Annotated in this window: 48 protein-coding genes, 1 other RNA gene and 1 pseudogene (2 of these 50 only partly in view); 27 read left to right on the top strand and 23 right to left on the bottom strand. The window is 69.6% G+C overall.

The annotated features are described in order from the left end of the window. A protein-coding gene (locus ACSDQ9_RS10740) for a PspA/IM30 family protein (RefSeq protein ID WP_435146837.1) crosses the window boundary here: on the bottom strand, positions 1-726 show its 5' portion. Its footprint begins 174 nt before the window's first position; 726 of the gene's 900 nt are visible here — the first part of the coding sequence; its start codon is at positions 724-726; its stop codon lies off the left edge, out of view. A 193-nt stretch (positions 727-919) separates the two neighbouring features. Here ACSDQ9_RS10740 and ACSDQ9_RS10735 point away from each other — a divergent pair, with 193 nt between their 5' ends. Beyond that, on the top strand, positions 920-1,633 hold the full coding sequence (locus ACSDQ9_RS10735) for a DUF3043 domain-containing protein (protein WP_435146835.1): 714 nt from the start codon (positions 920-922) through the stop codon (positions 1,631-1,633). Positions 1,634-1,768: 135 nt separating this feature from the next. Here the strand turns inward: ACSDQ9_RS10735 and ACSDQ9_RS10730 are convergent, their stop codons facing one another. Together ACSDQ9_RS10730 and gcvT are read right to left on the bottom strand one after the other, a co-directional pair. Beyond that, positions 1,769-2,071, bottom strand: coding sequence for a hypothetical protein (locus ACSDQ9_RS10730; protein WP_435146833.1), 303 nt, complete (start codon positions 2,069-2,071; stop codon positions 1,769-1,771). Further along, on the bottom strand, positions 2,068-3,228 hold the full coding sequence (gene gcvT / locus ACSDQ9_RS10725; protein ID WP_435146831.1) for a glycine cleavage system aminomethyltransferase GcvT: 1,161 nt from the start codon (positions 3,226-3,228) through the stop codon (positions 2,068-2,070). The genes ACSDQ9_RS10730 and gcvT overlap by 4 nt, the downstream gene beginning before the upstream one ends. A gap of 135 nt (positions 3,229-3,363) precedes the next feature. Between gcvT and ACSDQ9_RS10720 the strand changes: the two genes are divergently transcribed. The 10 genes from ACSDQ9_RS10720 to ACSDQ9_RS10675 all read left to right on the top strand — a co-directional run bounded on the left by ACSDQ9_RS10720 (position 3,364) and on the right by ACSDQ9_RS10675 (position 15,202). Next, positions 3,364-4,866: a leucyl aminopeptidase gene (locus ACSDQ9_RS10720; protein WP_435146829.1), complete on the top strand. Its 1,503-nt coding sequence runs from the start codon at positions 3,364-3,366 to the stop codon at positions 4,864-4,866. A gap of 2 nt (positions 4,867-4,868) precedes the next feature. Beyond that, positions 4,869-6,296: a dihydrolipoyl dehydrogenase gene (lpdA, locus tag ACSDQ9_RS10715; RefSeq protein ID WP_435146827.1), complete on the top strand. Its 1,428-nt coding sequence runs from the start codon at positions 4,869-4,871 to the stop codon at positions 6,294-6,296. Between the two features lie 116 nt (positions 6,297-6,412). Beyond that, a complete protein-coding gene (sucB, locus tag ACSDQ9_RS10710) occupies positions 6,413-8,269 on the top strand; it encodes a 2-oxoglutarate dehydrogenase, E2 component, dihydrolipoamide succinyltransferase (RefSeq protein ID WP_435146826.1) in 1,857 nt (618 codons plus the stop codon). Between the two features lie 289 nt (positions 8,270-8,558). Further along, on the top strand, positions 8,559-9,410 hold the full coding sequence (locus tag ACSDQ9_RS10705) for an undecaprenyl-diphosphate phosphatase (RefSeq protein WP_435146825.1): 852 nt from the start codon (positions 8,559-8,561) through the stop codon (positions 9,408-9,410). After that, positions 9,410-10,102 (top strand): lipoyl(octanoyl) transferase LipB, encoded by a 693-nt coding sequence (lipB, locus tag ACSDQ9_RS10700; protein WP_435146824.1) that lies wholly within the window; start codon positions 9,410-9,412, stop codon positions 10,100-10,102. Before ACSDQ9_RS10705 ends, lipB begins: the two co-directional genes overlap by 1 nt. A gap of 78 nt (positions 10,103-10,180) precedes the next feature. Further along, the gene (gene lipA / locus ACSDQ9_RS10695; RefSeq protein ID WP_435146822.1) at positions 10,181-11,128 is read left to right on the top strand and encodes a lipoyl synthase; all 948 of its coding nucleotides are present in this window, start codon (positions 10,181-10,183) and stop codon (positions 11,126-11,128) included. A gap of 3 nt (positions 11,129-11,131) precedes the next feature. After that, positions 11,132-11,890 carry a DUF4191 domain-containing protein gene (locus ACSDQ9_RS10690; protein ID WP_435146820.1) on the top strand — a complete coding sequence of 253 codons (759 nt, stop codon included), beginning with the start codon at positions 11,132-11,134 and terminating at the stop codon, positions 11,888-11,890. 4 nt (positions 11,891-11,894) lie between these two features. Then, entirely contained in the window at positions 11,895-13,715 is a 1,821-nt protein-coding gene (locus tag ACSDQ9_RS10685) for an ABC-F family ATP-binding cassette domain-containing protein (protein ID WP_435146819.1), read from the top strand. A 1-nt stretch (position 13,716) separates the two neighbouring features. After that, on the top strand, positions 13,717-14,268 hold the full coding sequence (locus ACSDQ9_RS10680) for a methylated-DNA--[protein]-cysteine S-methyltransferase (RefSeq protein WP_435146817.1): 552 nt from the start codon (positions 13,717-13,719) through the stop codon (positions 14,266-14,268). Positions 14,269-14,380: 112 nt separating this feature from the next. Then, a complete protein-coding gene (locus ACSDQ9_RS10675) occupies positions 14,381-15,202 on the top strand; it encodes a DNA-3-methyladenine glycosylase family protein (protein WP_435146814.1) in 822 nt (273 codons plus the stop codon). A gap of 25 nt (positions 15,203-15,227) precedes the next feature. Here ACSDQ9_RS10675 and ACSDQ9_RS10670 read toward each other — a convergent pair whose 3' ends face one another. From ACSDQ9_RS10670 to ACSDQ9_RS10645, 6 genes are all read right to left on the bottom strand, one after another. After that, positions 15,228-15,701: a MarR family winged helix-turn-helix transcriptional regulator gene (locus tag ACSDQ9_RS10670; RefSeq protein WP_435146812.1), complete on the bottom strand. Its 474-nt coding sequence runs from the start codon at positions 15,699-15,701 to the stop codon at positions 15,228-15,230. After that, positions 15,698-17,371: an MDR family MFS transporter gene (locus tag ACSDQ9_RS10665; RefSeq protein ID WP_435146810.1), complete on the bottom strand. Its 1,674-nt coding sequence runs from the start codon at positions 17,369-17,371 to the stop codon at positions 15,698-15,700. Before ACSDQ9_RS10665 ends, ACSDQ9_RS10670 begins: the two co-directional genes overlap by 4 nt. Positions 17,372-17,524: 153 nt before the next feature. Continuing rightward, entirely contained in the window at positions 17,525-20,557 is a 3,033-nt protein-coding gene (gene lacZ, locus ACSDQ9_RS10660) for a beta-galactosidase, LacZ type (RefSeq protein ID WP_435146808.1), read from the bottom strand. Further along, positions 20,554-21,363, bottom strand: coding sequence for a carbohydrate ABC transporter permease (locus ACSDQ9_RS10655; protein ID WP_435146806.1), 810 nt, complete (start codon positions 21,361-21,363; stop codon positions 20,554-20,556). The genes lacZ and ACSDQ9_RS10655 overlap by 4 nt, the downstream gene beginning before the upstream one ends. Beyond that, positions 21,356-22,291: a carbohydrate ABC transporter permease gene (locus tag ACSDQ9_RS10650; RefSeq protein WP_435146804.1), complete on the bottom strand. Its 936-nt coding sequence runs from the start codon at positions 22,289-22,291 to the stop codon at positions 21,356-21,358. The genes ACSDQ9_RS10655 and ACSDQ9_RS10650 overlap by 8 nt, the downstream gene beginning before the upstream one ends. Positions 22,292-22,379: 88 nt before the next feature. Then, positions 22,380-23,690 (bottom strand): ABC transporter substrate-binding protein, encoded by a 1,311-nt coding sequence (locus ACSDQ9_RS10645; RefSeq protein WP_435146801.1) that lies wholly within the window; start codon positions 23,688-23,690, stop codon positions 22,380-22,382. Positions 23,691-23,915: 225 nt separating this feature from the next. Here ACSDQ9_RS10645 and ACSDQ9_RS10640 point away from each other — a divergent pair, with 225 nt between their 5' ends. Continuing rightward, the gene (locus ACSDQ9_RS10640) at positions 23,916-25,016 is read left to right on the top strand and encodes a LacI family DNA-binding transcriptional regulator (protein ID WP_435146798.1); all 1,101 of its coding nucleotides are present in this window, start codon (positions 23,916-23,918) and stop codon (positions 25,014-25,016) included. Here ACSDQ9_RS10640 and ACSDQ9_RS10635 read toward each other — a convergent pair. Together ACSDQ9_RS10635 and ACSDQ9_RS10630 are read right to left on the bottom strand one after the other, a co-directional pair. Beyond that, entirely contained in the window at positions 24,955-26,148 is a 1,194-nt protein-coding gene (locus tag ACSDQ9_RS10635) for a glycosyltransferase (protein WP_435146797.1), read from the bottom strand. The two genes, ACSDQ9_RS10640 and ACSDQ9_RS10635, sit on opposite strands and share 62 nt — an antisense overlap. Continuing rightward, a complete protein-coding gene (locus tag ACSDQ9_RS10630; protein WP_435146795.1) occupies positions 26,145-26,573 on the bottom strand; it encodes an RDD family protein in 429 nt (142 codons plus the stop codon). Before ACSDQ9_RS10630 ends, ACSDQ9_RS10635 begins: the two co-directional genes overlap by 4 nt. Positions 26,574-26,850: 277 nt before the next feature. On the opposite strand from ACSDQ9_RS10630, the gene glnA (ACSDQ9_RS10625) reads away from it, so the two are divergent. Continuing rightward, a complete protein-coding gene (gene glnA, locus ACSDQ9_RS10625) occupies positions 26,851-28,272 on the top strand; it encodes a type I glutamate--ammonia ligase (RefSeq protein ID WP_435146793.1) in 1,422 nt (473 codons plus the stop codon). 101 nt (positions 28,273-28,373) lie between these two features. On the opposite strand, the gene ACSDQ9_RS10620 is transcribed toward glnA (ACSDQ9_RS10625), so the two are convergent. Then, the gene (locus ACSDQ9_RS10620) at positions 28,374-29,378 is read right to left on the bottom strand and encodes a peptidoglycan-binding protein (RefSeq protein ID WP_435146791.1); all 1,005 of its coding nucleotides are present in this window, start codon (positions 29,376-29,378) and stop codon (positions 28,374-28,376) included. A 186-nt stretch (positions 29,379-29,564) separates the two neighbouring features. Next, a complete protein-coding gene (locus tag ACSDQ9_RS10615) occupies positions 29,565-30,203 on the bottom strand; it encodes a maleylpyruvate isomerase family mycothiol-dependent enzyme (RefSeq protein WP_435146789.1) in 639 nt (212 codons plus the stop codon). A gap of 32 nt (positions 30,204-30,235) precedes the next feature. On the opposite strand from ACSDQ9_RS10615, the gene larC reads away from it, so the two are divergent. The 6 genes from larC (at position 30,236) to ACSDQ9_RS10585 (ending at position 38,703) form a co-directional block, all read left to right on the top strand. Next, entirely contained in the window at positions 30,236-31,573 is a 1,338-nt protein-coding gene (gene larC / locus ACSDQ9_RS10610) for a nickel pincer cofactor biosynthesis protein LarC (protein ID WP_435146787.1), read from the top strand. Further along, on the top strand, positions 31,570-32,409 hold the full coding sequence (gene larE, locus ACSDQ9_RS10605) for an ATP-dependent sacrificial sulfur transferase LarE (protein ID WP_435146785.1): 840 nt from the start codon (positions 31,570-31,572) through the stop codon (positions 32,407-32,409). Before larC ends, larE begins: the two co-directional genes overlap by 4 nt. Further along, positions 32,402-33,079, top strand: a complete 678-nt coding sequence (larB, locus tag ACSDQ9_RS10600; RefSeq protein WP_435146783.1) for a nickel pincer cofactor biosynthesis protein LarB — start codon at positions 32,402-32,404, stop codon at positions 33,077-33,079. Before larE ends, larB begins: the two co-directional genes overlap by 8 nt. An 88-nt stretch (positions 33,080-33,167) precedes the next feature. Beyond that, entirely contained in the window at positions 33,168-33,908 is a 741-nt protein-coding gene (locus ACSDQ9_RS10595; protein WP_435146781.1) for a class I SAM-dependent methyltransferase, read from the top strand. A 78-nt stretch (positions 33,909-33,986) separates the two neighbouring features. After that, on the top strand, positions 33,987-35,420 hold the full coding sequence (locus ACSDQ9_RS10590; RefSeq protein WP_435146778.1) for a sugar porter family MFS transporter: 1,434 nt from the start codon (positions 33,987-33,989) through the stop codon (positions 35,418-35,420). 10 nt (positions 35,421-35,430) lie between these two features. Beyond that, positions 35,431-38,703 carry a GH92 family glycosyl hydrolase gene (locus ACSDQ9_RS10585; protein ID WP_435146776.1) on the top strand — a complete coding sequence of 1,091 codons (3,273 nt, stop codon included), beginning with the start codon at positions 35,431-35,433 and terminating at the stop codon, positions 38,701-38,703. Between the two features lie 6 nt (positions 38,704-38,709). Here ACSDQ9_RS10585 and ACSDQ9_RS10580 read toward each other — a convergent pair whose 3' ends face one another. The 3 genes and pseudogenes from ACSDQ9_RS10580 to ACSDQ9_RS10570 all read right to left on the bottom strand — a co-directional run bounded on the left by ACSDQ9_RS10580 (position 38,710) and on the right by ACSDQ9_RS10570 (position 39,864). Further along, positions 38,710-38,865, bottom strand: coding sequence for a hypothetical protein (locus ACSDQ9_RS10580; protein ID WP_435146864.1), 156 nt, complete (start codon positions 38,863-38,865; stop codon positions 38,710-38,712). Positions 38,866-38,869: 4 nt separating this feature from the next. Further along, positions 38,870-39,088: pseudogene (locus tag ACSDQ9_RS10575) on the bottom strand (ISL3 family transposase); the annotation flags it as partial. Between the two features lie 464 nt (positions 39,089-39,552). Next, the gene (locus tag ACSDQ9_RS10570) at positions 39,553-39,864 is read right to left on the bottom strand and encodes a putative quinol monooxygenase (protein ID WP_035904877.1); all 312 of its coding nucleotides are present in this window, start codon (positions 39,862-39,864) and stop codon (positions 39,553-39,555) included. A gap of 15 nt (positions 39,865-39,879) precedes the next feature. Between ACSDQ9_RS10570 and ACSDQ9_RS10565 the strand changes: the two genes are divergently transcribed. The 4 genes from ACSDQ9_RS10565 to ACSDQ9_RS10550 all read left to right on the top strand — a co-directional run bounded on the left by ACSDQ9_RS10565 (position 39,880) and on the right by ACSDQ9_RS10550 (position 46,566). Continuing rightward, positions 39,880-40,914: a GlxA family transcriptional regulator gene (locus ACSDQ9_RS10565; protein ID WP_435146774.1), complete on the top strand. Its 1,035-nt coding sequence runs from the start codon at positions 39,880-39,882 to the stop codon at positions 40,912-40,914. Positions 40,915-41,732: 818 nt separating this feature from the next. Then, positions 41,733-43,787, top strand: coding sequence for an AAA family ATPase (locus ACSDQ9_RS10560; RefSeq protein WP_435146772.1), 2,055 nt, complete (start codon positions 41,733-41,735; stop codon positions 43,785-43,787). After that, the gene (locus tag ACSDQ9_RS10555; protein WP_435146770.1) at positions 43,784-44,677 is read left to right on the top strand and encodes an HNH endonuclease family protein; all 894 of its coding nucleotides are present in this window, start codon (positions 43,784-43,786) and stop codon (positions 44,675-44,677) included. The genes ACSDQ9_RS10560 and ACSDQ9_RS10555 overlap by 4 nt, the downstream gene beginning before the upstream one ends. After that, positions 44,677-46,566, top strand: a complete 1,890-nt coding sequence (locus ACSDQ9_RS10550; protein WP_435146768.1) for a patatin-like phospholipase domain-containing protein — start codon at positions 44,677-44,679, stop codon at positions 46,564-46,566. The genes ACSDQ9_RS10555 and ACSDQ9_RS10550 overlap by 1 nt, the downstream gene beginning before the upstream one ends. A gap of 36 nt (positions 46,567-46,602) precedes the next feature. On the opposite strand, the gene ACSDQ9_RS10545 is transcribed toward ACSDQ9_RS10550, so the two are convergent. Beyond that, positions 46,603-49,530, bottom strand: a complete 2,928-nt coding sequence (locus ACSDQ9_RS10545; RefSeq protein ID WP_435146766.1) for a bifunctional [glutamine synthetase] adenylyltransferase/[glutamine synthetase]-adenylyl-L-tyrosine phosphorylase — start codon at positions 49,528-49,530, stop codon at positions 46,603-46,605. 103 nt (positions 49,531-49,633) lie between these two features. On the opposite strand from ACSDQ9_RS10545, the gene ACSDQ9_RS10540 reads away from it, so the two are divergent. After that, the gene (locus ACSDQ9_RS10540) at positions 49,634-50,419 is read left to right on the top strand and encodes a sterol carrier family protein (RefSeq protein WP_435146764.1); all 786 of its coding nucleotides are present in this window, start codon (positions 49,634-49,636) and stop codon (positions 50,417-50,419) included. A 101-nt stretch (positions 50,420-50,520) separates the two neighbouring features. Here ACSDQ9_RS10540 and glnA (ACSDQ9_RS10535) read toward each other — a convergent pair whose 3' ends face one another. Further along, the gene (gene glnA, locus ACSDQ9_RS10535) at positions 50,521-51,822 is read right to left on the bottom strand and encodes a type I glutamate--ammonia ligase (RefSeq protein WP_435146859.1); all 1,302 of its coding nucleotides are present in this window, start codon (positions 51,820-51,822) and stop codon (positions 50,521-50,523) included. Between the two features lie 105 nt (positions 51,823-51,927). Here glnA (ACSDQ9_RS10535) and ACSDQ9_RS10530 point away from each other — a divergent pair, with 105 nt between their 5' ends. Both ACSDQ9_RS10530 and ACSDQ9_RS10525 read left to right on the top strand, forming a co-directional pair. Then, complete coding sequence (locus ACSDQ9_RS10530) at positions 51,928-52,824, top strand: DUF2510 domain-containing protein (protein WP_435146763.1); 897 nt, start codon at positions 51,928-51,930, stop codon at positions 52,822-52,824. Between the two features lie 26 nt (positions 52,825-52,850). Next, a complete protein-coding gene (locus tag ACSDQ9_RS10525; RefSeq protein ID WP_435146760.1) occupies positions 52,851-53,729 on the top strand; it encodes a DUF2510 domain-containing protein in 879 nt (292 codons plus the stop codon). 41 nt (positions 53,730-53,770) lie between these two features. On the opposite strand, the gene ACSDQ9_RS10520 is transcribed toward ACSDQ9_RS10525, so the two are convergent. After that, complete coding sequence (locus ACSDQ9_RS10520; RefSeq protein WP_435146758.1) at positions 53,771-54,010, bottom strand: hypothetical protein; 240 nt, start codon at positions 54,008-54,010, stop codon at positions 53,771-53,773. A gap of 38 nt (positions 54,011-54,048) precedes the next feature. On the opposite strand from ACSDQ9_RS10520, the gene map reads away from it, so the two are divergent. Then, positions 54,049-54,945 (top strand): type I methionyl aminopeptidase, encoded by an 897-nt coding sequence (gene map / locus ACSDQ9_RS10515; RefSeq protein ID WP_435146757.1) that lies wholly within the window; start codon positions 54,049-54,051, stop codon positions 54,943-54,945. Positions 54,946-54,994: 49 nt separating this feature from the next. On the opposite strand, the gene ACSDQ9_RS10510 is transcribed toward map, so the two are convergent. From ACSDQ9_RS10510 to ACSDQ9_RS10495, 4 genes are all read right to left on the bottom strand, one after another. After that, positions 54,995-55,279, bottom strand: a complete 285-nt coding sequence (locus ACSDQ9_RS10510; protein WP_435146755.1) for a hypothetical protein — start codon at positions 55,277-55,279, stop codon at positions 54,995-54,997. 91 nt (positions 55,280-55,370) lie between these two features. Further along, positions 55,371-55,731: RNase P RNA component class A (gene rnpB / locus ACSDQ9_RS10505), an RNA gene on the bottom strand. Positions 55,732-55,745: 14 nt separating this feature from the next. After that, positions 55,746-57,191 carry an RNB domain-containing ribonuclease gene (locus ACSDQ9_RS10500; RefSeq protein ID WP_435146753.1) on the bottom strand — a complete coding sequence of 482 codons (1,446 nt, stop codon included), beginning with the start codon at positions 57,189-57,191 and terminating at the stop codon, positions 55,746-55,748. A 74-nt stretch (positions 57,192-57,265) separates the two neighbouring features. Next, on the bottom strand, positions 57,266-57,406 hold the 3' end of the coding sequence (locus ACSDQ9_RS10495) for a zinc ribbon domain-containing protein (protein WP_435146751.1). The gene runs 600 nt beyond the window's last position; 141 of the gene's 741 nt are visible here — the last part of the coding sequence; the start codon falls outside the window, past its right edge; it ends in the stop codon at positions 57,266-57,268.

Below are 57,406 nucleotides of genomic sequence, written 5' to 3'. Positions count from 1 at the left end.
GGTCGGCTGGGCGGGACCGGAGCCCACCGACAGCTGGGCCTTCATCGCGGCGAGCTCGTTCTCGACCTGCGAGGTCGACGCCAGGGCATCGAGCTCACGGGTGATGTCGTCCTTGTAGGTGCCCGAAGGATCCTCGAGGGCGCCGGAGGCGAGCAGTTCGTCCACGGCGGAGGCGCGAGCCTGCAGCTGCAGGGTCTTGTCCTCGGCACGCTGGATCGCCATGCCGACGTCGCCCATCTCTTCGTTGATGCCGGTGAAGGCCTCCGAGATGCGGGTCTGGGCCTCGGCCGCCGAGTAGGTGGCCTTGATGGTCTCCTTGCGGGTGCGGAACGCGTCGACCTTCGCCTGCAGGCGGGTGCTGGCGCGCACCAGCTTCTCCTCCTCACCCTGCAGGGCGGCGTGCTGCTGCTGCAGGTCGGCGAGCTGGCCCTGCAGACCCGACTTGCGGGTCAGCGCCTCGCGGGCGAGGTCTTCACGACCGGCCTCGAGGGCGCGGCTGGCCGACAGCGTCAGCTTCTCGACCTCCCCGTTGAGCTGGTTGGCCTGCAGTTCGACGCGCTTGCGGCTGGTCGCGACGTCGGCGACACCGCGGCGCACCTTCTGCAGCAGCTCGAGCTGTCGCTGGTAGGAGTAGTCGAGGGTCTCGCGGGGATCCTCCATCTTGTCGAGGGCCTTGTCGGCCTTGGCGCGGAAGATCGTGGAGATGCGCGAGAAAATGCCAGACATGCGGGTCCTTCCCATTGGTGGGGTCGAGCCTGTGATCAGGCAACGACGTACGGTCACCACCCTAGTTTCACCGAGCGCCACTTTCGAGGGGTGCGCGGGAACCGTCCGCTGACTGGGGGGCCAAGGCCGGGGATGATTCAGGGTGATCCCACGACTACGATGGGACGAGCTTCGCTCCCCCCTGGAGCGGACGATGATCCCGAAGGACCCCACCGTGGCGCTGTTCCGCCCCTACCAGCAGACGACGGCAGACGAGCGCGCCGAGGCCAAGGCCAAGGCGTCCGCCGAGCAGGCCGAGGCTGCCCTCAAGGAGAAGCAGGAGCGTCGCGAGTCGTTGACCGCATCGCGGCAGGCGGCAGTGGTGACCCCGGATTCGTCCGCTCCGCAGGCGGTTGGGGGTCGTCCGACCGCACGCCTGACACCCAAGAAGGATCGTCCGACCCCCACGCGCGCCGAGGCCGAGGCGGCCCGCAAGGCGCGCGTGAATCCGCAGTTGTCGCCCAAGGAGGCGAAGCAGCAGCTGCGCGAGCGCAACCGCACCGCGCGGCTGAAGGCGATGGCCGAGCAGGAGAACGAGCCCACCAAGCAGTTGCTCCGCGACTACATCGACCACCGCTGGACGATCACCGAGTTCCTGATGCCCACGATGATTCTGCTGGCGGCGGGATCGATCGCCTTCGGGCGCTACCTGCTGGCGCAGCAGTTGTTCTCGCTGGCGATGCTGGCGCTGTTCGCCGCCTGGGTCATCAACGTGTGGTGGGTGTGGCGCGGGTTCAAGAAGCAGGCCAAGGAGCGCCTGGCCCAGCCGAACTTCCGCGGGCTGCTGATGTATGCCAACAACCGCATGCTGCAGATTCGCCGCTTCCGCCAGCCGCCGGCGCGCATCAAGCGCGGCGAGTCCTACTGACCGACCAGGCGATCCGCAAACTCCGAGGAAAGGGTGCAACCCGCAGGAAACTTCCTGAGGGCCGCATGTTTGCGTGCGAGTTTGCGGACATCCGGCGCGGCGCTCGGGTGACCGGGCGCTCGGGTGGCCCGGCGCTCAGGTGACGCGCCGGCGGCGAAGCTCCGCCGCCAGCAGCACTCCCCCGAAGGCCGCCACCGCCACGCCAGCGCCGATCACCGAGGGGCGCGAGGCGTTCGCCGAGGCCCTGCGCTGTTCGTAGCTCTGCGTCTGCTCCGAGGTGACATCGGTGAAGGACGACTTCACGCACACGTCGCCCGGCTTCATCTCGACGCCGCGGCAGGTGACGGGCCCTCGTCCGACGACCAGGAGGCCGACGACGACCGCCGCCAACCCCAGCGCCACCAGGGCGGCGTTCAGCCAGACTGCCCAGCGCCTCACGCCCCGCGCACCCCGGGGGTGACGAACGGGGGCTTCACGACCTGGAAGGCCTCGGTGCGGTTGCGCACCGCGACCTGCACGACGTCACCCAGGTCGATGGCCGCATCGATCAGCGCCAGCGCGACGCCTGTGCGCAGGGTCGGGCTGAACGTTCCCGAGGTGACCTCGCCGATCGGCTGACCGGCCTCGTTGACCACCGCCATGCCATGCCGGGCGATGCCCCGGCCGACGGCCTTCAATCCGCGCATGCGGCGGGCGGGGCCCTCGTCCCTGATGCGCTGCAGGGCCTCCCGTCCGGGGAAGTCGGCCTGCTTCTTCCAGCCGATCGCCCACGACAGCCCCGCCTCGACCGGGTTGATGTCGACCGAGATGTCGTTGCCGTGCAGCGAGTAGCCCATCTCGGTGCGCAGCGTGTCGCGGGCGCCCAGACCGCAGGGGCGGATGCCGAACGGCTCGCCTGCGGCCATCACCTCGTCCCAGACGGCGGGCGCGATCGCCGAGGGCACCACCAGTTCGTAGCCCACCTCTCCGGTGTAGCCGGTGCGGCACACGGTGTAACCCGACTGGTCATCGCCCGACTGGTTGTCTCCCGATTGGGGGGCGCCGCCGTGGTCGACAACGGTGAAGCCCATGTAGTCGAACTCCGTGGGCAGCCCCATCGCCGCCAGCACCTCGCCCGCATGCCTGCCCTGCACGGCGATCACCGCGTAGTCGTCGTGCCGGTTGGTGATGGTGACGTTTGAGAACTCATCGGACGATGCCGCCAGCTCGGTGAGCCGGCGGCAGACCTCGGCGGTGTTGGCCGCATTGGGAATGACGAACACCTCGTCGTCGCCCTTGAGGTAGCAGATGAGGTCGTCGACCACGCCACCCTCGGGCGTGCACAGCATGGAGTACTGCGCCTTGCCGGGAGCGATCTTGTCGAGGTCGTTGGTGAGGGCGTGGTTCAGGAAGTCCTTGGCGCCCGGGCCAGCGACGACGGCCTTGCCCAGGTGTGAGACGTCGAAGATGCCGACACCGTCACGCACGGCGTGGTGTTCGGCGAGCACTCCGCCGCCCGCGTACTCCAGCGGCATCTCCCACCCGCCGAACTCGGCGAACTTGGCACCGGCCGCGACGTGGCGGTCGTGCAGGGGTGAGTGCTTGACCTCGGCCATCGAGTCACCTTCCGTCGCTCGTCGACCCGTCCACCGGGTCGTCCGGATGAGCCGTCCGAATGGGCCGAGGCTATCCCACCCGATAGCCTGCAACCGAACGCTCACAACGGCGCACCGACGCCGGAAAGGACGACGATGTCAGCTCTCGCCACCCACCAGGCCCCGACGGTCAGCGCCGTGCAGCAGCCCTCGAAGAAGGCAGGCGTGCTCGTGGTCGGGCTCGCCGACGGGCCGACCGTGCTCGGGCTGCCCGATTCCGTGGCCAAGCAGTCGTCCAAGGCCCACGGTGACCTGGCCGCCCTGGCCACCAGCCTCGGCGGCACCTCCGAGGCCAACGCCGTCACGGTGCTGCCCCCCGTCGACGGCACCGTGGTGCTGGCCGTCGGTCTGGGCGAGGTCGACGTGACCCCTGAGGTCGTCCGGGCTGCCGCAGGTGCAGCCGTGCGCAAGGCCGCAGCGCTGGCCAAGGACGCACCCGCCACCGTCGCCGTCTCGCTCGACCTGACCGACCCCGAACTCGTGCAGGCCGCCACCGAGGGGGCCCTGCTCGGCGCCTACACCTTCGCCAAGGTCTCGTCCGCGAACCCCAAGCAGGGCGTCGCGGCCGTCGAGATCGTCGTGCCCCAGTCGAGCCGCGAGCTCAGCGCCGCCGTCGACCGTGGCGCCCGCGTCGCCGGCGGTGTCACTCTGGCCCGCGACTGGATCAATGCCCCCGCCAATCAGCTCTACCCCGAGACCTTCGCGGCCGAGGCCCGCGAGGCCGTCAAGGGTCTGCGCTCGGTCAGCGTCGAGGTGCTCGACGAGCGTGATCTCGCCAAGGGCGGCTACGGCGGCATCCTCGCCGTCGGCGGCGGCTCGGCTCGTCCGCCGCGGCTGACCCGGCTGGAGTACAAGCCGCGCGGCGCCCAGCAGACCCTCGCGCTGGTCGGCAAGGGCATCACCTTCGACTCCGGCGGCCTCGACATCAAGCCCGCCGACGGCATGTACACCATGAAGTGCGACATGTCGGGGGCCGCGGCCGTGATCGCCGCCGTCAAGGTGATCGCCGAACTGGAACTGCCCGTGCACGTCATCGGCTACGCGTCGATGGCCGAGAACATGCCGAGCGGGTCGGCCTACCGCCCCTCCGACGTGCTCACCATGTACGGCGGCACCACCGTCGAGAACGTCAACACCGACGCCGAGGGGCGCCTGGTGATGGCCGACGCGCTGGCCCGCGCCAGTGAGGACGAGCCCGACCTGCTGGTCGACGTCGCCACCCTGACGGGCGCCTGCATGGTGGCCCTGGGGCTGCGCACCGGCGGGCTGATGGCCTCGGACGACGCCACCGCCGACTCGGTGCTCGATGCCGCCGAGACCGCCGGCGAGGCGTTCTGGCAGCTGCCGATTCCCCAGCACCTGCGCAAGGGGCTGGACTCGAAGGTGGCCGACCTCAAGTCGGGCGGCTCGCGCTACGGCGGCGCCCTGACCGCCGCCGCCTTCCTGCAGCGATTCGTGGGTGAGGGCATCTCGTGGGCCCACCTCGACATCGCCGGCCCCGCGTTCAACGACGAGGAGCCCTACGGTCACGTCAGCACCGGTGGCACCGGTGCGGCGGTGCGGACGCTGGTGGCCCTCGCCTCGTCGTTGGGTCGCTGACGATGTCGGACGACCAGCCCGCCGGCGCCGCCGCGCGTGACGCCGTCGTGCGCGATGTCGTCGTTGTGGGCGGCGGCTCCGGCGGCTACGCGGCCGCCCTGCGCGCCACCCAGCTCGGCCTCTCGGTCACCCTGGTGGAGGCCGACCTGCTGGGCGGCACCTGCCTGCACCGGGGCTGCATCCCCACCAAGGCGCAGCTGCACGCGGCCCACGTCGCCGACCAGGCCCGCGAGGGAGCTCGGATCGGCGTGCGGTCGTCCGTCGACGGCATCGACCTGTCGGCCCTGCAGGGCTGGCAGCAGTCGGTGATCGACCGACTGCACAAGGGACTCTCGGGGCTGGTGTCGTCGCGCGGCATCGAGGTCGTGCAGGGGTTCGGGCGACTGGTCCGCGATCGCGAGGGGTGCGGTGTCGAGGTCGACGGTCGCCTGATCCGCGGACGAGCGGTCGTGCTGGCCACCGGCTCGGCCCCCCGCACGCTCGGGCTGCCGGTCGACGGCCGCCGCATTCTGACCAGTGACCACGCGCTGCGGCTCACCGAGCTGCCGGCGAGCGCCGTCGTGCTCGGGGGCGGTGTCATCGGGGTCGAGTTGGCCTCGGTGTGGGCGTCCTTCGGGGTCGAGGTGACGGTCGTCGAGGCACTCGACCGGCTGGTGCCCGCCGAGGACCCGGCGGCCTCGAAGGCCCTGCTGCGGGCGTTCGGCAAGCGGGGCATCACGGTGCGCACCGGAGTCGGCGTGGCTTCGGCCACCGCCTCGGATTCCGGGGTCGAGGTCACCCTGGCCGACGGTTCGGCGTTGAGTGCCGACGTCTTGTTGGTGGCGCCGGGGCGGGCACCGGTCTCGTCCGGGATGGGATTCGAGGAGGCCGGCGTCGTGCTCGAACGGGGGCACGTGCGCGTCGACGAGAACCTGGCCACGTCGGTGCCCGGGGTGTTCGCGGTCGGTGACCTGGTCGCCGGGTTGCAGTTGGCGCATCGCGGTTTCGGGCACGGCATGTTCGTCGCCGAGCGCATCGCTCACCTGGCCGGATCGTTCCCGACCCGCCCGAAGCTCGTGCCCGAGCACCTGATTCCGCGGGTCACCTACGCCAACCCCGAGATCGCCTCGGTCGGCCTCACCCAGGCGCAGGCAGAGGCGCGCGGGCCCGTCCATGTCGTCGAGTACAACCTCGCCGGCAACGGACGATCCCAGATCCTCGGCACCCAGGGCTTCGTGAAGGTCGTGCGCGAGGCCGATGGACCCGTCGTCGGCGTCACGATGGTCGGGCAGGGCGTGTCGGAGCTGATCGGCGAGGCGCAGGCGACGGTCGGTTGGGAGGCCACCCCGGACGACTTCGCCGGTCTGGTGCACGCCCACCCCACGCAGGGTGAGGCCTTCGGCGAGGCGCTGCTGGCCCTGGCCGGAACTCCCCTGCACGTGCACGACTGAGCGCCACCCGCACCACCCACCGCATCCACACACGACCAGACACCCATGGCGGGCTGCAGCCCGCACCGGCTACGGCTAGGCTGGCCGGGAACGCTTGAAGCAAAGGAGCACGCCCCATGGCGACCGAAGTCACCCTTCCCGCTCTCGGAGAGTCCGTCACCGAGGGAACCGTCTCGCGCTGGCTCAAGGAGGTGGGTGACACGGTCGAGGTGGACGAGGCGATCGTCGAGGTCTCCACCGACAAGGTCGACACCGAGATCCCCTCCCCCGCCGCCGGGGTGATTCTCGAGATCCGCGTGCAGGAGGACGAGACCGCCGACGTGGGTGCCGTGCTGGCCGTGATCGGCGATGCGGACGAGTCGTCCGCCGCCGAGCAGGCCGCCCCGGCCGAGGAGGCTCCCGCCCAGGAGGCGCCGGCCCAGGAGGCACCGGCCCAGGAGGCCGCTCCCGCCCAGGAGGCTCCCGCTCAGCAGGCCGCTCCGGCTCAGGAGGCTCCCGCTGCGCAGGCCTCGTCTGGCCCGGCGCAGGGCACCGAGGTGACCCTGCCGGCCCTGGGTGAGTCGGTCACCGAGGGCACCGTTTCCCGCTGGCTGAAGCAGGTCGGCGACACCGTCGAGGTGGACGAGGCCATCGTCGAGGTCTCGACCGACAAGGTCGACACCGAGATCCCCTCGCCGGCCGCCGGCACGATCCTCGAGATCCGCGTGCAGGAGGACGAGACCGCCGACGTCGGCGCCGTGCTCGCCATCATCGGCGACGCCTCCGCTGCCCCCGCGACGCCCGCTCCCGAGGCGCCCGCTCCCGAGGCCTCGGCCCCCGCCGTTCAGGAGCAGCCGAAGGCCGAGCCCCCGCAGCAGCAGCCGTCCGAAGAGGCCCCCGTGCAGGCCGCTCCGCCCGCGGAGCAGCCCCAGCAGGAGGCCCCGAAGGCCGCCCCCGCTCCCCAGGCAGCCGCTCCCCAGCAGCCCGCCGCGCAGCAGGAGGCCCCCAAGCCCGCGGCTCCCGCCCGCGCGGCCGCGTCATCCGAGGGTGAGGGTGCCGGCTACGTCACCCCGCTGGTGCGCAAGCTCGCCGCCGAGAACGGGATCGACCTGGCCGAGGTGCAGGGCACCGGAGTCGGTGGCCGCGTGCGCAAGCAGGACGTGATCGCCGCCGCCGAGGCCAAGAAGAAGGCCGCCGAGGCACCCGCCCCGGCCGCTGCCGCCGAGGCCGTGGCCTCGTCCGCCCCGAAGAGCGAGGTCTCGGCCGAGGCCGCCGCGAAGCGGGGCACCACCGAGAAGATGTCGCGTCTGCGCGCGACCATCGCCAAGCGCATGGTCGAGTCGCTGCAGGTGTCGGCGCAGCTGACCGCGACCGTCGAGGTCGACGTCACCGCGATCTCGCGACTGCGCGCCCAGCACAAGGAGTCCTTCAAGGCCGCGAACGGTGCCTCGCTGTCGTACCTGCCGTTCATCACGAAGGCCGCCGTCGAGGCGCTCAAGCAGTTCCCGAAGGTGAATGCCACCATCGACACCGAGGCTGGCACCATCACCTACGCCGACGCTGAGCACATCGGCATCGCGGTCGACACCGAGAAGGGCCTGCTGGTTCCCGTCATCAAGGACGCCGGTGACCTGAACCTCGCCGGCATCGCCAAGAAGATCGGCGACCTAGCGGCGCGCACCCGCGCGAGCAAGGTCACCCCGGACGAGTTGGGCGGTGGCACGTTCACCATCACCAACTACGGCTCGGCAGGCACCCTGTTCGACACCCCGATCATCAACCAGCCGCAGGTGGCCATCCTCGGCACCGGTGCGCTGGTGAAGCGCCCCGTGGTGATCTCCGACAAGGTGCTGGGTGACACCATCGCGGTGCGCGACATGATGTACCTCTCGCTGAGCTACGACCACCGCCTGGTCGACGGCGCCGAGGCCGCCCGCTTCCTGAGCGCGGTCAAGGCCCGCCTCGAGGAGGGCGACTTCGCCTCCGAGCTCTGAGCCGCGGCAAGCACCCAAGCACCACCACCACGACGGCGGTCCCTCTGCGGAGGGGCCGCCGTCGTCGTCCTGCTGGGGTTCCGCCGGTCCGACGGCGGCCTGTTCGCGTACGACCTGGGGCGAGGTCTGGTCGTGCCCTCGTCCCTGATGCGGCCGGTGAGCCCCGGGCTGCACCCCACCCCCGGTAGGGCGCAGTAGGCTCACCATGGCTCGTCCGGTGCTGATCGGTGAGCCCACCACCGACACGACATCCCCTGTGATGGACATCCCTCTGGGAGAGGACACCTGAGTGAACTGGTTGCACGCGATCCTGCTCGGCATCGTCGAGGGGATCACCGAGTTCCTGCCCGTCTCGTCGACCGGCCACCTGAACGTGGTCGAGAAGCTGCTGGGTTACCAGATCGACTCGGTGGGCATGACGGCCTTCACGGCAATCATCCAGGTGGGTGCGATCATCGCGGCCATCATCTACTTCTGGAAGGACATCGTCGCCATCGTGGTGGCGTGGTTCAAGGGCCTGACCAACGCCGAGGCCCGCAAGGACCCCAACTACCGCCTCGGCTGGGGCGTGATCCTGGGCTCGATCCCCGTTGCCGTCGTTGGCCTGCTGTTCCAGGGAGCCATCGAGACCACGATGCGCAACCTGTGGGTGATCATCGCGGCCCTGATCGTCTGGTCGTTCGTGATGTGGCTCGCCGACCGGCACGCGGCCAAGCGCCCCGCCGAGAAGCTTCGCGGCATGGATGACGTGACCATCGTCGACTCGCTGATCATCGGCCTGTTCCAGGCGCTCGCCCCCGTCTTCCCCGGCTTCTCCCGCTCGGGCGCCACCATCTCGGCCGGCCTGTTCCGCGGGTTCGACCGCGTCACCGCCACCCGGCTGTCGTTCTTCCTGGGCATCCCCGCGCTGGTCGCCGCCGGCGGCCTGCAGGCGGTCGAGAACTACCACCAGGTCTCGACGACCGTGGGCTGGGGCCCGACCATCATCGCCACCGTGGTCAGCCTGATCGTGGCCTACGCCAGCATCGCGTGGCTGTTGAAGTACGTCTCGAAGAACTCCTTCACCCTGTTCATCATCTACCGCATCGTGCTGGCCGTCGTGCTGGCGGTGCTGGTGCTCACCAAGGTGGTCGCCGCCTGATGCTCGAGTTCCAGCGGCACGGTTTCGGCACCCACCACGACCGCTTCCCCGGTCTGGTCGAGTACCGGGAGGGCTGGGACTTCCAGCGTGAGGTGCACGCTCTGGTGGCGGCCGGTGAGATTCCCGACCAGTGCCTGTTCATCGAGCACGAGACCGTCTACACGGCCGGACGACGCACCCTGCCCGAGGAGCGGCCCTTCGACGGCACCCCGGTGGTCGATGTCGACCGCGGCGGCAAGATCACCTGGCACGGCCCGGGCCAACTGGTCGGCTACCCCATCGTGAAGCTCACCGAGGGCGTCGGCGTCGTCGACTACGTGCGCCGGGTCGAAGAGGCGGTGATCCGCTGGCTCGCCGGGTTCGGGGTGACCTCGGGTCGCATCCACGAGCGCACCGGCGTGTGGCTGGCGGCGGCCGACGGCAGGCCCGAGCGCAAGATCTGCGCCATCGGCATTCGGGTGAGCAAGCGGACGACCCTGCACGGGTTCGCCCTCAACCTCTCCAACGAGCTGGTCGACTTCGCCAACATCATTCCCTGCGGCATCAGTGATGCCGGGGTCGGCCGGCTGGCCGACGAGATCGACGGCACGGTGCCGAGTCTTGACGAGGCCGCCGACGGTCTCGAGCCGCTGCTGGGCGACCTGCTGGCCTTCCGCCCCTACGAGCTGTCGCCCGACCTCGACCGGGGCTGAGCCTCGGGTTCGCCACGAGCGCACCCGCCACCCCCGCCCCGGGTGTCGGCTCCAGCGGCCCACGGCTAGACTGCTGAGGTGACTATTGCACCCGAGGGACGACGTCTGCTCCGGGTCGAGGTGAAGAACGCCCAGACCCCCATTGAGCGCAAGCCACCGTGGATCAAGACCACGGCGAAGATGGGGCCTGAGTACCGCGATCTGCAACGGCTCGTCAAGGACGAAGACCTGCACACCGTCTGCCAGGAGGCCGGCTGCCCCAACATCTTCGAATGTTGGGAAGATCGCGAGGCCACCTTCCTGATCGGCGGTGACTCCTGCACCCGGCGCTGCGACTTCTGCCAGATCGAGTCGAAGAAGCCCTCGGGCTACGACACCGGCGAGCCGCTGCGCGTCGCCGAGTCGGTGCAGAAGATGGGTCTGCGTTACGCCACCGTCACCGGCGTGTGCCGCGACGACCTCGCCGATGAGGGCATCTGGCTCTACTCCGAGACGATCCGCAAGATCCACGAGCTCAATCCCGGTGTCGGGGTCGAGATGCTGGCCCCCGACTTCTCGGGTCGCCGCGAACTGCTCGAGCAACTGTTCGAGACCGGCCCCGAGGTGTTCGCGCACAACGTCGAGACCGTGCCGCGCATCTTCAAGCGCATTCGTCCGGGGTTCCGCTACGAACGCTCGCTCGACGTGCTCCGCTGGAGCCGCGAGGCCGGGCTGGTGACCAAGTCGAACCTGATTCTCGGCATGGGCGAGACCCGCGACGAGATCTCGCAGGCGCTGCGCGACCTGCACGAGGCCGGCACCGAGTTGATCACCATCACCCAGTACCTGCGTCCGAACGCCCACCTGCTGCCCGTCGACCGCTGGGTCACCCCCGAGGAGTTCGTCGAACTGGCCCAGGAGGCGCGCGAGATCGGCTACTCCGGAGTGCTGTCGGGGCCGCTCGTCCGTTCGTCGTACCGCGCCGGCAAGCTGTACCGTCAGGCGATGGAAACCCGGGCCCAGGCGCCCCTCACCCAGAAGGTCTGATCGATGGCATCGCAAGCCGCCAAGGAACTGGCACGCAAGCAGAAGGAGCAGGCGCGCGCCGAGAAGGAGCGCCGCAAGAACTCCGACAACCCGCGTGACTGGGGAACCATTCGCCAGCTGACGGAGACCTACAAGCGCACCCACGAGTACGACACGTCGCTGCCGTGGCTGCTGGCGGGAGCCTTCGTCGTCACGGTGATCGTGTTCGTGGTCGTCGGCCTGCTGGTGAAGCCGTGGTGGCTGTGGCTGCTGCTGGGCCTCTCGTTCGGCCTGGTGGCCGCCATGCTGATCCTGCTGTGGCGGGTGCGCAAGGCGACCTACGCCCGCTTCGAGGGTCAGGCCGGCTCGGGTGAGGTCGCCCTGACGATGCTCGACAAGAAGAAGTGGACGACCACCCCCGCCATCACCGGCACCCGCCAGATGGACGTCATCCACCGCGCTCTCGGGCCGTCCGGTCTGTACCTGATCGCCGAGGGTGACCCCAACCGCCTCAAGTCGCTGTTGAACACCGAGGTGCGCCGCCACGAGCAGGCCACCAACGGGGTGCCGGTCACCATCGTGCAGATGGGCAACAAGGCTGGTCAGGTGCCGCTGAACAAGCTGGCCGACCACCTGAAGAAGCAGCCGAAGACGCTGGACGCCGCCAAGCTCGTCGACCTGCAGTCGCGGCTGAAGGCGCTCGACACCATGCGCAACAAGCTGCCGATCCCGAAGGGCCCCATGCCCACGCGGGTTTCGCGGTCGTCCCTGCGCGGTCGCTGAGCGGATGGCCACCGGACCCAACCTGGTCAACGCCGAACGAGTCACCAAGCACTACGGCACCCGCACCCTGCTGGACGAGGTCTCCCTCGGCATCGGCGCCGGCGACGTGATCGGTGTGGTCGGGCGCAACGGTGACGGCAAGTCGACCCTGCTCGGCCTGCTGACCGGCGCCGTCGACCCCGACGACGGCCGCATCACCCGCACCGGCAGCGTGTCGATCGGCGTGCTCACCCAGGCCGAAGTGGTCGTGCCCGACACCACCGTGCGCGACCTGATCGTGCACGGCGAACCCGACCACGTCTGGGCGGCCGACAGTTACCGGCGCACCGTCGTCACCGAACTGCTCGACGGTATTGCGTTGGACGAGTCCCTCACCCACCTCTCCGGTGGTGAGCGGCGGCGCGCCGCTCTGGTGGCCATGCTGCTCGGCGACCACGACCTGCTGGTGCTCGACGAGCCGACCAACCATCTCGACGTCGAGGCCGTCGCCTGGCTGGCCGAGCACCTGCGCACCCTGCAGGCCCGCGGCACCGCGATGCTGGTGGTCAGCCACGACCGCTGGTTCCTCGATGCCGTCTGCACCCGCATCTGGGAGGTGCACGACGCCCGCGTCGACGCCTACGACGGTGGCTACGCCGCCTACGTGCTCGCCCGGGTCGAACGCGACCGGCAGGCGCAGGCGATGGAGCAGCGCCGCAAGAACCTCGCCACCAAGGAACTCGCCTGGCTGCGCCGCGGCGCCCCCGCCCGCACGAGCAAGCCCAAGTTCCGCATCGACGCCGCCACCACGCTGATCCAGGACGTCCCTCCCCCGCGCGACCGCATGCAGTTGCAGGAGTTCTCCGTCGCCCGACTGGGCAAGAACGTCGTCGACGCCATCGATGCGTCGGTGGTGCTGCCCGACGGCCGGGTGCTGCTGAACCACCTCGACTGGTCGATCGGCCCCGGCGCCCGGATCGGGCTCGTCGGTGTCAACGGCGCCGGCAAGTCGACGCTGCTGCGGGTGCTCGCCGGTGAGCAGGAACCCACCGGCGGACGGGTCAAGCACGGCCTCACCCTGCGGTTGGGTCACCTCAGCCAGCACGTCGGCGAACTCGACGAGAACGAGCGTGTGCTCGACTCGGTGAACCGGCTGAAGCAGGAGACAACGGTCGCGACCGGCAAGCAGTTGACCGCCTCGACACTGCTCGAGGACTTCGGCTTCACCGGCCAGAAACTGGTCACCCGGATCGCGGAACTCTCCGGTGGGGAACGCCGTCGCCTGCAGTTCCTGCGGCTGCTGCTCGCCGAACCGAACGTGCTCTTCCTCGACGAACCCACCAACGACCTCGACATCGACACCCTCACCGTCATCGAGGACCATCTCGACTCGTGGCCGGGCACCCTGGTGATCGTCAGCCATGACCGGTACTTCCTCGAACGGGTCTGCGACGTCACCTACGCGCTGCTCGGCGACGGACACTGCGTGCTGCTGCCCGGCGGGGTCGACGAGTACCTGGAGCGGCGGAGGTCGGGCACGGCGGGAACGGCCGCTCGTCCGTCGACCCCCACCTCACCCACCACCACGGACGAGCCCGCGGCCCCGGTCGCGGCGCAGCCGACCGCGAATCCGGCGGTCGTCCGGCAGGCCAGGAAGGACATGTCGCGACTCGAGCAGCAGATCGGCAAGGCGCAGTCCAAGCAGGCCACGCTCGAACAGCGGATGGCCGACCAGGCCAGCGACCACACGGCCCTGATCGGGCTGCAGGCCGAGCACGATGCCCTCGCCGCGCAGATCGAGGAGTACGAACTGGCTTGGCTCGAAGCCGCGGAACTGGCGGGCTGAGATGACCCACGCCCCGGCGCGTCGCCGCCACGCCCGCTTCGACACCCCGGTCGGCGAGCTCACCGCCACGCTGGCGTGGGACGAGTCGGGTGACGGGCGCGCCACCGCGCTCACGGGCCTGTACTTCGAGAACCACACCTACCCACCGGGCAGCGACCTGATGGGGGCGCCGATCGCGGCCGACACGCCCGGGGTGCTGGAGCAGCTGCGGGCCGAACTGCGCGAGTACTTCGACGGTCGGCGGACGCGTTTCACGGTGCCGTTGGAGACCCACGGAGACGACTTCTCGGAACGGGTCTGGGCGATCCTGCGCGAGATTCCCCACGGCACCACCACCACCTACGGGACGATCGCGGAACGGCTGGGTTCGAAGGGTCTGGCGCAGCGGGTGGGGCAGGCGGTCGGTCACAATCCGATCAGCATCCTGATCCCCTGCCACCGGGTGGTCGGCGCCGATGGCTCGCTGACGGGGTTCGCGGGCGGCATCGATCGCAAGCGCTTCCTGCTCGAGCTCGAGGAACCGGACGACGCGCCCGTCGTCCGCCTGTTCTGATGGGCCCTGTTCTGATGGGCCCTGTTCTGATGGGCCCTGTTCTGATGGGCCCTGTTCTGATGGGCCCTCTTCTGGTGGGCCCTGTTCTGATGGGCCCGGCGACGTGGCTCTGATGGCCCCCGCAACCACCCGGATCGAGTCGGTCGGAACCTTCGACCACCGCTCGGCGCTGGAGACCCTGGCGGCCCACTCGATCGCGGGCATCGACCGGGTCGACGTGGCCGCCGGACGGTTGGAACGGTTGGTCGAGCTCGACGGACGACCCCACCCGATCACGGTCACCCTCGATGCTGCTGGGGCGACGCTGGTCGGGCCGGCCGAGCTGGCTCGCCGGGTGGCCGACTGGTTCGACCTCGCCGTCGACCCCACCCCCGCCGACACCCTGCTGGGAGCCGACCGCGTGTTCGCGCGGCAGGTCGCGGAGCGACCGGGGCTGAGGGTCACCCGCTTCCCCGACCGGTTCGAGGCGATCTGCCTGACCATCGTGGGCCAGCAGGTGTCGCTGGCGGCGGCCCGACTGTTCTGCTCGCGGCTGGTGGCGCTCCTGGCCCGCCCGGGAGTGAGCGGCCTCGTCCGTTTTCCCACCGCCTCGGCCATCGCCGCCCACCCGACGGACGACCTGCGGGCCGCCATCGGCCTCACCGGTGCACGGGCGGCCACCCTGCAGGCCGTCGCCGGATTGTTCGCCGACGCCGCCCCCGACACGCAGCCGACGCTCGCCGATCTGGCCGCCGTGAAGGGCATCGGGCCGTGGACGCTCGGTTACCTCGCGATCAGGGCCGACACCGACCCGGATTCGTTCCCGGCCGGTGATGCGGCCCTGAAGCGTCAGCTGCGGCTTCTCGGGGCGGACGATCCCGCCCGCGTCGCGCGCTGGGCGCCCCATCGCAGCGTGGCCGCGTGCCGACTGTGGGCCATGGCCCTGGCGGGCTGAGGCCCGCCGGTCGAGCAGGGAGCGGTCAGCGGGGCACGACGGCGCCGGCCATCTTCTCCAACAGCGACGAGAAGTCGTCGACCTCGTCCACTCCCCAGTCGTTGACCGATTCCCGCAGTAGCTGGCTGAACGGGTGGCGGGCGTGCTCGAGACGCTCGCGTGCCTGCGGGGTGGGCTCCACGAGTCTCACCCGGGCATCCCGGGGATCACTGGTGCGCAGCACCAGCCCGCGCGACTCCAACTCGCTGACCGAGCGGCTCACCTGGCCCTTGTCGGAGGCGAGCTGCTCGGTGAGGGCCGACACCGACACCGGAGCGAGCCGGTCGATGCAGACGAGCACCTTGAAGGTGTGCGGTTGCAGCCCCGGGTCGAGCTGCTCGGCCACCTCCCGGTAGTAGTCGCGAATGCGGCGACCGAGCAGCTCCATCGCCTGCTCCAGGCGTCGGATCGCGAGATCACGATCCGACGCCTCGGGGCCCAGAACGTGCCGGTCGGTCATCGGGCCGTCGTCGACTCGTGGTCGGTCTCGTCCATGACCTCCATGCCCTGGGGCACGCTGTGCACCGCCAGGTCACGCTCCCCGGCGTCGCGGCGCTGGGAGGCGGTCATCCGCGTCAGCGGCGTGTTGGGCAGGAAGATCACGGCGATCAGGCTGACCACGGCGACGGGCACCGCGATCAGGAAGGCGTGGGTGATACCACCGGCGTAGACGTCTTCGAAGATGACCCGCAGCGACTCGGGCATGTCGGCGACGCGGGGCACGGCTCCGCTGTTCAGCTGCTCCATCCAGTACTGGGCCTTGTCGCCCAGCCCCGCGAGGGCCTGGCCGATGTCACCCTTGCGCTCGGCCGCCAGCGAGGCGGTGCGGGTCGCCATGGCGGCGCCCATCACCGACACCCCGATGGTGCCGCCGAGGCTGCGGAAGAAGGTCACGCCCGAGCTGGCCACGCCGATGAGCTCCGACGTGGTGGTGTTCTGCACCACCAGCACGAGGTTCTGCATGGTCATGCCGACTCCGGCACCCATCAGGAACATGTACAGCGAGACCAGCGCGAAGTTGGTGTCGTAGTGAATGGTCGTCAGCAGGTAGAGACCGGCGATCAGCAGCACCGAACCGCTGACCACGTACGGCTTCCACGAGCCGAAGCGGGTGATCAGCTGGCCGACCACGATCGAGCTGACCAGCAGCCCGCCGACCATCGGAATGGTCATCAGGCCGGCCATGGTCGGGCTCGCGCCGCGCGAGAGCTGCATGTACTGGGCCAGGAAGACCGAGGCGCCGAACATGGCGATACCGGTGGCGATCGAGGCCACGACCGCCAGCGAGAAGGTGCGGCTCGAGAACAGGTCGAGCGGGATCAGCGGCTCGGGGGTGCGCAGTTCGACGATCACGAAGGCGATGGCGCAGATGACGGCCAGGCCGACCATCCACAGCGTGGTCACCGACCACCACGCGTAGTCGGAGCCGGCGTTGGTCACCCAGATGAGCAGCAGCGAGACGCTCGCGGCCAGCAGCACGATGCCGGCGTAGTCGATGCTGACCTTGCGCTTGGCGGCTGGCTTCAGGTGCAGGGTGGCCTGCACGATGATCAGGGCCACCACGGCCACGGGCAGGGCGACGAAGAAGTTCCAGCGCCAGCCCCAGTTGTCGGTGATGACGCCACCCAGCAGCGGGCCGCCGACGGTCGAGACCGCCATCACGGCACCGAACAGACCCATGTAGCGGCCGCGCTCGCGCGGGCTGATGATGTCGGCCATGATCACCTGGCTGAGGGCGGCCAAGCCACCGGCGCCGATGCCCTGCAGGGCGCGGGAACCGATCATCATCTCGGGGTTCTGGGCGAGGCCGGCGGTGGCGCTGGCCACCACGAACACGATGATGGCGAGCTGGAACAGCAGCTTGCGGCTGAACAGGTCGGCGAGCTTGCCCCAGATCGGAGTCGAGATGGCGCTGGTGAGCAACATGGCGGTGACCACCCAGGTGTAGTCACGCTCGTCGCCGGAGATGTCATGGATGATCACCGGGAGCGAACTCGACACGACGGTCGAGGCCAGCATCGACACGAACATGCCGAGCAGCAGCCCCGACAGTGCCTCGAGCACCGCCCGATGGCTCATGGGTGCCGGTGAGTCGGTGGCCGACCCGGGCACGACGGAGGTTTGTGACACAAGTAGCTTCTTTCCGCGGGCAGAGGCCCGAGTGGGGGCAACGGGGGGAATGGTTGACACACATCAATATTTGATCGGGGTCAACAATACGCCGATGGTTGACCCCGATCAACTTGTCTCTGCGGCTCACGGATCAGCCCTCGGCGAACCGCCTCAGACGATCGCCTGGAAGCCGAAGGTGAAGCTCAGCGGCTCGCCGGCGGGCACCCGGTACTCCTCGTGGGTCATCGCCCCCCAGGACTGGTCGCCACCGGCTCCCCGCCTGACCAGCGCCGGCCGCAGCACCGTGTGCTGGATCGGCGGCAGGTCGACGTGGTGGTTGGCGGCCTCGATCTGCTGCGGCGTCCAGGCCAGCGCCGACAGTTCCATCGGGGCGTCGGCGTCGAGGCGCAGACCTCGTCCGTGAACGTCGGTGACACTCGCCCAACGCACCTCGGTGCGGTTGCCGGCCTCCTGCGGACGCAGGTAGGGGGTGAGCAGATCGGCCACGCGGGCCTGGTGACGGGCCAGCCTGGCCCCCTGACGACGGTCGTTGTAGGTCTCGTCGGGGCCCTCGCCGTACCAGGTGAACCGGTCGAACTCCGGCCGCGTGGTCAGCAGGAATCCGAACTCCGGGGCATCCGGCAGCGACGCGTCCGGGGTCATCTCGAGGGTCACCCGCACGTGCCCGTCGCCCGCCACCGCGTAGCGCACGACGCACTCGGCGGTCGTCGCGGACCCCGTGGCCAGCTCGTAGACGTAGGTGACCTGCACCCGGTCGTCCACGACCTCGACCGACGGGTTCGGTGCGCCTTCGTCACCCGGACGAGGCCGGGCATGGCTCGAGGCCAGCTTCCAGGCGCCATCGCGCATGGGCATGCCCCACCCCTGTTCGTTGGAGGTGGGTGCGTGCCAGAAGTTCGGTCTGGGCACACTCGACAGCAGTTCCTCACCGCCGTGCGCGCGATACGACAGCAGCCCACCGTGGATGCGCGAGAACAGGGCCACGAAGTGCTCCCCGCGCACCCCGATGTTGTGGATGCCGTGCACCACCTCGGGCGCCTCACCGCGGCGAGGAGCCGCGCCACCCTCGACCACGCGCACCGCCTGCCCGAAACCGACCTCATGGCCGGCCTCGGCCCACGAGGTGGTCTCGCGCACCCGCATCGAGACCTCGACGACGTACTCACCGGGCGCCGACGGCAGCGCCAGCGGCAGGGCGATGGTCTCGGTTCCCAGCGGAGCAACGGCCGTGTGCACCGACGCCCGGGCCAGCACCCGGCCCTCGCGCTGCACGGTGGCCACGGCCTCGAAGGCGTCCGAGCCGACGAACAGGTGACGGTTGGTGAGGGTGAACTCGACGTCACCCACCTCGATCACGAACGGGGAGTAGAGCGCCTTCACCGCCTGCAGCGCCGGCTTCGGGGTGCGGTCGGCGAAGACGATGCCGTTGCCCGAGAAGTCGGAGTCGTGCGGAGCCTCGCCGCAGTCACCGCCGTAGCCGAAGTACTCGCGACCGTGACGGTCGACCAGGGCGATGGCCTGGTCGGCGAAGTCCCAGATGAAGCCTCCCTGGAACAGCTCATCGCTCCAGGCCAGGTCGACGTACTTGTCGACGGCCCCGAACGAGTTGCCCATCGAGTGGGCGTACTCGCACAGAATGAAGGGCTTGTCGCGATGCCGGCGCAGGTGCTCCGCGACCTCGGCGGCCGGGGTGTACATCTGGCTGGTGATGTCGGTGGTCTCGGGGTACCGAGCGTCCCAGTGCACTCCCTCGTAGTGCACCGGCCGGGTCGGGTCGAGCCGCTTGAAGTGCCGGGAGATCTCGAGCAGGTTCGAGCCGCCGAACGACTCGTTGCCGCACGACCAGATCAGCACGCAGGCGTGGTTCTTGTCGCGCTCGAACAGATTGGTGGCCCGGTAGGTCAGCGGCGGCAGCCAGGTCGGGTCATCGCCGGGCACCGCATCGGCGAGCGCGCGACCGCCGCGCACGACCTCGTCCCAGAGCCCGTGCGTCTCGAGGTTCATCTCGTCGATGACGTAGAACCCGTAGCGGTCGCACAACTCGTAGAACCACGAGGCGTTGGGGTAGTGCGAGGTGCGCACGGCGTTGACGTTGTTCCGCTTCAGCAGCACGAGGTCGTCCTCGGTCTGCTCGCGGCTGACGGCGCGGCCGTTCAGGCCGAACTCGTGCCGGTTGACCCCGTTGAAGACGATCCGCTGACCGTTGATGCGCATCACCGCGTCGACGATCTCGAAGCGCCGAATGCCCACCTTGACCGGCACGTACTCCACCATGTCGCCGGCCGGATCGCTCACCTCGACCACCAGGTCGTACAGGTGCGGACGCTCCGCGCTCCACAGCTCGGGCGCCTCGACGACCACCGACCACTCCCCCGGCGCCCGCTCGGTCAGCTCCCCCACACCGGCCAGCGTCAGCGCGAGTGAGCCCTCGCCCTCGAGGTCGGTACGGACGACGACCGTCGCCCGGTCGTAGGAGTCGGTCAGCTCGGTCACCACCGCCAGGTCGCGCAGGTGAGCCACCGGACGACGGGTCAGCTCGACATCGCGGAACAGCCCCGAGAACCGGTAGAAGTCCTGATCTTCCAGCCACGACTGCGAGGTGAACTTCACCACCTGCACCACCACCTGGTTGACGCCCTCGCGCCAGGCGGGCGTGAGGTCGAACTCGGCGGGCGTGAACGAGTCGGTGGACCAGCCGATCCACTGCCCGTTCAGCCAGACGGCCAGGCCGCTCTCGGCCCCGTGGAAGGTGATGGCGATCCGCTCGCCGTCAGCCAGGGGGCCGCCCGGGGTCTCGTCCGCCTCCAGGTCACGCACATAGGTGGCCACCGGGTTGAACCGGCGGGGCGCCTGCCCCGGGCTGATCTCGTCCAGACCGTCCCAGGGGTACTGGGTGTTCACGTACTGGGGGCGGTCGTAGCCCTGCAGCTGGATGTGACCCGGCACCCGGATGTCGTCCCAGCCTGCGGTGTCCACCCGCTCACCGGGGGCATCGTCCGACCAGGGAGCGACCCCCGGGTGCGACGCGTAGTGGAACTTCCAGACCCCGTTGAGGCTGGTCACCAGCGAACTGGCACCCAGCTCTGCTTCCTCGGCCGAGGCGAAGAGGCGGTGGTCGGAATGGGGCGCGAGACGGTTCTCGGCGAACCACGAGGGGTCGTCGAGACGGGAAACAAAGGTCACTTGACAGCTCCGGTGATGCCCTCGGCGAAGCTTCGCTGAAGGATGAGGAAAAGGATCATGGTGGGCAGAGAGGCGAACAACACGGCGAGCATCAGCACGCCGTAGTCGGTGACGTAACCCGAGGTGAGGCTGGCCACCAGCATCGGCATCGTCTGCAGACGCGAGTCGACCAGGATCACCTTGGGCCACAGGAAGTTGTTCCAGGCCGCCATGAAGGTGATCACCGCGGCGGCCGCGTAGGTCGACCTCATGGTGGGCAGGAACATGCGGAAGAAGATCGCCAGCTCCGACAGGCCGTCGAGGCGGGCCGCCTCGATGATCTCGTGCGGGAAGCTGCGCGACGACTGCCGGAACAACAGGATCAGGAACGGGGTGGCGATCGTCGGCAGCACCACGGCCGGGATCGTCGAGACCAGGTTCAGGTTCGCGAACATGCGGAACAGCGGAATCATCGTGGCCGCGAACGGGATCATCATCGTCAGCAGGAGCAACCCCATCAGGCGGTCCTTGTTGCGCGAGTGATAGATCTCGAAGCCGTAGCCGGCGATCGAGCAGACCAGCAGGCTCAACAGGGCGCTGGAGACGGCGTAGATGGTGGAATACCCCATCGCGGCGCCCAGATTCTGTTGGTGGACCAGCTTGTCGAGGTTGTCGGCGAACGCGCCGCCGGGCAGCAGCCGGGAGCGGCTGACATCGGCCGAGGTGTTGGTCGCCGAGATGAACATGAAGTACAGCGGGAACAGCGAGCAGATCGCGGCCAGTGTCAGGAAGACGTACTTGAGTGCGGCGAGCGGAGTTCTAGTCACGCTTGTCACCCACCTTCATCTGAATCGCGGCGAGCACGGCCACCAGGATGAGGATCACGTACGAGACCGCCGAGGCGTAGCCGAAGTTCGGGTTGTTCTGGAACGACAACTGGTAGAGGTAGTGCGACATCGTCTTCGAGGCGTTGGCCGGGCCGCCGCCGGTGAGGGCCCACGACTCGTCGAACAACTGGATCGTGCCGTTGGTCGACATGATCGCGGTCAGCAGGATCATCGGACGAAGCTGCGGCACCGTCACGTGCCAGAAGGCCCGGAACTCGCTGGCGCCGTCGATCTTGGCCGCCTCGATGGTCGACGGGTCGATGTTCTGCAGGGCTGCCAGATAGAAGACCATGTTGTAGCCGGTCCAGCGCCACAGCAGGCCGAGGATGATCACCAGCCGGGCGGTGGTCGCATTGCCCAGCCAGTTGTAGGGCTGGTCGAGGATGCCGATGCCGACGAGGGCGTCGTTGATCATGCCGTCGGTGGCGAACATCGTCCGGAAGACCATCGAGTACGACACCAGCGAGACCGCACACGGCAGGAAGATCGCGGTGCGCCACAGGCCACGCAGCTTGAGTCGGCGGTCGTTCAGCAGCACGGCGAGCACGAGCGCGAGCACCAGCATCACCGGCACCTGGATGATCAGGTAGATGAAGGTGTTGGCCAGGGTGCGCCGGAAGATGTCGTCCTGGAACAGCCGGGAGTAGTTGGCCCACAGGGGGTCGGCCCAGCGCAGACGGGTGCCTCGTCCGCTTCGGAACGAGAGCAACAGGGCCTCGAGCATGGGCCAGAAGCTCATCAGGATGATCAGGATCGTCGCCGGGGCGAGGAAGACCCAGCCGGTGAGGCTCTTGCGGCGTTCGCCGGTGAGTCCTCTCCGCTTGGTCTCGACGTCGCGGACCGGCGGGTCCGCGGTGGTGGTGGTCACGCAGGTCTCCGTTCGTGTGTGGTCGCTCGGGCGACGACGGACGACCGGGCACCCGCCGGTGAGGGCGGGTGCCGGTCGCACCGGTCGATCACTGCATCGCGAACTCGACGGTCTTCTGGGCCTCCTCGAGAGCGGCCTTCGGATCGGCGCCCTTGAGGATCTTGGTCATGGCCACGCTGGCCGCGTCGCGCCCCTCGTAGTAGTAGGCGCCGGTGTTGTTCTTCGGCACCTTGGTCGAGTAGTCGACGACCTGGGCGTAGATGGCCGTGTCGTTGAAGAACTTCTGCTTCTCCTGGTACACGGTCGACTTGGCCGCGGGAGTCCAGTTCGCCAGCGCACCGGCCTTCGGCAGGATGGTGTCGTAGAGCTCGGTCGAGCCGGCGAAGGTGGCCTTGAGGAAGTCATTGGCCAGGGCGGGCTGCTTACCGGCGCTGACGGCCCACGAAGAGCCACCGTTGGCGGTGTAGTTCGTGGCCCCGTCGACCCCGTCGAGCTTGGGAACGTTGGTGATCTCCCACTTGCCCGACTGGTCGGTGGCGGTCTGCACCGAACCGAGGATCCAGACACCGTTGAGGGCCGACGCGTGGTTGCCCGAGATGAAGCCGCGAATGTACTCGTCCCACGAGTTCACCTCGACGAACAGCCCGGCGGCCTGCAGCTGCTTGAGCACGTCGATCGACTTCAGCAGCACCTCGTTGTTGGCGATGGTGGGCTTGCCGTCGCCGTCGAACAGGCTGGCGCCGGCCGACTGCAGCATCATCATGATCAGATCCGAGCTGCCCGACTCACCCGAGATCATCGCCTTGCCGGTCTTGGCCTTGAGGGCCTTGCCGCGCTCGATGTAGTCGGTCCAGGTGATGTCGGTGAAGTCCTTCATGGTCATGCCTGCCTGCTCGAGGTAGTCGATGCGCAGGGCCTGCACGGCGGTGCCGTTGTCGAAGGGCACGCCATAGTTGGCGCCGTCGACGGTGGAGTAGGCGGTGACGGCCTCGGGGAAGTCGGAGAACTTCACCCCACCCTTGGTCAGGTTCGAGAAGGCGTCGGGGTAGTTGATGACGTTCTTCTGGAAGGCGTTGTTCTGGCACAGGAAGATGTCGGGCAACTGGTCGAGCTTGTCGGACTGTGCGAGCGTGGTGAGCTTGGTCTGGATGTCGTCCCAGGGGGTCTCGACGACCTTCACCTGCACGTCGGGGTGGGCCTTCTGGTAGATCTTGGCCGCCTCGTTCATCGAGTAGATGTTGAAGGCAGGGTCCCAGCACCAGACGGTCAGGGTGCCGCTGGTGGGCACCTCGCCCTGCACGGCGCCCTCGTCGCTGCCGCCACTGGAGTTGCAGCCGGCCATGGAGACAGCCGCCGCGCCCAGGCCGAGGCCGAGCACCAGTCGTCGGTTGATGTTCATCTGTCGAACTCCTTCGTTCGTCCCGCACTGCGGTCACGGTCACCCTCGGCTCCACTGCCGGGGGTGCCACCACGGGGGCTCCCCCACAGGGCCCGCGATGTTGACGTCAACATATCAGGCCCCGAACCGGCCCACCCGGAGGGGTGTCCTCTTCGTAACGGAGTCGTTATCAACCGATCGGCTGCGAATGTGAACGTCACCACTGGCAGTGGCTAGAGTGTCGCCATGTCATCGCCGTCGAGACGTCGCCGCGCTGCCGCGGCAGCGTCGATCACCGACGTGGCCGCCCTGGCGGGGGTCTCCGCCCAGACGGTCTCGCGGGTGTCGACGGGGTCCGCGCAGGTGCGCGAGTCGACCCGCGTGCGAGTGCAGGAGGCGATGGATCGCCTGGGCTACGTGCCCAACCGGGCCGCCCGTGCGCTGCGCGGGGGGTCGTCCGGTGCCATCGGGTTGGTGGGGCACGACTTCGGACGAACGGGCGAACTGTTCACCATGCGTGCCGTGGTGCTGGCCGCCGAGGAGCGCGGCTACTCGGTCAACGTGATCAACGTGCACGACGGCACCAACGACGACTGGAACCGGGCCGTGCGCCGGCTGCCCGAGCAGCCCATGGACGCCCTCATCCTGGTGCGCGCCGAACTGGTCGACCCCGAACTGGTCTCACTGCCGCCCTCGCTGCCGGTGTGCGTCAGCGGGTACTGGCCGGGCAGCCCGCACGCCAGCGTGCAGATCGACCACGTGCAGGGCATGGTGCTGGCCGTCGAACACCTGCTCGCGCTGGGCCACCGCACCGTGCACCACGTGGCGGGGCCGGCCGACTCGGGGGTGGCCCAGGCCCGGGCTCAGGCGTGGCGACGCACCCTGACGCTGCACGGTATCTCGCCACCGGAGGCCATCGAGGGCGACTGGACGGCCGAATCGGGACGACGGGCCGCCGACGAGCTGCTGGCCCGACCCGACGTCACGGCGGTGGCCTGTGGCAACGACGAGACGGCGATCGGGCTGATTCAGGCGCTGCACGAGCGAGGCGTGCGCATTCCCGAGGACGTGTCGGTCGTGGGCTACGACGACATCGACCTGGCCCCCTACGTCACCCCGGCACTGACCACCGTGCGTCAGGACTTCCACGCCATCGGCGAGCAGGCGGTCGGGCTGGTGCTCGACCAGTTGGATCGACTGGCGCGAGGGGAACGGCCGACCTTTCCCCACGTGACCATCCCGGTCGATCTGGTGGTGCGCCACTCCACCGCCGCTCCCCCGGCGGTCAGCTGGTCGAGCCGTAGACCTCCAGCAGCCGGGTCGCCACCGCCGACGGCGAGTACCTGACCCTCGCCACCGCACCGATCACGGCGGGGTCGAACGTCGGCAGCGAGCGCAGAAACGTCTTCAGCGCGGCCACGTCATCGGCGGGGGTGGTGCCGGTGAACATGCCGACGTCGTCGGTGACGTAGTCCTCGGGGCCACCGCAGTGGGTCGCCAGCACGGGTAGTCCCGTGGCCATGGCCTCGACGAAGACGACGCCGAACGTCTCGTACTCGCTGAACAGCACGAACCCGTCGCTGCGGGCGAACGTCGCGGCGACGGCGGCGCGGTCGAGGGGGCCGGCCAGGATGATCCGGTCACCCAGGCCCAGCTCGGCGACCATGGCCTCGAGTCGGGCACGCTCGGGGCCGTCGCCGACGATCGTCAGGGTCTCCTCGCCGTCGGGGAAGGCGGTCGCGAAGGCCGTGACCAGGCGGGCCATGCCCTTGCGCGGCACGAGGTTGCCGACGGTGACCAGCGCCGCTCCCCTCGGGTTCGCCGAACCGTGATCTCGCGGCGTCGCCGGTTCCCGCAGGGGGAAGGCGTCGACGTCGACGAGGTCGGGAACGACGGTGGCGCGCACCCCGAACTCGGTCCGCAGCACCTCAGCAAGCGTGCTCGAGACCGCCAGCACGCGGTCGGCGCCCCTGAAGCCGGAGGCTTGGGAAGCCCGGTACGCGTGGGCAGCCAGCGCGCGGTCGTCGTCGGGCACCTGCCCGGGACGCAGGCGTGAGCTGTGCTCGGTCACCACCACCAGCGGACGAGGGCTCATGCGTGCGCTGGCCACGGCCGCTGCCCAGCGGGTGAAGTGGGCGTGCACGACCTCGGGTCGTCCGTGGTGGTCGACGATCGCCTCGTACAGCCGCACCCACGCGCGGCGTGCCAGGGGGCCGAACACCCGCGCAGGCAGGGCCCCGAGACCGACATCGAGGCGGGCCACGGGCAGCCCCTCGAAGGTCGAGTGGCGCACCCGCCAGGGAGTCAGCAGCCCGGGACGGCGACGGCGTGGCGATCGGAGGTCGAGCACCGCCACCACCACGTGGCAGCCGGCCTGTTGCAGGGCGAGGGCCTGGTCGATCTCGAAGCGCCCGAGCAGGGGCGAGTCGGCGGCGGGCAGCCCGCGCGCGACCACCACGACAAACGGACGCGGGGTCATCGGCGGTTCACCACCACGGTGCCGAGCACGAGGTCGTCGAGACCACGGCGTTCGGCGCCGATGATCAACATGGGAATGATCAGGCACTTCAGGGCGGTGCGGACGATGGCCTGCCACCACCGGATCGGGGTGAGATCGAGACGGACGACGCCGATGCGGGCGAGCAACTGCCCGAAGGAGCCGCCGAGAACGGCGGTCAGCACGCTGGCCTCGACGAAGAACACGGCCATCGGGGTCCACATGCGCCAGTCGCGGCCGCGCAGGGCGCCCATGCCGAACAGCAGGTAGGCGACGGCCATCGATGCCGCCCAGTCGACGATGATGGCGGCGACCCTGGCTCGCCAGCTGGCGAGCGACCCGCGACCGCGCTCGGGGAGCCCGAGGGTCTGGCCGGGATGGGTCACCTGGCTGGCGGGGGCAGTCACACGGGTGAGCCTACCGAGTCCTGTCCGGAGCCGAACCCGGCCCCGGACCTCGTCCACCTGCCCTCGTCCGCGCGCGTCTGCCCACGCACGAGCGCGTTTGCCCACGAAACGTGCGTTTGCCGCTGTTGCAACGGCGGCAGATGCTTCTTCGGGAGGCAGACGCGCGGGAGGGGTGGGTCGACCGGCCTGTTACATGACCGAAACATGGACGCAACTGATGAGCAACACCACCTGTTTAGGTTCATCACCACAAGGGTTCACCCAGATGGAGGAAGACATGTTCAAGGGACAGGACGACCTGCTCGCGTTCATCAAGGACGAGGGCGTGGAGATGGTCGACGTTCGCTTCTGTGACCTGCCCGGCGTGATGCAGCACTTCACCGTGCCCGCCGGCGCGTTCGACGAGTCGGTGTTCACCGACGGTCTGGCGTTCGACGGCTCGTCGATCACCGGATTCCAGAAGATCCACGAGTCGGACATGGCGCTGCTGCCCGACCCGACCACCGCGTTCCTCGACCCCTTCCGCGTGGCCAAGACCCTGGTCGTCAACTTCTTCGTGCACGACCCGTTGACCAAGGAGCCCTACAGCCGCGACCCGCGCAACATCGCCAAGAAGGCCGAGGCCTACCTGGCCAGCACCGGCATCGGTGACACCGCCTTCTTCGCCCCCGAGGCCGAGTTCTACGTCTTCGACGACGTGCGCTTCGAGACCAAGGCCAACGGCTCCCACTACGAGATCGACTCCGAGGCGGGCGCCTGGAACACCGGTCGCGTCGAGGAGGGCGGCAACCGCGGCTACAAAGTCAAGTACAAGGGCGGCTACTTCCCGGTCTCGCCGGTCGACCACTTCGCCGACCTGCGCGACCAGATCGTCAAGACCATGGAGGAGCTCGGCCTCATCGTCGAGCGCGCCCACCACGAGGTCGGCACCGCTGGCCAGGCCGAGATCAATTGGCGCTTCGACACCATGCTCGCCTCGGCCGACAACGTGATGAAGTTCAAGTACATCGTCAAGAACACCGCCTGGGAGGCCGGCAAGACGGCCACCTTCATGCCGAAGCCGATCTTCGGCGACAACGGCTCGGGCATGCACGTGCACAGCTCGATCTGGAACGGTGGCGAGCCCCTGTTCTACGACGAGAACGGCTACGGCGGCCTCTCCGACCTGGCCCGTTGGTACATCGGCGGCATCCTCAAGCACGCCCCCGCGCTGCTGGCCTTCACCAACCCGTCGGTGAACTCCTACCACCGCCTGGTGCCCGGCTTCGAGGCCCCGGTGAACCTGGTGTACTCCTCGCGCAACCGCTCGGCCTGCATGCGCATCCCGATCACCGGCTCGAACCCCAAGGCGAAGCGCGTCGAGTTCCGCTGCCCCGACCCCTCGTCGAACCCCTACCTGGCGTTCGCTGCCATGCTGCTGGCCGGGCTGGACGGCATCCAGAACAAGATCGAGCCGCCGGCCCCGATCGACAAGGACCTCTACGAGCTGCCCCCGGACGAGCACGCCGAGGTCGAGCAGGTGCCCGCTTCGCTCGGTGCCGTGCTGGACGCCCTCGAGGCCGACCACGAGTTCCTGCTCGCCGGTGACGTGTTCACCTCTGACCTGATCGAGACCTGGATCGAGCTCAAGCGGGCCGAGATCGACGCCATCCGGCTGCGTCCTCACCCCTACGAGTTCGACCTCTACTACGCGATCTGACCCACCCCGGGCCAGCTGACCTCCACAACCCGCACGCGGGCTTCGTCCACCCCCTCAACAGGAGGGCGGACGAAGCCCGCGTGCGGGTTGTGGCGGGAGTCTCAGACCAGCGCCGACCAGGTCCTCGGCCCGACGACACCGTCGACCACCAGACCCGACCGAAGCTGGAAGGCCCGCACCGCCGCCACTTGGGCGGGTCCGAAGCTGCCGTCCAACGCCAGCGCCGCGCCCTGGCCGTTCAGGGCCACCTGCGCCGCCCGCACCGCGTCACCCGTCGCACCGGACGACACCGCCACCACCAGCACCGGCCAGGTCTTGGCCCCGGCGGCACCGTCGACGACCAACCCCATGCGCTGCTGGAACGCCTTGACCGCCGACACGGTGGCGGGGCCGTAGCTCGAGTCGGCGGCGAGGCTCGTCCAGCCGCGGGAACGCAGCAGGTACTGCAGGGTGCGCACCCGGAACCCGGTCGCACCGACGCTCAGGGCCGGCCACGCCGAGGCAGCCGGAACGTTGACGACCGCCACGTAATAGGTCTTGCGCCACGACACCACCGTCGACTTGGGCTTCCACATGCCCGGCCCGTTCAGCGAGCTGGCCGGGTCGGCGACCAGGTAGTGCGTGTCGTTGTAACCCATGATGGTCATGAAGTGACCGCTGCCCGACCGGTAGGTGTAGTTCGGGCCACGGTTCACGTACCACGACCCCATCGCGACGCTGAAGCCGTTGTCGATGCTGCGCCGCACGTCGGCATCGAACACGGCCGCGTAGTTGCTGACCTGCCAACTGCGCAGCGAATAGGCCGAGGTGTGGGCGTAGCTGTTGAGGGCCCGCACCAGGTTGTTGGTGTCGGGCAGACCGACGGACGAGGTCACGCCCATCGCGGAGCGCAGGGTGGCCTCCGAGACGTTGATGCCGCGGGCGCTGAGCACCATCTTGGCGGCGGCCGCGGAGCAGCTCCAAGTGGTCTCCTGGGCGTGGAAGGTGTAGCTGAGCTGGCGCTGAACCGCGAAGGCTTCGGCACCGGTGGTGGCCGCGAGGGCCACGCCGACGGACAGTCCGGTGACACCGCCGAGCAGAGCCCGGCGGCTGATGATGGTGGTCATGGCAACTCCTGTGTCGTCAGTGCCCCGCGGGGGTACGGGAAGAGCGCCACGCTAGGCACCCGATGGCTCACCTGACTCGGGGCCGCACGACCCGTCGGGTGAACAAGCGGTGAACGGCGGCAGGTCGCCTGCTGCCACCCCGGCGGCACCCGCGCGAGCCACCCGTGACCAGCCTCCGGGCGCCGCTCAGTGCGGAGTGATCCGACTCAGCAGCTCGGCCCGCCCGGGGCCCGCCAGCTCGGACTCGTGGACGCGTCGTCCGGTCAGCGCCAGCAGCAGGCTCACCGAGGACCCCAGCACCTCGGGGCCGCTCCCCCGCCGAAGCCCCGCATCGGTGGCCACCAGGGTCAACCCTCGGGCGATCGCCGCTCCGCCACCGAGGGCCGCCGGCGTCTTCACCAGGTACTGCAGGGCCGGCAGCGTCGCCTTCAGCGGGTACTCCCGCACGAGTCCCAGCGGACGACGAAGGTCTTCACCGTGGGCCACCTCCTCCACCAGCCGTGAGCGCAGGTCGGCCGGCGGGGTGGCTGTCAGCTCGATCGTGGAGCGGTAGGCACCCAGCAGGTCGCGGTGGCGGAAGCGCCGCTCCCGCGCGACCCCCTCGGCGGTGGCCCGGTCGAAGTCGCCCCTGGCGGCGGCCAGTCGACGCACGAACCCCAACCGGGTCGTGGTGTTCGAGTCGACCAGGTGCGCCACCACATCGGCAATCGTCCACCCCGCGGCCCACGAGTCGCGGCTCCAGTCCTCGTCCGACAGCCCCGCGAGATCGCGCACCAGGGCTCGTCGCTCGTCGTGCACCGTGTTCCAGATGAGTGATCGGTCCATGACTCCCATCCAACCCCACATAGGGTGGACGAGTGAGTCACGCGTGGATTGATGCGACTGCCGGTGTGGCCGGCGACATGCTGCTGGGGGCCTGCCTCGACGCCGGGGCCCGGCTCGAGGTGGTGCAGCAGGCGGTCGACGCGGTCATCCCCGGATCGGTGCTGCTGCGCACCGGCGAGGTCGTCCGGGGTGGGCAGCGAGGGCTGAAACTGCACGTCGACGTGCTCGCCGATGATCCGCCCCACCGCCGGTGGTCGACCATCCGGGCGTCCCTGGCCGAGGCTTCGCTGGACGAGCGGGTGCGCACCTGGGCGACGGCCGCCTTCGAGCGACTGGCCGAGGCCGAGGCCCGCGTGCACGGGTCTGACGTCGAGGACGTGCACTTCCACGAGGTCGGCGCCCTGGACTCCATCGCCGACGTCGTCGGGGTGTGCGCCGCGCTGGTCGACCTCGGGGTGACCAGGGTCGACGCCTCGCCGATCGCGGTCGGATCCGGACGCATCCGGGCCGCCCACGGCGACATACCGGTGCCCGTTCCCGCCGTTGCCGAGTTGATGGTCGGGTGGCAGGTGTCGCCTATTCCTGGGGGCGCCGGACCCGCGCACCACCACCCGCACGACCACCCCCACCCGCACGCGCACCCCCACTCGCACGCTCACGGGCACCACGACCACACCCACGACCAACCAGCGTCGGTGACCACCCCCGGCCAGGTCGGTGAGCTGGCGACCCCCACCGGCGTGGCGCTGGTGCGCGCCCTGGCCGAGGCCTGTGTGCCGCTGCCGGCGATGAGCGTCTCGTCCGTGGGCATCGGCGCCGGCGGCAAGGACTTCCCCGACCACCCCAACGTCGTCCGCCTCGTGATCGGTTCCCCCGCGGACGACACCCCCGCCAGCCCCGACCTCGACACCGATCGGGTGGTCGAGCTGCAGGCCAACATCGACGACCTCGACCCGCGACTGTGGCCCGGGGTGCTGGCCACACTGCTGGCCCGCGGGGCGCGCGATGCGTGGCTGGTGCCGATCCTGATGAAGAAGGGACGACCGGCCCACACCCTGCACGCCCTGGTGCACGCCGACGCCCGCGACGGCGTCGTCGATGCCATCCTCACCCACACCTCGACCCTGGGGGTGCGGGAGCACAGCCTCGTCCGCACGATGCTGGCCCGTGAGCACCGCACCGTCGAGGTGTTGGGTCACGACTGTCGACTGAAGGTGGCCGTGCGCGGCGGGCGTGTGGTGCATGCCACCCCCGAGTTCGACGACCTCGCCCGCATCGCCCATGCCACCGACCGCGCCGAGTACGAGGTGCACACCCTGGCGACCGCCGCGTGCGCGGCCCTCGTCACCCCCGAGGAGGATCACCGATGAGCGTCACCCACGACATCACCGCGGTCGGCCAGCAGGTCGGCCACGTCGCCCGGTTGGGGGTCGCCTACTCCGGCGGCGTCGACTCCGCCACGCTGCTCGCGATCGCCGTCGAGACCCTCGGCGCCGACCGGGTGGTGGCGCTGCTGGCGGTCTCGGCGTCCTTGGCGCGACGCGAGCGCGAGATCGCCCACCGCGTCGCCAACGGTCTGGGGGTGGCGGTGATCGAACTCGCCACCGACGAGCTCGCCAACCCCGACTACGCCAAGAACGACGTCGACCGCTGCTTCTTCTGCAAGGACGAACTGTTCACCACTATCGACGACGAGATCGTCGAGGCACACGGGCTCGACGCCGTGGCCTACGGCGAGAACGCGGACGACGCCCAGCGCCCCGACCGACCCGGCTCGCGGGCGGCCACCAACCACCGCGTGCTGCGCCCTCTGGCCGCGGCCGGGCTGACCAAGACGCGGGTGCGTGAGATCGCGCGCCACTACGGGCTCGAGGTCGCCGACAAGCCGGCCTCGCCCTGCCTGTCGAGCCGGATTCCGCACGGCCAGCCGGTCACGGCCGAGAAGCTGCGCCAGATCGACGAGGGCGAGACTGTGCTGCGCGACGCCGGATTCTCCGACTGTCGGCTGCGTCACCACGGTGACCTTGCCCGCATCGAGGTGCCCCGCGACGAGGTCGCCCGCTTCGCTGATGACGACCTGCGCTCGTCGGTCGAGGAGCACCTGAAGGGGTTGGGATTCCGGCACGTCACGGTCGACCTCGGTGGACTGGCCTCCGGTGCCTTCACGCTGCAGATCCTCAACGCCCGCGGGCTCACCCATGCCTGAGCCTGAGCCGGCCGCGCTGGACGACATCGCCACGCTCGACCACGACCGAGCTTCCCGGCGCGGGTACCCCGAGGCCGTCTACTGCTCGGGCAAGACCCCCGACCAGGTGCGTCGCATCGCCGCCGAGATCGCCGCGCACGGCGACCACACCACCCTGTTCACCCGGGCCGATGCCGCCCGGGCCGAGGCCGTGCTGGCCGAGCTGCCCGACGCCTTCCACGATCCCGTGGCCCAACTGCTCGCCTGGCCCCCGACGCCGCCCGAGCCCACCGGCGAGCTGGTGGTCGTCGCCTGCGCCGGCACCAGCGACCTGCCTGTCGCCCGAGAAGCCGAACTCACCGCCCGCCACCTCGGACGAGCCACCCAGCTGATCGTCGACATCGGCATCGCCGGCGTGCACCGGGCCCTGGCCAGAACGGACGACCTGCGGGCCGCCGGCTGCGTGGTGGTGGTCGCCGGCATGGACGGAGCCCTGCCCGGCCTGATCGCCGGCCTCGTCGAGGCCCCCGTGGTGGCCGTGCCCACCTCGGTCGGCTACGGCGCCGCCTTCGGCGGGCTGGCGCCCCTGCTGACGATGCTCAACGCCTGCGCACCGGGGGTGGGCGTGGTCAACATCGACAACGGCTACGGCGCCGGCCACCTCGCCGCACAGATCACCCGCCCCCGCTGAAACCGCCCCGCTGAACCCGACTGCCGCGGTCTCGGCCGACTCAGGAAATGCGGGTGCCCTTCCGACCACACCGGGCTACCGTCGTGGCGTGCCCGATGCCAAGTTCGCCGATGCCCGCCTCGCCCCGCTCTACGACACCTTCGAGGCCGGTCGCGTCGACCTCAATGCCTATCTCGCGATGCTGCGCGAGTTCGCCCGCCCCGGCAAGGCCGTCGTCGACCGCCTGCTCGACGTCGGCTGCGGCACCGGAACGTTCGCGCTGATGGCGGCCGCGATCGGCGTCAAGGTCACCGGGGTCGACCCCTCGGCGGCGTCGGTGGCCGTCGCCCGCGGCAAGGCCGGCGCCGATCGCGTCAGCTGGCACGTGGGCACCGCCCCCGACGCTCCCGCGGGCCCCTTCGACCTGGCCGTGATGACGGGCAACGTCGCCCAGGTGTTCGTCGATGACGCCGACTGGCTCGCCACCCTGACCGAGATCCGCGACCGACTCTCCCCCGACGGCAGGCTGGTATTCGAGACCCGTCGCCCCGAGGCCCGCGCCTGGGAACGCTGGGGCGACCCCTCGGAGGCGAGCGCCACCTTCCCCGGCGAGGGCCTCGTCCGCACCAGAAATCTGTGGGTGCGCCCCGAACTGCCGCTGGTCTCGTTCGCCGGGGTCTACGAGTTCGAGGACGGCACCGCCCTCGAGTCGACGTCGACGCTGCGCTTCCGCGACGACGCCGAGAACCGAGCGCTGCTGACCAAGGCCGGCTTCACCGTCGACGAGGTGCGTGAGGCTCCGGATCGTCCCGGTCTGGAGCGCGTCTACGTCGCGCGGGTGACCGACTGATCCCACGCCTCGGGGGGCACGGAACGCGACCAGGAGTAGGGTGAGCGCCCTCGGACCACCAGTCAGGAGGCACCCCCCATGCCCACATCCGGACACTCCCGCGTGAACCCCCGTGTCATCGTGATCGCCGTCGCGGCGGCCCTCGGTGGCTTCCTGTTCGGCTTCGACACGGCCGTGATCAACGGTGCCGTCGACGCGCTCAGCGAGCGTTTCACCCTGTCGGCCGGGCTGACCGGGTTCGCGGTCTCGTCCGCACTGTTGGGGTGCGCGGTCGGCGCCTGGTTCGCCGGCCCGATCGCCAACCGCCGCGGCCGCATCCCCGTGATGGTGGTGGCCGCGGTGCTGTTCCTGGTGTCGGCCATCGGCTCGGGTCTCGCGTTCAGCGTCGTCGACCTGATCATCTGGCGCGTGATCGGCGGCCTGGGCATCGGTGCCGCGTCGGTGATCGCCCCCGCCTACATCGCCGAGGTCAGCCCCGCCCATGTGCGCGGACGGCTCGGATCACTGCAGCAGTTGGCCATCGTCAGTGGCATCTTCGTCGCCCTCCTGTCGAACGCCTGGCTCGCCAACACCGCCGGCAGTGCTGCGAACACCCTGTGGTTCGGGCTGCCCGCATGGCGATGGATGTTCATGGTCGCGGCCATTCCCGCGCTCGTCTACGGCGTGATGTCACTTCGCCTGCCCGAGTCGCCGCGCTTCCTGGTGGCCCGCGGAGAGGTCGACAAGGCCTCGAGCGTGCTGCTGGACTTCACCGGCGAGCCCGACGTGAACCTGCGCATCGAACAGATCCGGTCGTCCATCGCCAGCGAGAAGCGGGAGTCGTTCTCTGACCTGCGCGGCTCCGCCCTCGGGCTGAAGCCGATCGTGTGGGTCGGGATCCTGCTGTCGGTATTCCAGCAGTTCGTCGGCATCAACGTGATCTTCTACTACTCCACGACCCTGTGGCGCTCGGTCGGCTTCGAGGAGTCCCAGGCGCTGACCACCAGCGTGATCACCTCGGTGACCAACATCGTGGTCACCATCGTCGCCATCTTTTTGGTCGACCGGGTCGGGCGCCGCATCATGCTGCTGGTCGGCTCGATCGGCATGGCCGTGGCGCTGGGCACGATGGCGGTCGCCTTCTCGTTCAGTCAGGGGTCTGGCGACCAGGTGAGCCTGCCCCAGCCGTGGGCCACCGTCGCCCTGATCGCCGCGAATGCCTTCGTGGTCGCCTTCGGTGCCACGTGGGGTCCGCTGGTGTGGGTGCTGCTAGGCGAGATGTTCCCCAACCGCATCCGCGCCGGGGCGCTGGCCGTGGCCGCCGCCGCCCAGTGGGTGGCCAACTTCGTGATCTCGACCACCTTCCCCGCCCTCTCGCAGGTGGGATTGACGCTGGCCTACGGTCTCTACGCGGCCTTCGCGGCCTTGTCGTTCGTCTTCGTCTGGCTGAAGGTTCCCGAGACCAAGGGGCTCGAGCTGGAAGACATGACCGAGGACGCACCCACTCGGCGCGGGCGTCCGCGTTCGGCTTAGACTCAGCACAGTGAGCAATGCCGCGCCCTCCCTGCCCCTGACCCCCGATCTCGGCCCGGAGCGCCCGGCCAGTTCACCCCCCGCCGCCGGGCTGTTCCCCGGCGTGAGCGTCAGCAGGTACGAACCCGTCCCCGGTGCCGTGACGACGCTGGCCGAGGGGATCACCCCGACCGCCGCCAGCGTGTTCCGACTCGCCGTTCATCCCGAACTCGGCTTCACCGCGGACGAGAAGCCCGTCCCCGTGCACGCCGCCACCCTGATCGGCGTGCGGGCGACCACGCCCGACGGCCAGGCTCGGTGGCTCACCGACCAGCAGGGCGTGGCGTTCACGCCCGACGTCGAGGGCGTGCTCTGGAGCGACCAGTGGAACCTGGTCGACCTCGACCTGTCCGTGCTCGACGGGCAGACGATCAGCATCGACCTCGTGGCGGGCGCGCAGGCGGGTGGTCGCGGCTGGCTGCAGGTGGTCGGCCTGACCGAGCTGCCGCCCGAGCCGGACGACGTGGTGGCGCGGGTGCGCACCACGCGCGGCACCCATCAGCGCACGGGGGAATCCCTCAGCCGGGGCAACACCTTCCCGCTGACCTGCGTGCCGCACGGGTTCAACTTCCTCACCCCCGTGACCGATGCGCGCACCACCCGCTGGCTCTACGGCTGGACCGGGAGCGATTACGACGACAACCCACGCCCGGCCCTGCAGGCGCTGGCCTTCAGCCACCAGCCCAGCCCGTGGATCGCCGACCGGTTCGCCTTCCAGCTGATGCCGTGGCAGGGCGAGGCCCACGTGAACCCGTTCGAACGGCAGCGGCACTTCGACCACGAGCGGGAGCTCGATCGTCCGCACCACTACCGGGTCGACCTCGACCCGAGGCCCGGCGACGAGGGCATCCGGGCCGAGATGACCCCCACCTCGCACGCAGCGGTGTTCCGCTTCCGATTCGGCGGCGAGGGCGCACGCGGCGTGGTGCTCGACCAGCCCGGTTCGGGAACGTTGCAGGTCGTGCAGTTGCCCGACGGTCGGGTCTCGTTCACGGCCTCCCTCGACCCCGACATCGATCTGCGCCACCCCAGCGAACCGGCCCTGATGGGCTACGTCTACGGCGAGACGCGCCAGCCGGTGCGCCATCGCGGCCAGTGGTCGCGCGAAGGTCTGCCCGAACTCCCCGGCCGGTGGGGGCGGACTCTCACCCGGGGCTTCCCCACCTCCCTGCGCGTGCCCCTGCCTCGTCCGCAGTCGCGGGTGCTCACTCTCACCGAGGGCGACGAGCTCGAGGTGGTGGTCGCGATGAGCTTCATCTCGACGGCACAGGCCAAGCAGAACCTGCGTCTCGAGGTCGGCGAGGCCGGGTTCGACGAGGTGCGCGAGCGCGCGCACGACCAGTGGTCCGAGTTGCTGGGACGCCTCGAGATCGACGGCGGATCGCGTGAGCACCGCACCGCGGCCTGGTCGAATCTCGCCCGGTTGTACGCCTGGCCGAACGAGCACCACGAGCAGGTCGGGAGCAGCGATTGTCCGCGGTGGGCCCACGCGTCACCGGTGCGCGCCGAGGGCGCCGAGATCGGCCGGCACCTGCGCGATCGCACGGGTGCCCCCGTGGTGGCCGGTCCGATGCATGTCAACAACGGCTACTGGGACACCTACCGCACCTGCTGGCCCGCCTACCACCTGTTCACGCCGCGCCGATCGGTCGACCTGCTCGCCGGGCAGGTCGCGCACTACCGCGAGGGCGGCTGGATGCCCCGCTGGTGCGCGCCCGGATACGTCGACTGCATGGTGGGGACGTCGTCCGACGCGATCTTCGCCGACGCCGCGGCCCACGGCATCACCCAGGACGAACTGGCCGCCTACGACTCCGCCCTGCGCAACGCCACCTGCGCCAGCGAGCGGACGATCGTGGGGCGCGTCGGCATCGACCGCGGACGATTCGTGGGCCACGTCGACACCGACACCGACGAGGGGTTCAGCTGGTCGATGGAGAACGCCAACTGCGACGCTGCGCTCGCCCTGTGGTCGCGTGATCTGCTCGATCGTTCCGCCTCCGATCCCGTTCTGGGCGAGCGGGCCGAGGAGTTCGCGGCCAACGCCCGCTGGCTGGCCCATCGCAGTCTCGGCTGGCAGACCCTCTTCGACGACCGCACCGGGTTCCTGCAGGGGCGTCGTCCCGACGGCAGCTGGCGGTGGGACACCGACGAGTACGACCCCGAGCGGTGGGGTGACGACTACACCGAGACCAATGGCTGGGGCATGGCCTTCTCGGTGCCCCACGACGGCGCCGGCCTGGCCCGGGCGCTGGGTGGTGAACAGCAGTTGGCGGCCAAGTTGGACGAGGCGCTCGCCACCGTCGAGACCGCGTCCGAGGCGACCGCCGGGTCGTACCCGGCCACCATGCACGAGCGGGTCGAGGCCAGGGCCCTGCGGCTCGGCATGGTGGGCATGTCGAACCAGCCCGCCCACCACATTCCGTTCATGTACGCCCACACGGGGCAGCACCACCGCACCCAGTGGGTCACCCGCGAGATCCTCGAGCGCCTGTTCGTGGGCTCCGAGATCGGCCAGGGCTACCCGGGCGACGAGGACAACGGCGAGATGTCGGCCTGGTGGCTGTTCGCAGCCTTCGGCTTCTACCCGCTGCAGGTCGGCTCCGGCGAGTTCGTGATCACCGCTCCCCTGTTCGAGCGCATGGCCTTCACCCGCGACAACGGGCGACGCATCGAGGTGCGCGCCACCGGGGTCGAGCACCGCTACATCCAGAGCGTGCGCGTCAACGGCCTCGACTGGCACGAGGTCACCCTGCCGGTGTCGCTGTTCGAGAATGACGTCACCATCGAGGTCGAGCTCGGGCCGGAGCCCTCGACCTGGGCACGCGAGTCACGGCCGCGGTCGATCTCGACGATCGAGGGATTCCCCACCGGCTGGACCGGAGACCTGACCTCGTCCGGGGTGACCACGCGGCACCGCTCGGGCGAGAACTGGGATCTCGGCACCCAGCTGACCGACGACCAGGGTGAGGTCGAGGACGTGGCCGCGGGCGACGAGATCGACGTGCTCTGGGACTCGCCAGTCACCACCCAGGTGCTCACGCTCACCACCGAGGATCTCGAGGCTGCCCCGGTCGAGATCGAAGTATTGGTGGACGACACCTGGCAGCCCACGTCGGTGCGGCCACGGGCGGCACTGTGGCCCAACCAGACGCAGGCCTACCTGGTGGCCCAGGAAGGAGTGCGCGGAGTGCGGGTGCGAGCTCTCGCCGACACCCGCCTGCGGCAGCTGGAGATGTACTGATCCAGTTCAGGCGACGTACCGGCTAACCGTGGCCCGAAGGGCATCGGCATGCAGGTAGATGTCCTCGACCCGAGCCAGAGGAACCCTTGACTCGACCTTGTTCTCGTCGAACAGCCCAAAGTACAGCTGCTTCCCGTTGAAGTGCAGGCGGCAGATGGGCATGCGATAGCGGCTCGTGGGCCAACCGCCGGATCACGGTGTCACGAGCAGCGCCTTCGCTGCCGCACCGTCGGCACCACTGATCTGGTTCCACCACGCGGCACGCGAGGACCGCACGATCCGGTTCAAGTCGTTGTCCGGTCACGCTCAGACCGAGGCCGTCGAGTCGAGCGAAGGCGGTCAGGTCAGGGCGGCCGAAGCCGGCCGGCGGGGTTGCGTCGGACACGTCGAGGTCTTTCGGATGGATGGCGTAGGAACCTCCGTCGTCGGGAGACCTCGACGTCTATCTGCGGACCGACGCGCCCGGCCGACCTACACCGTCATCTGAGAAGACCCCTGAAACGTCTTCGACGACGACGGGACCGGCGAGGAGGAGGGCGCGGTGAGCTGAAGGAATGGAGCTTGCTCGGCTTCGATTCCGACAGGCGGCTCCGGCGAACAGCCCCTGACCTGCGGAAACGCAGGGCAGGGGCGGTTCGGTTCTGGTGGTCGCGCGATGCGCTGGCCTCACGGCTCTGCCCGACACCGACGTCGCTCTCCTCTGCGACGGAACCCTAGCCGGCTGAGCGCTCGCGGCCGGCATCCTGTCCGTGTGCCGATAGGCCTCGCACCGCTCGGCAACGCAGCGTGGCGTTGCGTCGCGACCCCTCGACGGCTCGGCGGGGCGCGATCGTCTCGTGCGTTGGCGGACTACGGGAGCTTGGACGCGAGGACGTCGGCCGCCAGGATCTCGGGTGCTGCACCGAGGAGGTGCTGGTTGGCCATCAGGGCTGCGACGATGGCGCCGTTGGCGTGGGCGTCGCGAGCGGCCTCGTCGGGGAATGCATCGAAGATCCAGAAGGTGTCGGCGTGGGTCCTGACCGCGAACCAGACAATCGTTCCTACTTCTTCGTTGGCGAGCGCGACAGCGCCGGCGAGCAGATCGGCGAGCGCGTCGTGCTGTCCATCGGCCGCGACGATCTTGGCGACGAAGGCATACGGAAGTGATGCGGGTGCGGACATGAGGGGTTCTCCTAGGTGTCGAGGTTTCTTGGTGAAGCGGATTCAGCGTATGACGAGCAAGGGCAGGTGAGAAGTGGCGTATACGGCAGTATTGCTATTGTTCGCGCCATGCGTATCGGACTGATCGCGATCGACGGCTGCTTCGGTTCGGCTGTCGCGTCGGTCATCGACATCGTGCGGGTGGCCGACGGAGCCCGCGGCGATGTCGACCCGCGGATCGACCCGATCGAACTCGCCATCCTCGGACCGAAACGGAGAGTGACCACGACGGCATCGATGACCCTGTCGGTGGACCACCCGCTGTCGGAGTCCGCAGAGTTCGACGTGGTCGTCGTCCCTGCGCTTGGAACCCTCACGGCCGCCGCTACCAACGACGCCCTCCAGAGCCGAGATGCTCGTTCGGTTATCGCCTCGCTCGGGCGCCTCGACGACGCGACCACCCGGATCGCCGCGGCGTGCACCGGCGTGTTCGCTGTCGCCGAGACCGGACGGATGCATCATCGGCGGGCGACGACCAGCTGGTTCCTGGGGCCGGAGTTCCTGAAGCGCTATCCGACAGTCGCCCTCGATCTCGACACCATGGTCGTGGTCGACGGGAACCTCGTCACCGCCGGCGCCGCGTTCGCCCACATCGACCTCGCGCTCTCACTCGTGCGATCGATCAGCCCCGACCTGGCCCAACATGTCGCCAAGCTCCTCATCATCGACGAGCGTCCGTCGCAGGCGGCCTTCGTCGCCTACGAACATCTCCGGCACGAGGACCCGATCGTCGTCGAGTTCGAACGCTTCGTGCGCGCCCGCCTGGACGAACCGTTCAACGTCGCCTTCGTCGCGCAGTCGCTCGGCACCAGCCGGCGCACCCTCGAACGACGAGTCCGTGCGGCGCTCAACCTCACTCCGCTCGGCTTCGTCCAACGGCTTCGCATCGAACGAGCTCGGCACCTCTCAGCAACCACGGACCTCACCTCCGCCGAGATCGCGCGACGGGTCGGCTACGCGAATGTCGAGACTCTGCGCTCCCTCCTGCGTAGGGAGCGACGCCGTTCCTGACCTATCGCCATGCCTGTAACCGGTGTCCTAGTGCTCGACTGGAACCACCTCTCAGCACGTCGCGTCGACGCTCCTGCGTCGCCCCTGGACGACCCACTCGACACGCACCGGCCAGACTTCTACCTGAAGGCGTCGAAGGCATCGGGTTCCGTCGATGAGGCCACCGAGGGCTTCTACTCTTCGAGGGCTGCCGAATCAGTCCTCACGCCCGATCCAGTCGGCTCTCGCAAGCCACGGATTTTGGAGGACCCAGGCCATGAGTTGTCTTGGTCTGATGGTCTTCCGCTGAGACGCAACCGCGACGGAGTGATGTTGGCCGCGGTCCGCAAACGGGAGGAGAAGGGTTCGGACGTCAACGTCGCCACCCACTTGCTGGTAGACGTGCCGAGCGGTCGTGTCGACGCCGCAGTCGTCCTTTCGAATGACTCCGATCTGGCCCTGCCGGTGGCGGTGGCTCGTCAACGCGTTCCCGTGGGAGTCATCAACCCGTCGGACCGCCCACTCGCCGGCGCAGTGCGGGGAGAACCTCACGACGGGGTGGGTGGGCATTGGTGGCGTCGCATGCAGCCCGCGGACTGGATTGAGTGCCAACTTCCCTCCAACGTGGCAGGCATCCGCAAGCCTCACGGCTGGTGACCTTGCTCGAACCGCAGGTTGCTGCTCATGTCTCGTCCACCAACCCGCTCCTCCACGTGAGGGCGGGTCTTTTCTTTGTGACCACCGCCCCGAGAACGGTGACCACCAACCCTTGACAGGCCCCTCGACCCCGGCGGACACTGCGACCAACATCCACGCAGGTGACCGGGTTCGGGGGGACCATGATCCTTGCAGAGATCGGCCGGGAACCGTCGATCCTCGACGTCACCTCCGCGCGCGTGCAGGCAGCGCTGGCCGCGCTCGATCCGGGCTCCTCGTCCGCGGCGAGGCGGCCCCCGCCTGACCCCACCCTGTTCGCCGCCCCCGAGGTGCTGGACGAACTGACGCGCATGTTCCGCGGCAAGTGCGGCTACTGCGAGTCGGAGCTGGGACCTGCCACCGTCGACAACGTCGACCACTACCGCCCGCCCCGTGATGCCCTGGGCAGCGACGGTTCGGTCAGCCCCGACCACTACTGGTGGCTGGCCTACACGTGGGCCAACCTGATCCTCGCCTGCACCGACTGCATCAAGCACAAGGGCGCCCGCTTCCCGGTGGTGGGCGAGCGCATCGGCCCCGACGACCAGCTCAGCGCCGAACAGCCCCTGCTGGTCAACCCGCGTGACCACCTCGAGGACCCGTACCGACTGCTGGTCTTCCAGGCCGACGGTACCGTCGCCAGCACCGACGCACGCGGCATCGCGACCATCGAGGTGCTGGCCCTCAACCGCCGAGCGCTGGTCAAGGCCCGCGCCCAGGTGTGGGCCGAGGTCACGGCCGGGCTCGCCACGGTGGGCTACGTGCCCGACGACCGCGAGAGCTTCCACGCCATGCGCATCCAGTTGGTCACCGACGACACCCGCACCCGGACGAGCGCCAAGGCCGGGTTCGAGCAGTCGCAGACCGCGCGCCAGCAGGTCAGCCTTGAGCCCACCCCGGGCGCCACCACCGGCGATGCCCATCTGGCCAACTACTACGCCGCCACCCGGTGGATGGAACGCATCGAGCTGCACAACGTTCGTCCGATCAGGCATCTCGAACTCGACCTGACGGCCTCGACCACCACGACGGCACCGTGGGAGGTACTGCTCGGCGACAACGGATCGGGCAAGTCGAGCATCCTGATGGCGGTGGCCCTGGCCATGGTCGGCGCCGACCACCGACGCTCCCTCACCGCCAGCGTGGGGTTGACTCCCGCCAAGGTGCTGCGTCGCGGCTGTCGGCGCGGCTGGGTGAAGGTGTGGCTCACCGGGCTGCCCGACCCGGTGACGCTCACCTTCGACCGTGACAGTGACGAGTTCGGCGGCACCTCCGAACCGCAGGCGGTCGTGCTCGGCTACGGCGCCATGCGACTGCGCGGGTCGTCGGCCCCCGTCCGCCAGTCCGGGGTCTCCAACGTCGCCAACCTGTTCGATCCCCGCCACGACCTCGTCGACCCCGCAACCTGGCTCGCCGACCTCGACGACGCCACCTTCGCCGACGTGGCCGCGTCGATGCGCCTGCTGCTGGCGCTCGACGACCAGACCTTTCTCGAGCGCAACCGGCGCCGCGGCACCATTTGGGTGCGGTTCGGCAAGAGCCGCGAGCCCCTCGACCAACTCTCCGACGGCTACCAGACCATGATGGTGCTGGCCGCCGACATCCTGTCGACGGCGTTCTCACTGTGGTCGTCGCCGGCCACGGCCGAGGGCATCGTGATCATCGACGAACTCGGCACCCACCTGCACCCGCGCTGGCGCATGCGGGTGGTCGACGCCCTGCGGCGGGTGCTCCCCCGCATGCAGTTCCTGGCGAGCACCCATGACCCGCTGTGTCTGCGCGGGCTGGGCGACGGCGAGGTGAGTGTGATCCTGCGCAACCCCGATGGCGACGTGGTCAGCCTCACCGACCTGCCCTCGGTGAAGGGGCTGCGGGTCGAGCAACTGCTCACCTCGGAACACTTCGGGCTGGGCTCGACCCAGGATCCGCACGTCGACGACCTGTTCAAGGAGTACTACGCCCTGCGCGCTCTCCCCCATCCCGACGCCGACGAGCAGACGCGGCTGGCCGCCATCGACGCCGAACTGGTGAGCCTGCGCCAACTCGGCACCAGCGAACGCGAACGACTGGTGCTCGAGGCCGCCGACGGGTTCCTCGCCGAACGCCGCGTCACGGGCGATGCCACCGTGCTGCGCACCGAGGTGAAGTCGCAACTGCGCTCGCTGTGGGAGCAGGCGCTGCCGCAGGAGACGCCATGATCAGGCTCACCTGCCCGCCCGAACCGGCCAGCCTGACCAGCGTCACCAGCCAGCGCGAACGCGACGCCCTGGTGAGCTTCTACGACGACCCCGACCACGCCGCCGCCTCGTGGACCGGCACCTTCAAGGCCTACAAGGGTGACGACGTGCGCGCGACCCTCACCTCGGCCTTCGCCGCCAAGTGCGCCTACTGCGAGAGTTACTACGGCGCCACCCAACCCCTCGACGTCGAACACTTCCGCCCCAAGGGACAGGTGGTGCGCGAACGCACCGTCGACGGGGTGCTGGTGCGCAGGATGGAGGCCCCCGGGTACTGGTGGCTCGCATCGACGTGGACGAACCTGCTGCCGTCGTGCAGCGACTGCAATCGGCCCCGCAGCCAGGAACTCCCCCAGAACCAGCGCGCCACCGCCGGCAAGGCCAACCAGTTCCCGGTCGCGGACGAGGGCCGTCGCGCCAGTCGGCCGGGCGAGGAGACGGACGAACCCCGACTGCTGCTGCACCCCTACCTCGACGACCCCGCCCGCCACCTGCAGTTCGTCGAGGCTCCGGGGTCGATCCGCGACGGTGAGGTCGAGGCCCGCCCCACCCGGCGCGGGGCCAAGAAGCTGAGCCCCATGGGCCGCGCCTCGATCGAGGTCTACGCCCTGCAGCGGCAGGGGTTGGTCGCGGCCCGAGCCGCGCAGCTCACACTCGTCCGTTCCCATCTGGTGACGATGAGCTGGATCCTCGCCGACATCGCCGAACGTGGGCTCACCGCACCCTTGCGCGAGCGGTTCACCCACGAGCTCGCCGAACTCAACGCCTTCTGCGCCCCGACCGCCCCGTACTCAGCGATGTGCCGGCAGGTCGTCGACGCCTTCAAACAGACCCACCTCGAGGAGTCCTGATGCCCACCCTGCCCGCCCTCGACGACCCGGCCTCGTACCTGCGCCCCGACGGTCAGTACCCCGAGCGGCCATACCCCGAGAAGGAATGCGACGTGATCATGAAGGGCGGCATCACCTCGGGGGTGGTCTACCCGCTCGCCGTCTGCCGCCTGGCCACCGAGCACCGGGTGCGCCAACTGGGCGGATCGTCGGCGGGCGCCATCGCCGCCGCCCTGGCAGCCGCCGCCGAGCACGGCCGCTCGTCGGGTTCGTCCGACCCCCAGGTGGGCTACCCCCGGTTGGCGCAGCTGCCCGACTTCCTGGGCCACCACCTGCTCGGGCTGTTCCAACCGATGGCCGAGACGCGTGCCGCCTTCGACCTCGTGATGGGCGCGCTGGCCGCGCCGACCACCGCCGGCAAGGTGAGACGGGTGGCCGTGGCCTCGGTGCGCTCCCGCCCGCTGCTGTTCTGGGCACCCGTGGCGGTGGCGGTCGTCGTGTTGGCCGGGCTGGTGCTGCTGGCCTCGGGCGTGCTCGGCAGCGACCCGCTGCGCCCGGCCGCCCTGGTGGTCAGCCTCGTGCTGGCGCTGCTCGTGCTCGCGGTCGTGGTGATCGTCGGCCTCGTGCTGGCGGCGCGGGCCATGCTCACCTCGACCCTCGGCGAGATGAACCGGCGGGGGTTCGGGCTGGTCAACGGTCACGACCCGACGGGCCAGAGTCTGCCGCTCACCGACTGGTTGACCCGCACCATCAACGAGACCGCCGGACTGAGCGCCGACGGTCGTCCGCTCACCCTGGGCGACCTGTGGGGTGAACGTGCCACCGAGGTGCACCGGCGCCTCAGCCGGGCCGACAACCACAATCCGGCCGCGTGGGTCGAGTTCGATCCCGACGTCACGCTGGTCACCACCACCACCTGCCTCAACCAGGGCCGCCCCTACCAGATGCCCTTCACCAGCGACGTCTTCCACTTCTGCCCGCGGTGCCTCGCCGACTACTTCCCCGACACGGTGATGGCCCACCTGGCCGCCACCGCTCGACCGGCCACCCAGGCGCGGGACGCCGACCGGGTGATCTCGATGGTCTGCCCCCGCCACGCCGGCACGCGGGTGATGAAGCTGCCCGAGGCCGCCGACCTGCCGGTGGTGATGCTGGCCAGGCTCTCGCTGAGTTTCCCGGTGCTGATCTGCGCGGTGCCCCTGCACCACATCGACTTCTCGCGCGGACCGGGCAAGCGCGAGCTCGTCGTCGACTGGTTCTCCGACGGCGGCATCGCCAACAACTTCCCCATGCAGTTCTTCGACCGGCTGCTGCCCACGCGTCCCACCTTCGGCATCAACCTCCACGACGCCCATCCCGACTACCCCGACATCGACGTGCACCAGCTGCCGCAGACGGGGCAGCGGCTCGTCCGCTCGTTGCCGGTGACCTCGGTCGCCGGCCTGTTCGCCGGAGTGCGCCGCACGTGGCAGGACTGGTCGGACCAACTGCAGATGGAGGTGCCCGGGTTCCGCGACCGCATCGTCGAGGTGTCCATGCATCCGGGCGAGGGTGGGCTCAATCTGGCCATGCCCCCTGCGGTCATCGGCGCCCTCTCCGAACGGGGCGACCGGGCCGGACAACGCCTCTCCCAGTTCGACCTGTCGGCGCACCGCTGGATCAGGTTCCGCACCGCCATGGCGACCCTGTCGCAGGTGCTCGAGGACCTGCACGGTCAGACGGTGGACGACCTGCCGCAGCCCTGGTCGGGCAGTTACCGATTCTCCAGCGACTCCCGCGAGGCCGCCGTGCGCACCGAACTCGCCCAACTGCAGGAGTTGGCGCGCCAGTGGCGCGATGCCGGCCATCCCGCCACCAGCGACGGCACCCCGCAGCCGCTGCCCCAGCTGCGGCACGTGTTGCGACGCTGACCACGGGCTCGGGGTCACGCATGTGTCAGGTGGGAGTCAGCTGCGGGACCAGAACAGCCGGTCCGTGACCCGCGCCGACCGCCGCGCCGCCCGGCTCCACTCCTCCAACAGCTCCGAGGCCTGCCCGAATCCGCGCCCCAGCAGGTGTGACATCGCCGCCAGATCGCGGGCATCGGTGGGAATGGCATCGCTGGCTCGGCCCTTGGTCAGCACGATGGCATTGCGCAGCCGGCTCGCGAGCTCCCAACTGTGCGCCAGCTTCTCGGCATCGAGCGGGTCGATCAGCCGGTCGTCCGCCAACCGCTCGAGGGCCTGCAGGGTCGAGGTGGTGCGCAGGTCCGCATGGTCGTGGGCGTGCAGCAGCTGGTGCAGCTGCACCGTCCACTCGACATCGCTCAGCCCGCCCGGGCCCAGCTTGAGGTGGCGTCGGGGATCCTGACCTCGGGGCAGCCGCTCCGACTCCATGCGTGCCTTCAACTTGCGGATGTCGGACACCTGGGCGCGGGTCAGCCCGCCCTCGGGCCAGCGCAGTCCACTCACCTCGGCGAGCACCCGCTCCACCGAGTCCCGGTGGCCCCCGCCGAACTCGGCCCGCAACAGCGCCTGCGCCTCCCAGGTGTCGGCCCATCGTCCGTAGTAGGCGATCGTGGACGACACCGACCGCACCATCGGCCCCGACTTCCCCTCGGGCCGCAGGTCGGCGTCGATGGCCAGCGCCGGGTCAGAGCCGGGGGCGCCCAGCAGTTGCCGCAGTTTGGCGACCATCGCGGTCGCCTTCGAGCCGGCCTCGGGGTCGTCGGAATCGGCGTGCACGAAGATGGCGTCGGCATCGGATCCGTAGCTCTGCTCGCGACCTCCCCAGCGGCCGAGCGCCAGCACACCCACCCACGGCGGACGGTCGACGTCGCGGGCCACGGCCTCGAGGGTCACGTGCACGGTGGCCGTGGTGAGCGCGCTCAGCGCTCGTCCGACGGTCGCCAGGTCGACCAGCCCCAACAGGTCGGCCACCGAGATGCGGAACAACTCGCGCCGCCGCTGGGCACGAATCGCGCGCACCGCGTCGTCGATATCCGCGTGCCGCTGCATCACCGACCGCATCGAGGTGACCAGCGGCTCGAGGTCACGCGGCACCAGATCGGCGTCATCGGTCATCAGCTGCACGGCCTCGGGGTCGCGCTTGAGCAGGTCGACCACGTACCGGGAACTCGACAGGATGGTCGCCAGCCGGTGGGCCGTGGTGCCCGAATCGCGCAGGGTGCGCAGGTACCACGGGGACGAACTGAGCGACTCGCTGACCTGCCGGAACGCCAGCAGGCCAGCATCGGGCGACGGGGCTTCGGCGAGCCAGCCGAGCATGGCCGGCATCAGCTGGTGCTGGATCTCGGCGCCGCGCGACAACCCGCTGGTCAACGCCTGGATGTGCCGCAAGGCCGCATCGGGGTCGGAGAAGCCGAGCACGCGCAACCGGTCGCGGGCGGCCTGCGGGCTGAGCGCCATCTCCTGGGAAGAGATGCGTGTGGCCGCCTCGACCAACGGCGAGTAGAAGATGCGTCGGTGCAGCCTCAGCACCTTCTGCGCCGACTGTCGGAACTGGGCGGTGACCTCGTCGTCTCCCCCGCGCAGCCCCACGCTGCGGGCCAGCCGCCGCAGACCGTCGTGGTCGGAGGGCAGCAGGTGGGTGCGGCGCAGGCGGTACAACTGCACGCGGTGTTCCAACAGCCGCTGGAAGCGGTAGGCGGTGCCGAGCTCCATGCCGTCGTGTCGGCCGATGTAGCCGTGGTCGACCAGGGCCTTGAGGGCCCCCAGGGTGTCCCGGGCCCGCAGGCGGTCGTCGGCTCGTCCGTGCACCAACTGCAACAACTGCACGGTGAACTCGGTGTCGCGCAGTCCCCCCGACGACAGCTTGATCTCGCGGTCGGCCTCCTTCGCGGGAATCGTGTCGATCACCCGCTGACGCATGGCCTGGGTCTCGACCAGGAAGTGCTCGCGCTCGGCCGCCCGCCACACCAGTGGCTGCACGATGTCGAGGAAACCCTGGCCGACCTCGGCGTCACCGGCGACGACCCGCGCCTTCAGCATCGCCTGGAACTCCCAGTTCGACGCCCATTTCTCGTAGTAGGCGCGCATCGACGACAACGTGCGGACGAGCGCCCCCGCCTTCCCTTCCGGGCGCAGGGCGGCGTCCACCTGCCAGATGCTGCCGGCGGCCGTGTGGCTGGAACAGATGCGGGTCAGCGCGGCGGCCAACCGGGTGGCGACCCGCATCGACTCATCGGCGCTCACCTCGGCCCCGTCGGCGTCGGTGCCGGGCTCGGCCACGAACAGCACGTCGACGTCGGAGATGTAGTTGAGCTCGCCCGCCCCAGTCTTGCCCAGGCCGATCACCGCCAGCCGGGTGGCCTCGTGACCGACCACCTCGCGGCGGGCCAGCTCGAGGGCCGCCTGCAGCACCGCGTCGGCCAGGTCGGCCAACTCGGCGGCGATGTCGGGCAGCACCTGTTCTGGTTCGGGGTGCCCGAGGTCGCGGGCGCTGATGCGCACCAGTTCACGCCGGTTCGCGAGCTTGAGGGCGTCGATGGCCTGCGTCTGGCTGAGCCCGTCGGCGGTGCACGCCCCCAGCACGGCGCCGGCGATGTCGGCGGCCGGGTGCCGGCGCGGTGCCTCCGCGAGCACCTCGAGGTCGCCCGGCTGCTGCAGCAGGTGCTGCGCCAGGGCCTGACTGCCGCCCAGCACCAGCACCAGACGGTGGGTCAGGGGCTCGTCCGGGGTGAGCCGATCGGCCCACTCGGGGTGCTCGTCGAACAGCCGCACCAGCGAGGCGAGGGCGAGATCTGGGTCGGCGACGGTATCGAACAGGTCGAGCCAGCCCCCGTCCTGCGGCCACGGCAATCGCTCGACCAACGCGGCCGATGCGGTGGCATCGAGGAACCCGCGCCGCGCCAGCTCACCTGGGGTCGTTGACATCCGGCTCACACGATGAGCCTATGCTCAACCGGTTGGCAGTCGTTTGGATGTCGGTAACCCGCGAGACAACTCCGGGACACCCGACATCCCTAGTCTCGTCGAGGTGACCATCGTGGCAGCGAAGCAGGACCAAGCCTTGCGTCGGGTGATTGCTGCCTTCACGGCCACGCTCGAGGCACTCGTGCCCGCCTCGCCCGGCCCGTCGGAGTCGCCGGTGAACGAACGCGACCTGCGTGACCGCGCCGGACGAGCCATGGTGCTGTTGACCGACGCGCTGCAGACGCTGGCCGCGCCCACCACCACCCGACCCGAGGGCTGGGCCGCCCACCTCGCCCACCGCGAGCGGGCCGAGCAGACGCTCACCGAGGTGGCCCGCTCGGTGCTCGGGAAGGACTCGGCCGCCGCCCTGGCCCAGCAGGCCCGCCGGTTGCTGGCCGACCTGCGCACCGAACTCGACCAGCAGCGGCTGCCGACCGCCGTCGACACCCTGTTCGGGGTGGCCCGGCTGGTCGACTACCTGCGCGGGGCCCTGGTCGACGCCGTGGCCGTCGCCCTGCGCCACGGGTGCACCCCGCCGGTCGCGGCCCTGACCGAGACAACTCGCGCCCTGACCATGGCCCTGGGTGAGCGTCACCCGGGAGCCACGCTCGAGGTGAGGGTGCCGCCGGCGGCGGCCGTGCAGCTCAGTGCCCTCGGCGAGGGGCCCACGCACACCCGCGGCACGCCGCCCAATGTGATCGAACTGCCCGTGCGCCTGTTCACCGAGGTGGCCGTCGGTCTGCGGGCCTGGACCGGCGACGACGTCGACCGCTACGCCTCGGGCGCCCACGTGGACGCGTTCGCCCGGATGCTGCCGGTCATCGATCTCGGACGACGCCAGCGCCTCTGACGCCAGTACCCCTGAGGCCAGTACCCCTGACGCCAGTACCCCTGGCGCCTGCGCGCCGGGCATGGGCCCACCGCTGACGGCAACGGCAGCGGACCTCACGCTCAGAGCAGCGGCAGGTAGCGGTTGACCTCGAAGGGGGTCACCTGGGAGCGGTACTCCTCGAACTCGGCCCGCTTGTTGCGCAGGAAGAAGTCGAACACGTGGTCACCCAGGGTGTCGGCCACCAGCTCGGAGGACTCCATCGCCCGGATCGCCTCGTCGAGGTTGCGTGGCAGTTCGTCGATGCCCATGGCGGCGCGTTCCCGGGGGCTGAGCTGCCAGACGTCGTCGGCGGCCTCCTCGGGCAGTTCGAGCCCCTGCTCGATGCCCGACAGGCCGGCCGCCAAGATCAGGGCGTACGCGAGGTACGGATTGGCCGCCGAGTCGAGCGAGCGCAGTTCGATGCGCGCCGACGACGGCTTCTCCTGGTTGAACATCGGCACCCGCACCAGGGCGGAGCGGTTGTTTCGTCCCCAACACACGTAGCTGGGCGCCTCGGCGCCACCGATCAGCCGCTTGTAGGAGTTCACCCATTGGTTGGTGACGGCGGTGATCTCCTTGGCGTGGTGCAGCAGCCCGGCCACGAACTGGCGCCCGGTCTTCGACAGGCGTGCCTCGTCGGTGGCGTCGTAGAACGCGTTGGTGTCGCCCTCGAACAGGCTGAGGTGGGTGTGCATGCCCGAGCCGGCATGGTCAGAGAACGGCTTGGGCATGAAGGTGGCGCGAATGCCCGAGGCGACCGCCACCTCCTTGACCACGCAGCGGAACGTCATGATGTTGTCGGCCATGGTCAGCGCGTCGGCGTAGCGCAGGTCGATCTCGTGCTGCCCCGGTGCGGCCTCGTGGTGGCTGAACTCGACCGAGATGCCCATCTGCTCGAGCATCTCGATGACGTCGCGACGGAAGTCGGTGCCCTTGCCGAGCGTGGTGTGGTCGAAGTAGCCGCCCTGGTCGAGTGGTTCGATCGGGGCTCCGGGAGGGGTGTCCTTGAGCAGGAAGAACTCGATCTCGGGGTGGGTGTAGAAGCTGAACCCCATGTCGGAGGCCTTCTTCATCGCCCGCTTCAGCACGTAGCGCGGGTCGGCGTAGCTCGGGGAGCCGTCGGGCAGGGTGATGTCGCAGAACATGCGCGCGGTGCCGCGGCGCTGCTGGCGCCACGGCAGGTGCGAGAAGGTGCTGGCGTCGGGCTTGGCCGTCATGTCGGCCTCGTAGACGCGGGCGTAGCCCTCGATGGCGGAACCGTCGAAGCCGACCCCTTCGGCGAAGGCGCCCTCGAGTTCGGCCGGGGCGATCGCCACGGACTTCAGCGACCCCAACACGTCGGTGAACCACAGCCGCACGAAACGGATGTCCCGCTCCTCCATCGCGCGCAGCACGAACTCGGTCTGCTTGTTCATGGGGTCAGTCTGCCCTGCCTCGTGTAACAACTGCGTTACGGTCGCCCACCGGTCGCTGCCTACACTCGTGGCATGTCGCAGCCGGGTTGGTACCCAGATCCATCGGGCATTCCCGGGCGCTTCCGCCACTGGGATGGCCGGGCCTGGAGCAGTGAGACCACGACCGACCCGGCGTCCACGCCACCGCCGGGCAGCCCGGGCTCGCGGGGCACCGGCACGTCGGGGACGAGTCCCGGCTCCCGCTGGGGTGTGTGGGCCCTGGTGATCGGCGTGTTGGCGGTGTCGGTCGTGGTCGTCCTGCTGGTCCGCGGCCTGTCGGGTCGCGACACCATTGGTGAGGACACCAACTCGTCCACCCCCACCGTCTCGCAGTGGGACGAGACCTCCACTCCCACGCAGACCCCCTCGCCGACCCAGCCGCAGGAGTCGGGGGGAACCCAGCAGACGTGCGTCGTGCTGCGCGAGGTGAACCCGAACCCGGTGGAGGGCGACTGGATCGTCGGCGGCGGCATCGCCTACCAGGCCGTGCCCGACTGGCCCGTGGACGACACCCCCCTGGTCGACTGGGCCGACGACCAGGCGGGGCAGACCACCACCGTGACCCGCTCGTGGGTGGCGGGGGTGGCGGTCGGCCAGATCGACAAGGCCGACTTCGGCACCGACCCACGAACGGCCGCGAGTCGCATCTTCAGTTGCGAGGCCTCCTCGCAGTACTACCCCGGCTACGCCGGCCACACGGTGCTCTCGCAGCAGGCGGTCACCATTGACGGTCGGCAGGGGTGGCGGCTCACCGGCGAGGTGCGCGACACCACCTATCCCGAGGTGAAGGGCGACCGGCTCGACATCATCGTGCTCGACGTGGGCCGTGACCAGAAGCTGGCCTTCTTCAAGGGCATGTCGCCCATCGACCAGCCGGTGTACGGCAATCCGGTCGAGACGGCCGCCGCATCGGTGCGGGTGGTCGGGTGATCCCGGTCAACTCCTAGACTGGCCCCATGTCACAGTCAGGCTGGTACCCCGACCCCTCCGGACAACCGGGGCAGTTCCGGTACTGGAACGGCGCCCAGTGGAGTCAGGAGACCACGGCCAACCCCGGCCAGACGCCGCCTCCCGGTGGCCCGGTGCAGGGTCCCCAGCGATCCGGTGGCGCGGGCAAGCTGATCCTGGCGATCGTCGGCGTGCTGGTCGTCGCGCTGATCGGCTTCTTCGTGGTGCGCGGCCTGACGGGTGGCGACACGACCATTCCCGAGGACACCAACTCGTCCACCCCCACCGTCTCGGGCTGGGACGAGACCTCCACGCCCACGCAGACGCCCACGCCGACCAATCCCGAGTCGTCGGGCGGCACCGAGGTCGCCTGCCCCGAGGGCCCCGGCGGCAGTTCGAAGAACGTGCAGAACGGGCGTCTCGTCGGCGGCGAGATCTCGGTGGAGTCGCTGGGCTGGAGCCGGAGCGGTTTCAGCCTGCCGTGGATGTACGACACCTCGGCCGAGATCAAGTCGATCACCTCGCGGTGGATGAGCGTCAACGCGGTGGGCGCCCTGCGGGTCGCCGACGGCTTCGAGGCGCCCGAGCCCGCCGCCAAGGTGATGATGAGCTGCTTCGCCAGCTCGGGTTACTACCGCGGGTTCACCGGCCGCAAGGACGTCAAGGCAGAGGCCCTCACCATCGACGGGCACCAGGCCTTCCACATTCGCTCCGAGATCTACGTCGACGACCAGGGCGACATCAAGGGCGACACGGTCGACGTCGTCGTGGTCGACACCGGCAACCCGGAGTCGATGGGCGTGTACGTGAACTCGGCCACCATCGACGACGCCGGCACTCAGGCCGAGGTCGACCGCTCGATGGCGAGCATCAAGGTCGGCGCCTGAGGCCGGTCGCCTGACGGGGGGTCGCCCGATACAGGCGTCGCTCAGTTCTTGAAGGGGCCCCACCCCGAGGAACGGTCGTCCTCGTCGAGATCGCCGTCGCCGTCCTCGTCGTCATTCCAGGTCGGATCGTTGTCCCACTGATCGTTGCGCTCGGCGACGTGGTCGAGGGCGCGCCGGGCATCGTCCGCCGAGGCGTAGGGGCCCAGTCGGTCGGCGGCCTTGCATCCCTCGGCGGGTTCGACGGTCTTGTGGGTGAGGCAGTAGTAGTACTCGTCGGCCATGGCTCAGCTCCTTCGTCGTGGACCGTAGAATCACTCGGGTGAATCCTGTTGTGGCCCATGCGATCAGTCCCACCCGACCCGTGCCGGCGTCGATCACGCGTCCCCACTACGTGGGCAAGCGGGCTCCTTCACCGTACACGGGCAGCCACGTGCAGTCCGCGGAGACGATCGAACTCATGCGGGAGTCGTCCCGGATCGCCTGCCAGGCCATGCACGAGGCGGCGAAGGCGATCGCGCCCGGGGTGACCACGGACGAACTCGACCGCGTCGCGCACGAGTTCATGCTCGACCACGGCGCCTACCCGTCGACGCTGGGCTACCGGAACTACCCGAAGTCGATCTGCACCTCGGTCAACGAGGTGATCTGCCACGGCATCCCCGACGCCCGCCCGCTCGAGGAGGGTGACCTGGTCAAGATCGACGTCACCGCCTTCAAGAACGGCGTGCACGGCGACAACTGCGCCACCTTCTACTGCGGCGAGGTGGACGAGCCGTCGCGCCTGTTGGCCGAGCGCACCCAGGAGGCCATGAACCGCGGCATTCGGGCGGTCAAGCCCGGGCGTCCGCTGTCTGTGATCGGTCGGGTGATCGAGTCGTACGCGACCCGCTTCGGCTACGAGTCGGTGCGCGAGTACACCGGCCATGGCGTGCACACCTCGTTCCACTCCGGCCTGGTGGTGCTGCACTACGACGAGCCCCGGTTGGACACCCCTATCGAGGTGGGCATGACCTTCACCGTGGAACCGATGCTGGCGATGGGCTCGGCGAGGAATCAGCAGTGGGACGACGACTGGACCGTCGTCACCCAGGACGGTTCCCGGGTGGCCCAGTTCGAGCAGACGATCGTGGTGACGCCCTCGGGTGCCGAGGTGCTGACGGTGCCGATGGAGGGCATGACGCCGGCCCCCAATGGGCCGGCGCCCGTGCTGCCCTGAGTCGCGACTGATCGGTTACCCGATCAGTGACCCGGGGCAGTTGCCCCAGTCAGTTGCCTGTGTGCGGCAGTCCCTTGGGACGAGTCGTGGGCTCGGGCATGGTGGTCGGCGCGGGCTCGGTGCTGGGAACGGCCGTGGCCTCGGGACCGGTGGTGGGCTCAGCCGTGGAGTCGGGAACGGCCGTGGTGGTGGGCGCCGGCGCCTCGTTCGGCAGTGCCTCGCCCTGAGCGGCCTGCACTCCGATGAGGACGGCGGCGGGAACCGCGACCAGGCTGGCGACGAGGGCAGTGCGGCGGGTGAGGGTCTTCATGGGGGTCTCCTGACGATCGGTCATTGAGGGATTCGTTGAGGGGTCTTCCGCTCCATGAACGCCGCCACCCGAGCGCGCGGTTGCCTCGTCCGGGATCTTTCTGCCGAACAGATGGGGGACGAGCCGGCCTGTAAGCCGGGTTCTGTGACGCGATGCGCCGGTGATCATCCATCTGCGACGACTGTTGCCAGCCGCCTTCCACCGAAGTGGTGCAACCTACCCGAGCGCTCGGGCGAGCAGCCCTCGAACACGCTCTGTCTGGTCTTGCTCCGGGTGGGGTTTACCGAGCCGCCCCAGTCACCTGGGGCGCTGGTGGTCTCTTGCACCACCGTTTCACCCTCACCAACCGAGGTTGGCAGTCTGTTCTCTGTGGCACTGTCCCGCGGGTCACCCCGGGTGGGTGTTACCCACCACCCTGCTCTGAGGAGCCCGGACTTTCCTCGACAGTTTCCTGCCGCGATCACCCGGCCGACTCGTCCGAGGAACCAGTCTAGACCAGCTGGAAGCTGACCTTGCCGGTGGTGGTGTCGGCCTCGACGAGGCGAACGCGCACCTCGTCGCCCAGCTCGACGTCACCGGTGACCCTGGCCTCGATGGCGGGCTCGACGATCGAGACGATTCCCTGGCCCGCGCGCTTGGCATCGACCTGGATGACCACGCCGGTGAACACCTGCCCGACTCGCGGCTGCAGCACGAGCGCCTCGACCAGGTCGGTGATGCCGCGCTCGAAGGCCTTGGCCCGGCGGTCGGAATCGGCCATCTCCTCGGGCAGCGCGGCCAGGGCGTCGAGGGCCCACTGCGGCACCGGCTCGGTGGCCGACAGCGCCACGCACACCTCCAGCACATACCGGTCGACCAGCCGACGCAGCGGGGCCGTGGTGTGCGCATAGTTGGCCGCCAGCGCACCGTGCACCAGTTCGTCCGGCGCCAGCCCCTGCTCGATCACGGTGTACCCGGCGCCGCGGAACAGGCGCACGCAGCTCATCATCATCGCCTGGGCCACCGGGTTGGTGACATCGAGGCCGCCGACGAACTCGGCGTACGAGGTGCCGTCGGGCCAGGGCAACCCGAGCGTCTGCGCCACCCGGCGCAGCTGGCGGATCACCTCGTCGTCGGGCGGGGGCAACGTGCGCAGAATGCCGACGCCGGCGTCGAGCATGAGTTGGGCGGCCGCGAAGCCGGTCATCAGTGAGATCTGGGCGTTCCAGTTCTCGTTGGGCAGGGTCGAGCGGTGCGTCAGTTGCCAGTGCCCCGCGTCGGTGATGTCGACCACCTGCTCGGGCAGGTTCAGCGAGACGCCGCCCCGCTCGACCTCGATCTGCTGGCGCAGGTCGCCCACCTCGCGCAGCAACTGCATCACCGGCCCGGCGGTGCCGTTGTCGAGCTTGGTCTGTTCGGTCGGGTAGTCGAGCTTCTCGCGGCTGACCACCAGCGATCGCGTGGCGCTGGCGGCCGTCACCTCGCCGCGGGCATCGAGATCGAGCCGCCACACCACCGCCGGACGAGGAGTGCCGTCGGCCAGCAGGGAGGCCGCGGCCTCACTCAGCACGGGTGGGTGGAGCGGGAAGCGCTGATGGGGGGCGTACAACGTCTGGCCGCGGCGGTGCGCCTCGGCATCGATCGCGCCGCCGGGAGCGACCCAGGCGGCCACGTCGGCGATCGCGTAGAGCACCCGGTACCCGCCCTCGGTCTTCTCGATGTACATCGCCTGGTCGAGATCCATGGATCCCTCGGGATCGATGGTCACGAACGGCACGTCGGTGAGGTCGGCGTAGGTGCGGGAGCGGTCGTACCCGTCGCGAACGACCTGCTCGGCCTCGGCGATCACGTCGTCGGGGAACTCCAGCGGGGCGCCCAGCTCGTCACACAGCTTCTCGAACCCGCCCCTGATGGCTGCGGGAAAACCCTCGTCGGCGCGGAAATGACGGGCGGGCATGCGTCCTCCTGAATGGCGGGTGTACCCGGCCAGACAATCACATGGTCGGTCGAGCCGTCAGGCCCCGCGGCGACTCAGCTGAACGAGTCGGGGGTGCGGACGAGGATGCGCCCGCACTCCTCGCAGTGCAGCACCTGGTTGGCGGGTGCCTGCCGGAAGCTGCGCAGGTCGGACTCGTTGACCTGCAGGCGGCACCCGGAGCACTGACCCTTCTC

Origin of the sequence: Aestuariimicrobium soli, from assembly GCF_051192575.1 — a bacterium.
GTDB classification, from domain to species: domain Bacteria; phylum Actinomycetota; class Actinomycetes; order Propionibacteriales; family Propionibacteriaceae; genus Aestuariimicrobium; species Aestuariimicrobium soli.
The sequence above is the reverse complement of the archived record's forward strand: the minus strand, read 5'-3'. Positions and strand labels throughout refer to the sequence as shown.

Bases quoted from the DNA above. Each gene is read 5' to 3' on its own strand.
- ACSDQ9_RS10735 (WP_435146835.1), top strand. From the start codon at position 920: ATGATCCCGAAGGACCCCACCGTGGCGCTGTTCCGCCCCTACCAGCAG.
- gcvT (WP_435146831.1), bottom strand. From the start codon at position 3,228: ATGGCCGAGGTCAAGCACTCACCCCTGCACGACCGCCACGTCGCGGCC.
- ACSDQ9_RS10720 (WP_435146829.1), top strand. From the start codon at position 3,364: ATGTCAGCTCTCGCCACCCACCAGGCCCCGACGGTCAGCGCCGTGCAG.
- lpdA (WP_435146827.1), top strand. From the start codon at position 4,869: ATGTCGGACGACCAGCCCGCCGGCGCCGCCGCGCGTGACGCCGTCGTG.
- sucB (WP_435146826.1), top strand. From the start codon at position 6,413: ATGGCGACCGAAGTCACCCTTCCCGCTCTCGGAGAGTCCGTCACCGAG.
- lipB (WP_435146824.1), top strand. From the start codon at position 9,410: ATGCTCGAGTTCCAGCGGCACGGTTTCGGCACCCACCACGACCGCTTC.
- ACSDQ9_RS10690 (WP_435146820.1), top strand. From the start codon at position 11,132: ATGGCATCGCAAGCCGCCAAGGAACTGGCACGCAAGCAGAAGGAGCAG.
- ACSDQ9_RS10685 (WP_435146819.1), top strand. From the start codon at position 11,895: ATGGCCACCGGACCCAACCTGGTCAACGCCGAACGAGTCACCAAGCAC.
- ACSDQ9_RS10680 (WP_435146817.1), top strand. From the start codon at position 13,717: ATGACCCACGCCCCGGCGCGTCGCCGCCACGCCCGCTTCGACACCCCG.
- ACSDQ9_RS10675 (WP_435146814.1), top strand. From the start codon at position 14,381: ATGGCCCCCGCAACCACCCGGATCGAGTCGGTCGGAACCTTCGACCAC.
- ACSDQ9_RS10670 (WP_435146812.1), bottom strand. From the start codon at position 15,701: ATGACCGACCGGCACGTTCTGGGCCCCGAGGCGTCGGATCGTGATCTC.
- ACSDQ9_RS10645 (WP_435146801.1), bottom strand. From the start codon at position 23,690: ATGAACATCAACCGACGACTGGTGCTCGGCCTCGGCCTGGGCGCGGCG.
- ACSDQ9_RS10640 (WP_435146798.1), top strand. From the start codon at position 23,916: ATGTCATCGCCGTCGAGACGTCGCCGCGCTGCCGCGGCAGCGTCGATC.
- ACSDQ9_RS10635 (WP_435146797.1), bottom strand. From the start codon at position 26,148: ATGACCCCGCGTCCGTTTGTCGTGGTGGTCGCGCGCGGGCTGCCCGCC.
- glnA (WP_435146793.1), top strand. From the start codon at position 26,851: ATGTTCAAGGGACAGGACGACCTGCTCGCGTTCATCAAGGACGAGGGC.
- ACSDQ9_RS10620 (WP_435146791.1), bottom strand. From the start codon at position 29,378: ATGACCACCATCATCAGCCGCCGGGCTCTGCTCGGCGGTGTCACCGGA.
- ACSDQ9_RS10615 (WP_435146789.1), bottom strand. From the start codon at position 30,203: ATGGACCGATCACTCATCTGGAACACGGTGCACGACGAGCGACGAGCC.
- larE (WP_435146785.1), top strand. From the start codon at position 31,570: ATGAGCGTCACCCACGACATCACCGCGGTCGGCCAGCAGGTCGGCCAC.
- larB (WP_435146783.1), top strand. From the start codon at position 32,402: ATGCCTGAGCCTGAGCCGGCCGCGCTGGACGACATCGCCACGCTCGAC.
- ACSDQ9_RS10590 (WP_435146778.1), top strand. From the start codon at position 33,987: ATGCCCACATCCGGACACTCCCGCGTGAACCCCCGTGTCATCGTGATC.
- ACSDQ9_RS10580 (WP_435146864.1), bottom strand. From the start codon at position 38,865: ATGCCCATCTGCCGCCTGCACTTCAACGGGAAGCAGCTGTACTTTGGG.
- ACSDQ9_RS10570 (WP_035904877.1), bottom strand. From the start codon at position 39,864: ATGTCCGCACCCGCATCACTTCCGTATGCCTTCGTCGCCAAGATCGTC.
- ACSDQ9_RS10560 (WP_435146772.1), top strand. From the start codon at position 41,733: ATGATCCTTGCAGAGATCGGCCGGGAACCGTCGATCCTCGACGTCACC.
- ACSDQ9_RS10555 (WP_435146770.1), top strand. From the start codon at position 43,784: ATGATCAGGCTCACCTGCCCGCCCGAACCGGCCAGCCTGACCAGCGTC.
- ACSDQ9_RS10550 (WP_435146768.1), top strand. From the start codon at position 44,677: ATGCCCACCCTGCCCGCCCTCGACGACCCGGCCTCGTACCTGCGCCCC.
- ACSDQ9_RS10545 (WP_435146766.1), bottom strand. From the start codon at position 49,530: ATGTCAACGACCCCAGGTGAGCTGGCGCGGCGCGGGTTCCTCGATGCC.
- glnA (WP_435146859.1), bottom strand. From the start codon at position 51,822: ATGGAGGAGCGGGACATCCGTTTCGTGCGGCTGTGGTTCACCGACGTG.
- ACSDQ9_RS10530 (WP_435146763.1), top strand. From the start codon at position 51,928: ATGTCGCAGCCGGGTTGGTACCCAGATCCATCGGGCATTCCCGGGCGC.
- ACSDQ9_RS10525 (WP_435146760.1), top strand. From the start codon at position 52,851: ATGTCACAGTCAGGCTGGTACCCCGACCCCTCCGGACAACCGGGGCAG.
- ACSDQ9_RS10520 (WP_435146758.1), bottom strand. From the start codon at position 54,010: ATGGCCGACGAGTACTACTACTGCCTCACCCACAAGACCGTCGAACCC.
- ACSDQ9_RS10510 (WP_435146755.1), bottom strand. From the start codon at position 55,279: ATGACCGATCGTCAGGAGACCCCCATGAAGACCCTCACCCGCCGCACT.
- ACSDQ9_RS10500 (WP_435146753.1), bottom strand. From the start codon at position 57,191: ATGCCCGCCCGTCATTTCCGCGCCGACGAGGGTTTTCCCGCAGCCATC.